Below are 55,342 nucleotides of genomic sequence, written 5' to 3'. Positions count from 1 at the left end.
ATCATATCTTCGATATCGCCGGGTTTCATGGCCATGATCGTTACTCCTTGCGCATCATTCCGCAGCCAGTTCGCCGCGGCCTTCCATGTAATCAGGGAACCACGATTCATGGGCATCGCGCAATTGCTGAATCGGCAGCGAGATGAGATCGCCGACGGTGAGCGCCGTGCCCCCGACGGTGCCGAGGCGGCGGAAGGGAACGCCGGCGCCTTCCGCATTCGAGCAGACGAAATTCGCCACATCGGCCGGCACCGTCAGCACGTAGCGGGCCTGGTCCTCGCCGAAGAGCAGCGCATGCGGGGCGCCCTTGCTTTCACCGAGATCGATGGTCAGGCCCTTGTCCGATGCCATGGCCATCTCCGCGAGCGCGACGGCAAGGCCGCCGGAGGAAATGTCGTGGCAGGCGGTCGCCTGGCCGTTGCGGATGACGGAGCGCACGAAATCACCATTGCGGCGCTCGGCGAACAGATCCACTTCAGGCGCCGGGCCTTCGCGGCTGGAGAGCACGTCTCTGAGGTAGACCGACTGGCCGAGATGGCTGCCGTCGACGCCGATCATGATCACCTTGTCGCCGTCATTGGCGGCCCCGATGCGGGCCATCTTGCGCCAATCCGGCAGCAGGCCGACACCTGCGATCGTCGGGGTCGGCAGGATGGCGACGCCGTTGGTTTCGTTGTAAAGCGAGACGTTGCCCGACACGATCGGGAAGTCGAGCGCGCGGCAGGCTTCGCCGATGCCCTTCACCGCCTGAACGAACTGGCCCATGATCTCTGGCTTTTCCGGATTGCCGAAATTGAGATTGTCGGTGGCGGCGAGCGGCTCGGCGCCGGTCGCGGTGATGTTGCGCCAGCATTCGGCGACCGCCTGCTTGCCGCCTTCGAAGGGATCGGCCTCGACATAACGCGGCGTGACGTCGGAGGAGAAGGCGAGCGCCTTGCTCGGATGGCCGTCGACACGCACGACGCCGGCGTCGCCGCCCGGAAGCTGCAGCGAATTGCCCTGGATCAGCGTATCATACTGCTCGTAGACCCAGCGGCGGCTCGACTGGTTGGCGGAGCCGACCAGCTGAAGCAGCGCCTGGCCGTAATTTTCGGGTGCTGCGACGAGATTGGCGGGCAGGGGCGCCTGCTTGCCGGATTCGCGCCAGGGGCGGTCATATTCCGGCGCCTGATCGCCGAGATCCTTGATCGGCAGGTTGGCGACTTCCTCGCCCTGGTGCATGACGCGGAAACGCAGATCGTCTGTCGTCTTGCCGACGATGGCGAAATCGAGGCCCCACTTGACGAAGATTGCCTTGGCTTGCTCTTCCTTCTCCGGCTGCAGCACCATGAGCATGCGCTCCTGGCTTTCCGACAGCATCATCTCATAGGCCGTCATCCGCTCTTCGCGCACCGGCACCTTGTCGAGCTCGAGCAGGATGCCGAGATCACCCTTGGCGCCCATTTCGACGGCCGAGCAGGTGAGGCCGGCCGCACCCATGTCCTGGATGGCAATAACGGCGCCAGTCTGCATGAGCTCGAGGCAGGCTTCCAGCAGGCACTTTTCGGTGAAGGGGTCGCCGACCTGCACGGTCGGGCGCTTCTCCTCGATCGATTCGTCGAATTCTGCCGACGCCATGGTGGCGCCGCCGACCCCGTCGCGGCCGGTCTTGGCGCCGAGATAGACGACCGGAAGGCCGACACCCTTGGCTTCGGACAGGAAGATGGCGTTGGATCTCGCGATACCGGCGGCAAAAGCGTTGACCAGGATGTTGCCGTTGTAGCGGGCATCGAACTCGACTTCACCGCCGACCGTCGGCACGCCGAAGGAATTGCCGTAGCCGCCGACGCCGGAGACGACGCCGGAGACGAGATGGCGGGTCTTCGGATGATCCGGCTCGCCGAAGCGCAGCGCGTTCATCGCGGCGATCGGGCGCGCGCCCATGGTGAAGACGTCACGAAGGATGCCGCCGACGCCGGTCGCAGCCCCCTGGTAGGGTTCGATGTAGGAGGGGTGGTTGTGGCTCTCCATCTTGAAGACGACGCAGTCGCCGTCATCGATATCGACCACGCCGGCATTCTCGCCCGGACCCTGAATGACGCGCGGCCCTTTGGTCGGCAGCGTGCGCAGCCACTTCTTCGAGGATTTGTAGGAGCAGTGCTCGTTCCACATGGCCGAGAAGATGCCGAGCTCGGTGAAGGTGGGTTCGCGGCCGATCAGATCCAGAATGCGCTGGTACTCGTCCGGCTTCAGGCCGTGGCTTGCGATGAGTTCCGGCGTGATCGGGATGGTGTTTGGAATGGTCATGAGCGGAAAGTCCCTGGCGCGTTTTGCGCTGTCTTTAGCTTATGTAGCGGCGCCGCGCGACAGGAAAATGCCCGCCGTCAACACAGTGAACTGACTCTCGAAAGTTGGACACCCAACTTCGGTGTCAGTTCACAGGGGCGGGCAGAGTTTTCCGATAAAAGAGCTGAGCGATCAGAACTTGTAGCCGATCTGCAGGCCGGCGCGCGTCATGCCGTCGTTCGGGCCGTCGCAGAGATTGGCATGGGAGGAGTGGGCGATCTGGGCCATCACGTTCCAATTGCGGGTGAAACGATAACCGGCGCCGACATATTCGTGGAAGAGGACGCGACAGCCGAGTCCCGGGCCGTCATCGTCGTCATTGAGATCGCCGGTGTGAACGACGCCGCCGAAACCAGCTTCGGCAAACAGTTTCTCGTTGAAATCGACGGTCCAGGTAAAGCCGGTGAAGAATTGCGTGGCTTCTCCCGATGTGCCGATCGAGGTGCCGACATGGACGCGCGGGCGCAACAATTGCTGCCAGCCGGCCGTGTCATCATAGCCGAAGGGATCGAAGAGGGCGGTAACTTCGGGAAAGACGCCGTTTTCCCTGGAGTGCCCCGATTGTACCGAGGCCGAAACGCCGAAGCGCAATTCGTCAAATATTTGCTCACCTGCACTTGCGGAGCCGGTCATGGCAAAAAAGCCGATTACCGCTGCCGCCGACGCTGTACACAAGAAGGGCAGAGCGACTTTACCGAAGTCGATCTTCATCTGCTGTCCTTTGATTCCCCGACTCGCGGGATGACCAAGGCGTAGCATGGCGGTCGGGGCGGCACAGCTTCGCAGTTCCGCGCCGATATTTTTTTGGAACTATGACGTGTATTTGCAACAGGTCATATTTCACCGTCATAGGTGGAGCCGCCATTTTCCAGTAGACGGCGCAGGATCATCAGACCCGCGACCAGCTCCTGTCCCGTCTTCGGCGAGGAAAAGCCGACGCGAACGCGGTGATAGGTCTTCTCACCACGCGCCGTCTTGAACTCGTCCTCGTCGTCGACGAGCACGCCGTCGCGGAAGGCGGCGTTCTTGAAGGTGCCGGACATCCAGGGCTCCGGCAGCTTCAACCAGAGGAAAGGCGCGTGCGGATGAGATTGGAAATCGAAACCCTGCAAATGCTCTCTGGCAAGCTGGGTACGACGGGAAAGTTCTTCAACGCTCGCCTTGCGGATATCATGGGCGGCGCCGCTTTCGACGAGCCGCGCGCAGGTCTCGGCCAGAATGAATGGCAGGCCGCCGGTGATCATCCTGTGGGTTACCTTGATGCGCTGAGCAAAATGCGGCGGGCAGGCGACCCAGCCGCCGCGCACGCCGGCGGCAACCGATTTGGACAGGCCGTTGACCAGGAAGGTGCGGTCGGGCGCCAGTGCGGCAAGCAGGGGCGTATCGTCATCGGCCATGCCGCCGTAGAGATCGTCCTCGATCAGCCAGACCCCATGCTTCCTGGCGATGCCGGCGATTGCCGCACGCCGCTCTTCCGGCATGATGGCAACCGTCGGATTGTGAACCGTCGGCATCAGGAAGGCGAGCTTCGGATGCTGCTGCTGGCAAAGCCGCTCGAAATCATCGGGGATCACGCCGAATTCGTCGGAATCGACCGTCACCGTGCGGCGCCCAAGAAGGCGCGCGCTGCGGCTGACCTGCGTATAGCTGAGATTTTCGAAAACGATCTTGTCGCCCGGCGCCGAGACGGCGGCGATCACGGCGACGGCCGCCGCATGGGCGCCAAGTGTCGGCGCGATATTTTCGACGTCCGGCGTCCAGCCGCTGCGGGCAAGCCAGCGGCGTCCGGCTTCGAACCAATTCGCCGGGAAACTTCTGGAATAGGAGGAGATTTCCGCGAGATGCTGTTCGCCGATCTCCGCCAGAATACCAGCGATGATCTTGCCCTGACCGAGATCGGGAGCGGCAGTAGTGTCGAAGCGGATCTTGTTTGCAGGCGCATCCTGGAAACGGGTGCCGCCAAGCGAGACGGTCAAGGGATCGCTCTGTTCGCTGGGCGGCGTCTCTGAGCGGTTCAGCACATAGGTGCCGCGCCCCACTTCGCCTGCGACCAGGCCGCGTTCGTGCACCAGCGCATAGGCGCGGCCGATCGTGCCGATCGTTACGCCGATGTCATAAGCAAGGTTGCGCTGCGGCGGCAACTTGCTGCCCGCGGGCAGGGCGCCGCTCGCGATGGCGGATTCAATGCTGTCGGCAAGCCGCAGATAGACCGGTCCGGAGCCGCGGGAGAGATCAGGGAGCCAATTTGTCATGGTGACAATTACTTATATTGTCACATTGTCCCTGTCAAGATTAGGAGTCAATTCCAACGGATAACCGAAAGGATTCTTGGAATGTCCGCCTTACCTGAAATCAAAATGCCGATTGTATCGATTGTCTCCCTTGATGATAGGAGACAGGTTGCCTTGCCGGCCGCGCCCACCGAGGCGACGACGCGTCTAGGCCGGATCTGGGCGGCCGTTCTTCTCTGGCATCAGAAGCGGGAAGGCCGCCGGGCGCTACGAGGCCTGACGGCGAGCGAGCTCAAGGATATCGGCGTGTCGCAATCCGACGCGGCGCGCGAAGTCGGCAAGTCGTTTTTCTGGGATTGATCCCCAGAACAGGATAATTTTAGGCCCGTTCGGCCTAACTCTGAATTCTGGTCTTAAAGAGTTAGAGAATGATGTTGTCCGAAAACCGCTCACACTTTTCGGCATCTGCTCTAGCGGATCGGTCACAGCAATCAGCTGCAGGCCTTGTTGCCTGCCGACCAGCGATTGACGTCGCCGGCAATACGCCCGGCCACCGGCTCCTGCATCATCGGCCCGAAGGCCTGGAGACGCGCCGGGCTTCCCTCGGCCTGCACGACGAGCAGCGGCCGGCTTTCCGGGCTGCCCTTGTGAACGAGGAGAATGCGCGGCCGGCCGGTGAAGGAATTGAGCTCCGGAGCGAGCTTATAAGCGGCAAAGGCCGGATCGCCTGATTTGAACCAGCAGGCGTTGGCGCCGAGCGCCACGCGCTCCATCGTCGGCAGGGCGGCGCGGTTCGGGCTTGTTGCCGGCGCCGTCGACTGGCAGGCCGCCAGCATGGCTGCGAGAACAGTCGACAAGGCAGCGTTTGCGACGGAGAGGCGAGGGCGCATTGGTCTTGCTCCAGGGATGAAAGCCTTGCATGCCGTTGCCCGTGGTCGGCCCGCGGGCGGCATGCGTTCAGGCGGGCTCAGGCGGCGATGACGTCGAGCGCCGAAGCGAAGAGGCCGCGGCCGTCCGAACCGCCATGAGCGGCTTCGATCAGGTTCTCGGGATGCGGCATCATACCGAGCACATTGCCCTTTTCGTTCATCACGCCGGCAATGTCGTTGATCGAGCCGTTCGGATTGCTGCCTTCGGCGTAACGGAACACGACCTGGCCATTGCCTTCGAGCTTTGCCAGCGTCGCTTCGTCGGCGAAATAATTGCCGTCGTGATGGGCGACCGGGCTGCGGATGACCTGACCCTGCGCGTAAGCGCGGGTGAAATCCGTATCGGCATTGACGACTTCGAGCTTGATTTCGCGGCAGACGAATTTCAGCGAGGCGTTGCGCATCAGCGCGCCGGGCAGCAGGCCAGCCTCGACGAGAATCTGGAAGCCGTTGCAGACGCCGAGCACCTTCACGCCCTTATCAGCCTTGTTGATGATCGCCTGCATGACCGGCATGCGGGCGGCGATCGCGCCGCAGCGCAGATAATCCCCATAGGAGAAGCCGCCGGGAATGACGATCAGATCGACATCGGGGATTTCGGTCTCCGTCTGCCAGATCGTCACGGGCTTTTGGCCGGAGATCTTGGTCAAGGCGGCGATCATGTCGCGGTCGCGGTTGAGACCCGGAAGTTGAACGACGGCTGATTTCATGGGGTCCCTGCGCTTGGCGAAAGAAATTGAACGGGAACGCTTTCGGCGAGCCATACTCCATTGTCGGAGACAAAGAAAGAATGGCCTTTTGAAAACATGGCGGCTGCGTCGACGCGCAGAATGATATAATCGCCCTTGCGACGCGTGGCGACGATTTTCGCGGTTTCGATATCTGCCGACAGATGGACGTGATGCCGCTCCATCTTCTTCAGGCCTTCACGCTCGATCGAAGCCCAGTTCGCCTGTGACGTACCGTGAAACAGGATTGCCGGCGGTTCAACCGCCTTCAATGCCAGGTCAACCTCGACACTGTGACCCTGATTTGCGCGGATCCTGTTGTCGGCGAGCGTGAAGCGCTTCTTCGGATTGTTGTCGATGATCTCGATGATATCGGCGCGGGAAACGTCGTATTTCGACGTCAGTGCCTTTTCGAGCTCATCGAACGAAACCCAACCCTCGGCGTCGAGCGTCAGGCCTGCGGCCTCGGGCGCATGGCGCAGAACATAGCTCATATATTTCGAGACTTCCGTCTCCAGCTTTGTCTTCGTCATGACGCCTAATCCTCAAGGCCTGCCAGCCGGCAGCCTGTGATCGTCAATCGATCGCGATCGCGTAGTTTTCGATCACCGTATTGGCGAGCAGCTTTTCGCACATGGCCTTGAGGTCGGCTTCGGCCTTGGTCTTGTCGGCGCCTTCCAGCTCAAGGTCGAAGACCTTGCCCTGCCTGATATGGCCGACGCCCGAGAAGCCGAGGGCGCCGAGCGCGCCTTCGATGGCCTTGCCCTGCGGATCGAGAACGCCGTTTTTCAGCGTGACGGTGACACGAGCCTTGATCACTTTGTCTTTCCTGCCTTACTTGACGAGAACCGGGCCGGTGCCGCGCACAGGCTCGTTTTCATTGATGATGCCGAGACGGCGCGCGACTTCGGAATAGGCTTCGAGCAAGCCGCCGAGATCGCGGCGGAAGCGGTCCTTGTCCATCTTCTCGCGGGTTTCGATATCCCACAGCCGGCAGCTGTCCGGCGAGATCTCGTCGGCGAGGATGATGCGCATCAGATCGCCTTCGAAGAGGCGGCCGCATTCGATCTTGAAATCGACGAGCTGGATGCCGACGCCGAGGAAAAGGCCGGTCATGAAATCGTTGACGCGGATGGCGAGCGCCATGATGTCATCGAGTTCGGCCGGATTGGCCCAGCCGAAAGCGGTGATGTGCTCTTCGGAGACCATCGGATCGTCGAGCGCGTCGGACTTGTAATAGAATTCGATGATCGAGCGCGGCAGGACGACGCCTTCCTCGATGCCAAGGCGCTTGGCGAGGGAACCGGCGGCGACATTGCGCACGACGATCTCCAGCGGGATCATCTCCACTTCCTTGATCAGCTGCTCGCGCATGTTGAGGCGGCGGATGAAATGGGTGGGGATGCCGATCTTGTTCAGATGGCTGAAAATATATTCGGAAATGCGGTTGTTGAGGACGCCCTTGCCGTCGATGACTTCGTGTTTCTTCTTGTTGAAGGCAGTGGCATCGTCCTTGAAAAACTGGATCAAAGTGCCCGGTTCCGGGCCTTCATACAGAATCTTTGCCTTGCCCTCGTAGATACGGCGGCGACGGTTCATCGTGGTTATTCTCTGTTGTTGGCGCTCTTGGGATAGCGCGAGTGGATCGATCTCGTGGCGTCCCCATAAAGGAAAAGAGAGTGTTTCACAATCCGCCTGTCGCTCCTTCCCCCGTTTCGGGATTTCTGGCCCCGGATTCCGGATTTTACGGAATGCCGCCAAGAGAATCGAATGAATTCGCCGGATTAATCTAGCGCCTTTTCCTCTACGGTGGAATGAAGGCGAAATGGCGGGCCGCTTATGCAGGTTTTTATTTGGCGGTCCTGCCGCCAAGCGCGCGGCCAAACTGGGGGTGCGAGGTCCGAACGGCGGTTTGCCCGTGGCGCCAGCTTCCGGAGCGGATGAAGGAGGGGATCTGCATGGCCGGCATCGGCCTGGCCAGCGCATAGCCCTGCAGCATGTCGCAATCGAGTTCTTCGAGGATGCGGATATGATCCGCGGTCTCGACACCTTCGGCGATGACGAGGATATCAAGCGAGCGGCCGATATCGATGATCGAGCCCACGAGTTTGCGCTGCTCGGCCGATTGCGGCAGCATGCGGATCAATTCTCGGTCGATCTTCAGCGTGCCGGGGCTCAGCCGCAGCAGGCTGACGATCGAGGCATGGCCGGTACCGAAATCATCGATCTGGATGTCGATGCCGAGCTTGCGCAGCTTTTTCAGATTGGCGGTCATCGTCTCATCGCAATCGTCGAGCGAGATCGATTCCAAGAGCTCGAAGCAGACCGTCCCAGGCTCGATCTTGAGCGCGCGGAGCTTCTTGCCGAGATCGGGATCGGCGAGCCGCCTGGCCGATACGTTGACCGATATTTTCGGGACCGGCAGCCCATCCTTGATCCAGGCCTTTCTATCGGCGAGAGCACGCTCGAGGATCAGCGCGTCGATGGTCGAGACGACATCGAGATCCTCGGCGATATCGAGGAAGCGGTCGGGCGCCAGCAAACCGTGCACCGGATGCTGCCAGCGGGCAAGCGTTTCGATGCCGGTCACATCGAGGGTGCAGGCATCGAATTGCAGCTGATAGAAAGGCACGAATTCATTGCGTTCGAGACCGATCAGGATCTCGTCGGCGAGCTGCTTGGCGGAGACGATGTCGAGGCGGTCGGAGGCCGAGAAGAATTCGAAGCGATTGCGGCCGAGGCCCTTGGCCCGGTAGAGCGCGATATCGGCGTCGAGCAGCATCTGCTTGCCGTCGAGCTCCGGCCCGCTGTCGACGGCGATGCCGATGCTGGCGCCGAACCGGCAATCGTGCCCCTCATATCTGACCGGCTTGCGCAATTCGCGGATGACGCGTTCGGCAAGGCCGACGACCTTCTTCGACGCGGCATCGACGGCGCAGAGGATGACGAATTCGTCACCGCCGATGCGGGCGACGAAATCGGCGGCGCGGACGCAATTCCGCAAGACGCCCGCGGCATGTTTCAGCATGGCGTCGCCGGCCCGGTGGCCGAGCGTATCGTTGATCTGCTTGAAACGGTCGAGATCGATATGCAGGATTGCCAGTGCCTGGCCCTTGGCACGGCATTCGGCCGCGCGCTTTTCCAGCATCTTGTCGAGATAGCGGCGGTTCGGTAGGCCTGTGAGGTAATCGTGCAGGGCGAGGTGCTCGATGCTTTCCTTGGCGGCCTCCAGTTCGCCGTTGCGGGCCTCGGCCAGATCCTTGGCACGCCGCAGCTCGTCGCGAAGCTTGACCTCCTCGGTGACATCCCAATTGGCGCCGATCACCTTGCGCTTGCCGACACCGTCGACGAAATAGGCCGCACGCGAGCGGATGACGCGCTCCTTGCCGTCGCCGCGAATGATGCGGTATTCCTGCTGGAAATCACTGCCGCTTGCGACGCTGCGGTCGACCAGGCCGAGCACACGGTCGCGATCGTCAGGGTGCAGGCTTCTCGCCCAGACCTCGCCGGCGTTCTGACGCGAAATGCCCTGCAGCCCATAAATGGCCATAAGGCGGTCGTCCCACTCGACCATGTCCTGCTCGATATCGGCCTCGAAGACGCCGATGCGGGAGATTTCCAGGGCAAGATCGAGCCGGCGCGACAGACGCGACAGCGTCTCCTCGGCCTCCTTGCGGGCGGTTATATCAGTATCGGTGCCAACGATGCGCGTTGGAACGCCGGCCTCGTCCCATTCCACGCAGGCGCCGCGGCATTCGATCCAGATCCAGCGGCCGTCCCGGTGGCGCTCGCGATATTCAAAGATCTGATAGTCGGGATCGCCGGCATTCTGACGATCGATCGCGTGGACGACGAAATCGCGATCATCGGGATGAACGAGCTGCAGCCAGGCATCGTAATCGCCGGCGGCTTCCTCGTCCGGCGCCATGCCGCGCATGGTCTTCCATGTCTCCGAGTAATATTTCCGGCCGAGACGGTAATTGTGATCCCACACGCCGAGGTTCGAACCGACGAGCGCATAGTTCCAGCGGCTCTCCCTTTCGGAGAGGTCGGAATCGTCGGCCGCCGTCCTTTTGCCGAGGCCTGCCTCAGCCGCTGCGGCATCGCCATGCGGATCGTCGGCCTCTGGATGGGCTTTCTTCACGGGCATTCTCGCTTATTTCATCCGACTCAGTCTGCGGTCTTTCCATTAAGAAAGACTTAGAAAGTAATCGCTCAATTAGCGAGATGGCAAGTTTTACGCAATCAGGCGGAGAGCCGGCTGAGGAACTGGGCAAAGACCATGGTGCCTTCGGGCCAGGGGCCATGACCGGAATCGGCGTTGATATGGCCGGCCTCGCCGGCATCGACGAGGAAAGACCCCCACGTGTTGGCGATATCGTCGGCATGGTCGTAGCTGCCGAACGGATCGTTGCGGCTTGCCACCGTGATCGATGGGAAGGGCAGCGGATCGCGCGGATAAGGGCCGAAGGTCATCAGGTGTTTCGGACGGATCTCGGGATTGGCGACATCGGGCGGGGCGACGAGGAAGGCGCCCGCCACCCGCTTGCGGAAATGCGGGATGGCATGGATCGCCGAGGGAACGCCGAGCGAATGGGCGACGAGGACGACAGGGCGTGTGGAAGCATTCACTTCCTCGGCGATGCGGGCAATCCAGTCTTCGCGGACCGGCTTCGTCCATTCGGCCTGTTCGACGCGCCGCGCCGTGCTGAGCTTTGCCTCCCAACGGCTCTGCCAATGGCCGGGGCCTGAATTGGTATAGCCGGGGATGATGAGAATATCTGCGTCTGAGGCTTTCATAGTGCCGCCGATGTGAGAAGGCGTGGCGGAGATGTCAAGAGGCGATGCAAGGGAGAGAGCGACACGGGCGCTAAAACTTGCTATATAAGTCAAGTGCCGGTTGCGGGTTTCGTATCGGCTTATCGCCGATGCTTTCCCCGTCGACCAATCTCGGCTGAGGAGGAGAAAGCCATGGCGGCATTTCATGTCATGACGGGTGCCAGCGAAAACATCGCGCGGCCCGTGGTCAATCGCATCAGCATCGCCGACGTCTTCGATGCGCTTAAGCGCGGGCTGGATGATTTCAGCGAGAAGCCTTCCCATTACGTGTTCCTGTGCCTGATGTATCCGATCGCCGGTGTCTTCCTGACGCTGTGGACCTCCGGCGCCAACCTTCTGCCGATGGTCTTTCCGCTGATGTCCGGTTTCGTGCTGATCGGCCCGATCGCGGCGATCGGCCTCTATGAGATCAGCCGCCGGCGCGAAGAGGGTCTCGACACATCCTGGACGCATGCGCTGGAGGTGCGCCATTCGCCGGCTTTGCCGTCGATCGCCGCAGTCGGATTGATGCTCTTTGGCCTCTTCGTCGTCTGGCTGGTAACGGCGCAGACGCTCTATACCGGCCTACTTGGCGATGTCTTCCCGCGCACCATGACGGATTTCACCCGCCAGGTCTTCGGCACGCCTCAGGGCATGCAGTTGATCATCTGGGGCAATCTCATCGGCTTCGTCTTCGCGCTTGTCGTGCTGGCAATATCGGTCATCACCTTTCCGATTCTGCTCGACCGCGATGTCGGGGCGGTTGCCGCCGTCGTGACCTCGATCCGCGCAACGATCGCCAATCCGGTGCCGGTGCTGCTCTGGGGTCTCATCGTCGCAGCACTCCTCGTCATCGGCACGATCCCGGTCTTTGCCGGGCTTGCGGTCGTCATCCCGATCCTCGGCCATGCGACCTGGCATCTTTATCGCAAGCTGATTGCGCGCGAGGCCATGTAATCGCAGCCGGCCTCCCGGACTTCCGTCCGATCTGACCTCCTGAGCGGGAACCTTCGAACCTTCCTCGGCGTTTTTGAACAGACTCCGAGGAAGGATTTCAGAGGTGACGATGAAGCATTTGTTCGCCCGCTTCGCGACCAAAATATCGGAATGGGCTGGCAAGCCCATCATATTCATACTGGCGCTGACGGTCGTCATCATTTGGGCTCTGCTCGGCCCCGTCTTCGGCTATTCCGAAACCTGGCAGCTGATCATCAATACCGGCACGACGATCATCACCTTCCTGATGGTCTTCGTGCTGCAGAACGCGCAAACGCGCGACACCAGGGCGATCCAGGCGAAGCTCAACGAAATCATCCTGACGAGCCACGCCGAAAACCGCTTTATCGGCATCGAACATCTCGACGAAGAGGAGCTGAAACGTCTCGACCAGCTGGTGGCCAAGGCGGCCGAGGGCAGGGCGGGGACGGAGGCTTGCAGGACGAGGAAGGTGGAGAAAATGGAGACGCCGAAAAAGAAGGAGGCGAGGAAACGGCCAGCTGCTGCCAAAGCGGCAAGGCAGACATAAACGGTCCGTGTTGCGCCGCCAAGAATGACGGCGCCCACGGGCGGCGATTTTGTCGGCTCACGCCGCCCCAAACACCCGCCGGAAAATCGTATCAACGTGCTTGGTATGATAGCCGAGGTCGAACTTCTCGCGAATATCCTCCTCGGATAGCGCAGCGCGGACCTCCGCATCCGCCAACAGCTCTTCCAAAAAGTCCTTGCCCTGTTCCCAGACCTTCATGGCGTTGCGCTGTACCAGCCGGTAGGCGTCCTCGCGGGAGGTGCCGGCCTGGGTCAGCGCCAGCAGGACGCGCTGGGAGTGGACGAGGCCGCGGAATTTGTTGAGGTTCTTCTCCATGTTCTCAGGATAGACCAGCAGTTTTTCGATGACGCCGGCCAGGCGCGACAAGGCGAAGTCGAGGGTGACGGTGGCGTCGGGGCCGATCATGCGTTCGACGGAGGAGTGGGAGATATCGCGCTCGTGCCAGAGGGCGACGTTTTCCATGGCCGGCATGGCGTAAGAGCGGACCATGCGGGCGAGGCCGGTCAGGTTTTCGGTCAGCACCGGGTTGCGCTTGTGGGGCATGGCCGAGGAGCCCTTCTGGCCGGGGGAGAAATATTCCTCCGCTTCCAGAACTTCGGTGCGCTGCAGGTGGCGGATCTCGGTGGCGAGGCGCTCGATCGACGAGGCGACGACGCCGAGGGTGGCGAAATACATGGCGTGGCGGTCGCGCGGGATGACCTGGGTCGAGACCGGCTCGGCCTTCAGGCCGAGGGCTTCGGCGACATGTTCCTCGACGCGGGGATCGATGTTGGCGAAGGTGCCGACGGCGCCCGAGATGGCGCAGGTCGCGACTTCCTCGCGGGCGGCGACGAGGCGCTGGCGGCAGCGCTCGAATTCGGCATAGGCGAGCGCCAGCTTGACGCCGAAGGTGGTGGGCTCGGCGTGGATGCCGTGCGAACGGCCGATGGTGACGGTGTCCTTGTGTTCGAAGGCGCGGGTTTTCAGCGCCGCCAGCAGCCGGTCGAGATCGGCAATCAGGATATCGGTGGCGCGCACCAACTGAACGTTGAAGCAGGTGTCGAGCACGTCTGACGAGGTCATGCCCTGGTGGACGAAGCGCGCATCCGGGCCGACGATTTCGGCGAGATGGGTGAGGAAGGCGATCACGTCATGCTTGGTGACGGCCTCGATCTCGTCGATGCGGGCAACGTCGAAGGTGGCGGCTCCGCCTTTTTCCCAGATGGTCCTGGCCGCCGATTTCGGGATGACGCCGAGCTCGGCCAGCGCGTCGCAGGCATGCGCCTCGATCTCGAACCAGATGCGGAACTTGGTTTCGGGAGACCAGATGGCGACCATTTCGGGCCGGGAATAACGCGGGATCATGGGCGGCTGCCTTCACTTCAAGAGATTTGAGCGTTTCGTTTTCACGCAATTCAGGACGGAATACCGGTGGGCACTTTTTCCGAGAACTGCTTCAGCGCCCCTGTAGCAAAGACGGGCGGCAATCTCAACGCATGCGTTTGGCAAGATGATAGCTGCTGGCGACAAGACAGACCAGGCCGAGCGGCAGAAAGAGGCGCAGGCCGATCACCAGGAACTGGTAGACGGCGCTGATGCTGGTGAAAACGAACTGGAAGGCCCAGACGATGCTGCCGAAAGGCGCGTGCCAGCGCGAATAGAAGAACCGGTATTCCATGGCGAAGAGGAAGGCGGTCATCAGGACCGTTGCCGCCGTCAGCGTGACGAAGAAGGCGGCGAACCGGGCTTCCGGCGGCCTGTCATAGGCAAAGAACCGGGCGACCGGCAGTGCGAAGGGCCAGGAGAGCAGTCCGCCAAGAAAATAGAGTGTGGCGACCTCGGCAAGCCGGCTCGTCTGCAGGCCGTTGCGGAGATAGAGGCCGAGCATGGATGAAGCCAGCATCTGCGTGCCCCACAGCAATGCGCCGGCTATCAGATCGGAGTAGGGCGGCTTTGCGGCCCGCAGGCGGTTCCCCCGGCTATCCATTCCTCCATCCACGCTCAGGGATGAACCGGGACGGCGATCCAGCGTCCGTTCCTCTCCGCATCGAAGGCCAGGACGAGGGCGACGTGAACCTGGTTTCCGCCTTCCGGCTGATAAACCATCGCGCCGCCGATCCGGTATTCCACCGAACATGCCCGCTCGGCCGGAACTGCCGTTGCCTGGCGCGCCGCCTGGCGGTTCGGAGCGCCCTCCTTTTCGATCATCTGCAGGCTGAAACCGATGACGCGCTTGTCGATCGCGGCGCAATCCTTCGGCGTCGGCACCGGCATTTCGGCGAGCGAAAGCGTGTAGGGCGATTTCGGCGGGCCGTCGGCGGCGAGCGTGGTGTAGCGCAGCGTCTTCGAGGGAGAGCCGAGCTCGGTCGGCGGATTGAAGGCGGCAATCAGGCCGGGATTGGTCAGCAGATCGTACTTATCCATCTGGCTGCGCGCCGCCGTGAGATTCTGCCGCCGCGCCTTGGAAAGATTGGCGTCCTTTTCGGTAAGCTCAGTGCGGAAGGGCGTGCCCTCAAGATACTGACCGTTTTCGGTATCGATGAAGTAGGTGTTGGAGTAGGGGGTGTTGGCACCCTCCTCGATGCCGAATTCCTGAAATGCGAAGACCTTGCCGTCGGCGGAAAAGCCGATCGGCTGGATGCTGGCGATGTCTCCGGCAAGTGATGTGCCGGGCAGGCCGGCAAGCGCGGCGGCAAGCATGCCGCCGAAGATCAGACCCTTCTTCATGCTCGTGCCCCTTCGGCTGCCTGACGCAGACCGGCGACGGTGTTGCGATAATCCTCAACCGTATCGCCCTTGAAAATCGCCGACCCGGCAACGAGAACGTTGGCGCCGGCCCGTGCGATTGCCGGCGCCGTTTCCACCGTGACGCCGCCATCGACCTCGAGTTCGATCGGACGATCACCGATCAGTGACTTCGCGGCGGCGATCTTGGCCGTCATCGCCGGAATGAATTTCTGTCCGCCGAAGCCGGGATTGACCGACATGATGAGGATGAGGTCGACATCGTCGAGCACGTTTTCGATGGCACTGAGCGGGGTCGCCGGATTGATCGTCACCCCGACTTTCTTGCCGAGATTGCGGACGGTCTGCAGCGAACGGTGCAGATGCGGTCCGGATTCGGCATGAACGGTGATGCGGTCACAGCCTGCCTTGGCGAAAGCTTCGAGATAGTCGTCGACCGGCGCAATCATCAGATGGCAGTCGAAAGTAGCTGATGTATAGGGGCGCAGCGACTTGATGACATCGGGGCCGAAGGAGATGTTCGGCACGAAATGGCCGTCCATGACGTCAAGATGGATCCAATCGGCGCCGGCGGCCGTCACGTCGCGCACCTCCTCGCCGAGCCTGGCGAAATCCGCCGCGAGGATCGAGGGGGCAATACGAATGGGCAGCGTCATCAGGTCTCACTCCGTAGGAGGGCGCCAGAACCGCGGCGCCCGAATTCAGGGCTCGCGGCGCGCTTATTGCGTCGGCGCGGCAGGTGGAAAAAAGCCGCTGCCTCGCCATTCGAGCAGTCGGTAGGGATTGTGCGAAAGCTCATGCGCGCCGGTGAAGCCGATGGCGCCGACCGGCGTCTGGAATGTCGTGCCGATAAGCGTCTCCTGCAGCGGCTTGCCGGCGGCAGCGGCGGCTTCCGCCGCCTGGCCGGCAATGAGGGCGGCCGCCAGCGACGGCAGGACGTAACCTTCGGGTTCGACGCCTTTGGCACGCAGGGCCTCGGCCGCGGCCGCGCCTTCCGGCAGTGCCGCATATTCCGGCAGCGTGACGGCGCGCACGCCGTCGGCAAGGGGCAGCGGCTGGTTGGCGGCGCGCATGGCGTCACCACCGAGAATGGAGAGCGGGATGTTCTCGGCCTTGGCGTCCCGAGCGATGACGGAGATGTCGTTGCGGTCGCCGCCGACGAAGACCCTGGTGGCGCCGGCCCGTTTCAGGCGGCGGACAAGAGCGATCTGCTGCTCCTGGCCCGGGCGATATGTATCGGTGAAGACAGGCTTCAGGCCGTTCTGCTCCAGCGCGTTGCGCACCGCTTCCGTCAACTCGCGGCCATGGATGGTGCCGTCCTCGATGAGCGCGATCGGATCGGCCGCCCAGTCCTTCAGGATCACCTCAATGATCTTCTCAGCTTCTGCGCCGTCGGCGGGCGCGAGGCGGAAGAGCGGCCAGCCGTTCTTCAGCGCATCCTCCATCAGGATGCGGGAGCGCACGGAGACGGTGATGGCCGGAATATTGGCGTCCTTCAGCTTCGGCAGCGCGCCTTCCAGCGTTTCGCTGCAGAGAAAGCCGACAGCAACCTGCACCTTGGCATTGACCAGCGCATCGGCAACCGCTGCACCGCTATTGTCCTCGCAGGGTTCGTTGATGGCGACGAGGGTATTTCCGGATTGCTGGATCTCGAAACCGGCGCCGGCGGCGATCTGTGCACCGAGCAGGGTAAGCGGTCCGCCCTGAGGCGCGACGACGCCTATCGTCACGCCGGCCGCATGGCCTTGCGCCGCCGCTACCAGCAGCGTCAGAAAGGCTGCTATGCCACGCAGGTTGATCATGAAAGGCGGAGATCCCTAGCCATCGTCCATGCCCTTTTATCCGCAAGGCCGCGATCGTCAAAGAAAAACAAGCGTAACTCCATGCTTTTCACCGGTCCTATTGTAGAAAAGGTAACCCATGCTCGCCATATTGGCGCGATGGAAAGTCGAACTGCAGCGCAGGGCGTCCTTTCGGTGACGCAAAGGACGCTGCAGCACTTTGCACTGCTGTGTAATTGTATGCAGTCGGCAGAAGAGCGCACGGAGAAGCAGGTGTTGAACAGGCAGCATATCGACCCCGGCCTTTATCGGGATGCCATGAGCCGTTATGCCGGCCATGTGCAGCTCGTGACGACGGCGATGGAAGGCATGCGCCGGGGCGTCACCATCACCGCCGCCTGCTCGGTCTCGGACAATCCGGCCTCCGTGCTGATCTGCCTCAATAATACCAATCCGAAGAACGAGATCTTTTTTCGCAGCGGCATCTTCGTGCTCAACACGCTCGGCGCCCATCACCAGGGCGTCGCCGATGCGTTTTCCGGACGCACGGCGCTTGCCGAAGACGACCGTTTCACCAGTGCCCGTTTCGACACGCTCGTCACCGGCGCACCGGTCCTTGCCGATGCGCTTGCCGCCTTCGACTGCCGGGTGACCGACATCAAGGAAATGCCGACGCACAATGTCATCTTCGGCGAAGTCGCGGCCGTCCGCTTCAGCGAGAAGCATCCGGCGCTCATTTACATGAACCGGGACTATCACACGCTGTGATCGGCGTAGACTGATTTTCGAGAGGGTATAGAATGGACAGTGCCGGGATCGAGGAAATGTTTCAGGGGCTCGGGCCGGTCACGATCAAGCGCATGTTCGGCGGCAAGGGCATCTATCATCTCGGGCGCATCATCGCGCTCGAAGTGCGCGACGAGATGCTGCTGAAGGCAGACGAGAAGAGTGCCCCGGAATTTGCCGCCGCCGGCGCCACGCAATGGACCTACGAGGGCAAGAAGGGTAAGCCAGTGAAAATGCCCTACTGGTCGATCCCCGAAGAGGCCTATGACGATCCCGATCTGATGGCGAAATGGGTGCAGCTGGCCTACGAGGCGTCGCTTCGCGCCGATAGCTAGGCGCGTTCAGCTGAGGGTAGGGCCGATATCGCCGCCTTGGTGAAGGCGGACAGCGGCTCGGGCAAATCGCTCAGCGGAAACCAGCCGAAATCCGAAAGCTTCTCCGGCTCGGTCAATTGCGGCTCGCCTTCGATGTCGCGAGCGAGATAAAGGATGGAAATCCAGTGCTGGCGGTCAGCATCGATGATCTGTTCGGTCATGCCGATGCGCTCGATCCGGCCGATCGTCAGGCCGGTTTCTTCTTCCGCCTCGCGACGAGCGGCCTTTTCAGCCGGCTCCATGTGATCGACCTTGCCGCCGACGATGTTCCAATAGCCGGCTTCAGGCGCGTTCACGCGTTTGTAGAGAAGTATCCTGTCGTCTCTGATAATCACCAGACCGACGCCGAGGCCCGGGAAATCGACACCGGGCCTGCCCATGGCTGTTGTCAGACCTTGGCGCTGCCGGCGATCAGCATGAAGGCGGGGATATCATCGCCGAAGCCAACCGGGGTCGGGCCGTCGTCGTGATCGCGATGGCGGCGGCGGTCGCGGCTGTCGTCGTTTGCCGGGTAGGGCCGATTGTTGCGCGCATTGTTTTGCGGCTTCTGCTCTGCTTTGCGCTCGTTTTTCACGACTTCGGCCTTTGCTGGTGCTGCTGCGATCACTTGGATGTCATTATCCTGTATGTCGTTGTCAGATTTATGACTCGCAACACCGTGTTTGCTGCGCCCGCGTCCGCGATCCCTGTCGCCGCGTTCGCGTCCGTTGCGGCGCGGACGGTCGCTGTCCTTGCCTTCTTCCACCGGCGGCAGCGCGCTCAGGTCGCCATTCAGCCATTCGACATTTTCGCCGATCAGCTTCTCGATCGCGTCGACGAATTTCGTGTCGCGCTTGGTGACGAGGGTGAAGGCGGCACCCGACCGGCCGGCGCGGCCGGTGCGGCCGATACGGTGAACGTAATCTTCGGAATGGATCGGCACGTCGAAATTGAAGACGTGGCTGACGTCGGGAATGTCGAGGCCGCGCGCAGCGACATCGGAGGCGACCAGAAGCTGCAGGTTGCCGTCACGGAAATTCTGCAGCATCGTCGTGCGCGAACGCTGGTCCATGTCGCCGTGCAGGGCGCCGACCGAGAAGCCGTGGCGCTCGAGCGACCGGAACAGATCGGCGACATCCTTCTTGCGGTTGCAGAAGATGATGGCGTTCTTGAGTTCGGTCTGGGCGCGGACGAGTTCACGCAGAACGGCGCGCTTCTCATAATCCTTGCTGTGCGAGGCGACGAAGCGCTGCGTCACGGTCTTTGCGGCCGAGGCCGGCTTTGCCACTTCGATGCGCTCCGGGTTCTGCAGGAAGCGATCGGCAAGCTTCTGGATTTCCGGCGGCATGGTGGCCGAGAAAAACAGCGTCTGGCGGGTGAAGGGGATGAGCTTGGCGATGCGCTCGATATCGGGAATGAAGCCCATGTCGAGCATGCGGTCGGCCTCGTCGATGACGAGGATCTCGACGCCGCTCATCAGGAGCTTGCCGCGCTCGAAATGATCGAGCAGGCGGCCCGGCGTGCAGATCAGCACGTCGGCGCCGCGCTCGAGCTTGCGATCCTGGTCCTCGAAGGAAACGCCGCCGATCAGCAGGGCAACGTTGAGGCGGTGGTTCTTGCCGTATTTCTCAAAATTCTCGGCGACCTGGGCGGCGAGTTCGCGCGTCGGCTCGAGAATCAGCGTACGGGGCATGCGCGCGCGGGCGCGGCCCTTCTCCAGAAGCGACAGCATCGGCAGAACGAAGGATGCCGTCTTGCCGGTGCCGGTCTGCGCGATGCCGCAAATATCACGGCGCTCGAGCGCAAAAGGAATGGCGCCCGCCTGAATAGGCGTGGGGATCGAATAGCCCGCGTCGGCAACAGCCGATAGCACTTTTTGGCTCAAGCCAAGGTCAGCAAATGTCGTCAAAGGGAAAACTGTTTCCGTTCCGGTTCGGCCGAACTCTGAACGAGTCGGCGGGATTGCATGCCGCAATGCAGCGCGACATAGCCCTGAATGGCCGGCAAGTCAAGAAATAGAGAGGCCGCACCCCGTGCAGAGTGAAGCTTTGGTTACCAGGCGGGTATTACTTGATATAGGTGGCGAGTTTGAGGCCGGCATTCATGAAATATACTGGATCGACAGCACGGCCATTCTGGCGCACTTCATAATGCAGATGCGTGCCGGTCGAACGGCCGGTGCTGCCGGCAAGGCCGATGACATCGCTGCGGTCGACCGTCTCGCCGACCTTGACCAGCACCTCGGACATATGCCCATAGCGCGTCGATATGCCGTTGCCGTGGTCGATCTCGACCATGTTGCCGTAACCGCCGGTCCAGCCGGCGGAGATCACCTTGCCGGGTGCCGTCGGACGGATCTTTTCGCCCGGGGAAAAGCGGAAATCGACGCCGGAATGAAGCGCCAGGCGGCCGAGGAAGGGATCGCGCCGGTTGCCGAAGGGGCTGGTCACTTCCTTGCCGATGGCGGGATTGCGGAAGGGCAGGGATTCGGCCGTGCTGCGCACGGCTTCGAGCCTTGTCAGGGCGCCATCGAGAGCGGCCAACGAATTGTTGAAGTCGTCATTGCTCTCCGGCTCGATATAGGGGCCGCCGACAGCGCTGTCATCGTCGTCCCGCTTGGCGGCGGCTTCTTCCGGAACCGGGATCTTGAAGCGGGTCAGCACGCCCTCGATGGCATTTGCGGCAGTGCCGGCGTCGCTCGTCAGCTGCTCGACGCGGTTGCGCTGATCCTGTTCGACATCCTTCAGCGACAGCGTCACTTTGGAGAAGACGCGGTCGGCGCGATCCCCCACAGTCTCGGTGGCCGGCACGTAGGCAAGCGTCGTATTGTCGGGCGTGGCGTCGGCCGGTGCGCCGCTTGCCAGTTGCTTCTCGATCGCCTCGATGCCGCCGCGGTCAAGCGAAGCGCGTTTGTCCTTGATGGCGGGGGCATAGGACTGGACGGGCGAAGACGGCGCGGATGGGGCGACGTCCTTATCCGTCAGGCCCGAGCTTTCAGCGCGGTCGAGCAGGTTGTCGAGCTTGCCGTGGCGCGAGGTGAGCGCCATCTGCTGCTCCATCAGTTTGTCCACCTTGTCTTCCACCACCTGCTGGTCGAGAAGCTGGCGGGAGGTGATGCGGTCGACCTGGGCGCGAAGGGCGGCGATGCGGTCTTCATAATCGTGCTGCATACGGGCCTGGCGGGCCATGGTTGCGCCGATCAGGTCGTCGCGCAGCACGAGATAGGAGGTCGCCAGGAGATAGCCGATCGAAAAGACCCCGACGAAGCAGAAGGCCAGCGCCCCCATCCAGGGCTTGACCGTCATGTGGCGGACCTTGTCGCCGCTCGCCAGAATGAGGATGTGTTCCTGCGCCCGCTTGCCGAATACCCGGTGCTGATGTCCGCTGTTCACGCAGGCTCTCCCGATTGATGCTCTACGCCTCTTTCGGAAATTAGACACGCTTATGGTTAATGAATGCTTTCTTTCTCGCCGTCCGTGTCGAAATTGGCAATGGTTTCAGGCGTGGCTGATCGATGCCAGCGAGCGGTAGAAGGATGGGGTCAATCCGGCTTCGGCGCGGGCGAGATCGTTGAAAGGCGGCTTCAGAGGGCCGCGAAAATTGGCGCGCACCAACTCCTGGAAGGCCTTTGCCGGATCGCGCTTTTCGCGCGCACAGAGGAAGCGGAACCATTTGGCGCCGACGGCGACATGGCCTTTCTCGTCGTTGTAGATGACGTCGAGGACCGCGGCACTTTCGAGATCGCCGGTCTCGCGCATCTTGGCCTGCAGCGACGGCGTCACATCGAGGCCGCGGGCTTCGAGAATCAGCGGCACGACGGCAAGCCTTGCCGTCAGATCGTTGCGGGTGGAGTGGGCGGCCTGCCAAAGCCCGTCATGGGCGGGAAGATCGCCGTAATCGGCGCCGAGGTCGTTGAGGCGGGCGCGCACCATGCGGAAATGCTTCGCCTCCTCGAAGGCAACCTGCATCCAGCCGTCGAAAAAGGAATTGGGCACCTGTTCGCTGGCGAATCGCGCGACGATATCGAGCGCCAGATCGACGGCGTTGAGCTCGATATGAGCGATGGCGTGGAGCAGGGCGATCCGCCCTTTCAGCGTATGCAGCGAGCGCTTCTCTACCTGGGTCGGCGGCGTCAGCACCGGTTTTTCCGGCCGGCCCGGCCGTTCCGGCAAGGCGGCGTCGAGCGGCGAGCGCAGCGACACCCGGCGGGCGAACCAGCGGGTGGCGCTTTCCTGCGCAAGCGCCGTCTTGCGGTCGAGATCGGCGGCGCGGATGGCATCGATCGCACCGCCGCGCAGCGAGGTTATCGCAAGGTCTCCGGTCACGCGGCGAGGTTCCTCACCGCCTCGAGCACGGTCTCGGCATGGCCCTGCACCTTCACCTTCTGCCAGATGGTGGCGATCGTGCCGTCCTGGCGGATGAGGAAGGTGGTGCGCTCGACGCCCATGAAATTACGGCCGTACATGCTCTTTTCCTTCCAGACGCCATAGGCCTGCAGCGTGGTCTTTTCCTCGTCCGAGGCGAGCGCCACCGAAAGACGGTGTTTCTTGATGAACCTGTCATGGCAGGCGGCCGAATCGGGCGACATGCCGATGACGGCAGCTCCCACCGCCTCGAATTCGGGCGCGAGTGCCGTGAAAGCCAGTGATTCGGCCGTGCAGCCCGTGGTGTCGTCCTTGGGATAGAAGAACAACACGAGCGGCTTGCCGTGGAAATCGGCAAGCGAAACGCGACCGCCGCCGTCGCGGGGGAGGTTGAAATCAGGGGCCAGGGCACCGATGCCGGGAACCGCCATTATGAAAACCTTTCTTTTGCCGGGTTTGTGGATGACACACTCTCTCCCCGAATTATATATTGGACGGAAACCCGTCCAGCATGGCCGGGTTCAATTCTTCAATTCAAGGGAGAGCCCGAGGGCGCATGTCAGCCATCCGCGGCGAAAAGGTCACGTTTCGCAAGAAGGATATCGTTGCGCTGGACCGCTTGCCGTCCGCCCAGGCCGAGGATCCGATCATCGTCCATTGCCCGCCGCCGCGCTCGCCGATGCGGCGCACGGTAAAGCTGACGTCAATATTTCTCGGACTGATTCTCCTCATTCTCGCGGCCATCGTCTTTACCGTTGAAAGCGGCATGTTCGACAAACCGCTGTCGCAGCAGGCGCAGGCGGCGCTGAACGGCGCGGCCGGGCCGCGCTACCGCGCCGAGGTCGGCTCCACCGTCATCCGCTTCACCTCGGGCCTTCGGCTGGCGCTCGAAGCGCGCGACGTCAACATGATCGACCAGCAGAGCGGCCAGCACGTATCGACGACGGGTTCCGTGCGGCTGGGGCTCGATCCGCTGCAGCTTTTCCGGGGCCGCATCGCCGTCACGGATATCGAGGCCGAGGATATCGCCCTCGATACCGCGCTTCTGCCCTCCGGCAACCCCGTCAAGCTCGATGATCTGCGCATCGACGCCATGCCGGCGGCGATGGAGAGGATCTTCTCGCAATTCGACATGTTCGACAGCATCGTGACGCGCGGTTCGACGAGTTCCGTGCGCATCTCGGGCATCGACATCAAGCTCGCCGACACCGCCAACGGCCCGCTCTCGCTCGTCGTCGACAATGTCGTCTTTGCCCATGCCGGCCCGACCTCGCTGCAATTGACGGGAGAGGTTGCGCTCAACGGCGAGGTGGCGGAACTCGACGTGCTGGCCGAGAAAGAGGACGGCCATGTGTCGAAGGTGGTGGCGACGCTGAAACATGCCGACCTCACGCCCTTTACGCTCAAACGCAACGATCAGGGAGCGATACGGCAAGGGCTCAACGGTTTTGCCGACCTGACCGTGTCGGCCAGCAGGGCGCGCGATGGCGTGCAGCCGGCGCTCGCGGCGACGATCGACATCGACCCCGGCCTGATCTATGCGGACGGCGATGCCCAGGAACTGTCGGGCGGGCAAATCAACCTCGTCTATGACTTCACCAAGCAGACGATCGAGATCGCCAAATCGAACGCGCAGTTCGGCGCGACCACCCTTCCCATCAACGGCGCACTCATCGATCTTGACAAGCTCGACCCGCAGGCCGGCAAAGGCTTCGGCATCGACCTGCTCGTCAGCGGCGGCACGGCAGCACCCGGCGGATCCGGCGAACAGCCGCTCTCCTTCGACATCCAGGCGACCGGGCGCTACATGGTCGCCGCCCGGGAATTCCAGTTTGCGAACATGACCGTCTCCAGCCCGCTCGGAGCGCTTTACGGATCGCTCGATATAAAGCTCGGCGACAAGTCCCCGCAGATCAGCTTCGCCGGCCAGTCGTCACAATTGCAGACGACGGCTATCAAGCAGCTATGGCCATTCTGGATGGCGCCGAAGGTACGCACCTGGGTACACGGCAATCTCTTCGGCGGCACCGTCACCGACGCGTCCATCTCGGTCTTCATTCCCTTCGGCAGGCTGGACGAGGCAGCCGGCGGCAAGGGGCTGAAGCTCGACGCCAACCAGATCCGCATCGGCTTCGACATTGCGGGGACGCGCATGAATGTCGCCGGCGACATTCCGCCGGTGCGCGACACGGCGGCGCATTTCGACCTGACAGGCCCCGTCGCGACGGTCTCTATCAAGAGCGGCAAGTCCTATTTCCCTTCCGGCCGGTCCGTCGGTCTCGGGCAGGGGACCTTCGTCATACCTTCGGCCTACGACAAGCCGCTGATGGCCGATATCGATCTTGCGGTATCGGGCGCGGCGGACGCCATCGGCGAACTCCTGACCTACAAGCCGATCCGGGTGCTGCAGCGCGCCGGTTTTACGCCCGACGATTTCAAGGGGCACATCGACGCCAACGTGAAGGCGCATTTCGGGCTGCTGTCCTCGCAAAACCCGCCGCCGGCCGAATGGAAGGCGGTCATGAAGCTCGCCGACGTCGATCTTGCCAAGCCGTTTTCCGGCCGCACGATCAGCAATGTCAGCGGCGTGCTGAACGGCGATCCGAAGGCGATCACACTTGACGCCAAAGGCGAGATCGACGGCATCCCCGCCAATATCGAGCTGACCGAGCCGGTCGAGGCGTCCTCCGGCGTCGAGCGGCAGCGCGTGATCACGGCGACGCTTTCCGACGACCAGCGCAGCAAGGTGATGCCCGGACTTTCCGATATCGTCAGGGGCAATCTGAAGATGGTGCTGACGCGTGTTGACGACGACCGGCAGAACGTTCAGCTCGACCTCACCAAATCGATGCTCGATCTGCCCTGGATCGGCTGGTCGAAAGGCGGCGGCATTTCCGCCTCCGCCGAATTCGAGATGTCCGGCCCGGCCGAGAACACCGAGATCAAGAATTTCCGGCTGAAGGGTGACGGTTTCGGCGCCAGCGGATCGCTGAACGTCGGCAAGACCGGCTTGATCTCCGCGGATTTCGACAGCGTCAGGCTTTCCTCGCTCGACGATTTCGCGCTGTCGGTCAAACGCAGCAAGGGCAATTTCGATGTCTCCGTATCCGGCGACAGCGCCGATGCGCGCCCGGTCATTGCACGCTTGAAATCAGGCTCGGACAGCGAGGAAGATGGCGATGGCGACAACACTCCCGTATCGGTGCGCGCCAAGCTGAAGAATGTCATCGGCTTCAACGATGAGAAGGTCGGCAATTTCCAGGCGCAGGTGTCACTGCACGGCGACAAGCTGCAGGCCCTGAATTTTTCCGCCATCACGGACAGCGGCGAGGCCGTGGTCAGCCAGATGAAGGACGGCGGCGTCATCAACATCACCAGCGGCGATGCGGGCGCAGTCTCGCGTTTTGCCGATCTCTACCAGCACATGCAGGGCGGCCTTCTCAATCTCGCGATCCGGCTCGGAGCGCAGGGAGGCTGGGACGGCTCGCTCGACGTGCGCCGTTTCTCGATCGTCAACGAACAACGCCTGCGTTCGATCGTCTCGACGCCCGTCGGGAATGAGCAGCGAAGCCTCAACGAAGCGGTAAAACGCGATATCGATACGTCATCACAGCGCTTCCAGCGCGCCTTTGCCCGCATCGTCTCGCGCGGCGGGATGATCGGCATCGAAAACGGTGTGCTGCGCGGCGACCAGATCGGCGCAACATTCCAGGGTATCGTGCGCGACCGCAAGGGCAACATGGACATGACCGGCACCTTCATGCCGGCCTACGGCCTCAATCGCCTGTTCGCCGAACTGCCGCTGATCGGCGTCATCCTCGGCAACGGCAGCGACCGCGGCCTGATCGGCATCACCTTCAAGCTGACCGGAAAGTTCGACCAGCCGAACCTGCAGATCAATCCGCTGTCGATCATCGCGCCGGGCGTGTTCCGTCAGATCTTCGAATTCCAGTGAGGCAGGACGCGATCTAAAGCACGTCACGATCTTTCAGATTCGCTCGCCGTGCTTCAAGTCTTTGTTTTTACGCGTGTCGTTATGGCAAAACCACACTTTTGCGCGACACGCTTTAGATATCCTTCCGCCTGAGGAGATAGTCGAGGCCGCCGACCCGATACCAGCGGTAGCCGTAGGCGTCCAGTACGACGGTATGACGGCCTTTCTCGTCCGCCTCGCTGCTCGCGCTGTCGGCGATATCGATCAGAAGCCGTCCGTGTTCACCGATATCGGGATCGAGGGTCACTTCCGCCGGATGCGGATGCAGGTTGTGCAAAATCAGCACCGAATTGCCGCGCCAGTCATAACGCAGCGCCAGCACGCCGTCGTTGCCCGTGTCGACCGCTGAGAAATCGCCCCAGCCGATCTCGGGAGCCTCCTTGCGCATCCGGATCATCCGCTCCGTCCAGTTCAGCAGCGAGTTCGGGTCGCGCCGCTGGACGGCGACGTTGACATGTTCGAAGCCGTAGGGACCGTCTTTGATGACCGGCGAAATGGGCTTCTCACTTTTGGTGAAGCCGCCTTCCGGCTCTGTCGACCATTGCATGGGGGTGCGTGCGCAGTTGCGCTCCGGCAGGCACAGATCATCGCCCATGCCGATTTCATCGCCGTAGCGGATGACCGGCGTTCCGGGCAGCGAAAACAGCAGGCTGTAGGCCATTTCGATCTTGCGGCGGTCGCCGCCGAGCATGGGCGCCAGGCGCCGTCGGATGCCCCTGTCATAAAGCTGCATGTCCTTCTCGGGTCCGAATGCAGCAAAGACCGCGTCGCGCTGCTTGTCCGTCAGGCGGCCGAGATCCAGTTCATCGTGGTTGCGAAGGAAGAGGCCCCACTGCGCTGTCGCCGGGCGCGGCTTGGTGGCCTCCATCGCCTTCTTCAAAGGTCGCGTATCGGCCGTCGCGAGAGCATAGAACAGCGTCTGATTGACCTGGAAGTTGAACATCATCTGCATGCGGTCGCCATCGTCGCCGAAATATTCGAAATTATCCTTCGGCAGGATATTGGCCTCCGCCAGGATGATGGAATCGCCCAGGCGCCATTGCAGGAATTCGCGGAATTTCCTCAGCATGTCGAACTGCTCGACCGGTTTGGTCACATCGGCGCCTTTGGTCGCAATGATGAAGGGCGCGGCATCCATGCGGAAGCCCGAGACGCCGAGCTGGATCCAGAAGCCCATGATCTTCAGGATTTCCGCCTGCACCTCGGGATTGGAAGTGTTGAGATCGGGCTGGTGATCGTAGAAGCGGTGGAAATAATAGGCTTTGGCCTTCTCGTCATAGGTCCAGGTGGTCTTCTGCACCCCGGGGAAGACCATGCCCTGATCCGCGTTGGCAGGTTTTTTCTCCGACCAGACGTACCAGTCGCGGTAGCGCGAGTGCGGGTCGCTTTTGGCGTCCTGAAACCATGGATGGTCCTTCGATGTGTGGTTGATAACCAGATCGATCAGCACTCGGATGCCGCGCTGCTTGGCACCATGGGTAAATTCGACGAAATCGCCGAGCGTGCCGTAACGCGGGTCGACGTTGTAATAATCGGAGACGTCGTAACCGTCGTCGCGACCGGGTGAAGCCTGGAACGGCATGAGCCAGATCGCCGTGATACCAAGGCCGGAGAGATAGTCGAGACGGCGCATCAGACCCTGGAAGTCGCCGACGCCGTCGCCGTTGGCGTCCATGAAGGTCTCCACCGACAGGCAGTAGATGACGGCGTTCTTATACCAGAGGTCGTTGATCATGCCTGCACTCCAAATCCATCTGGTCGCAAATCCCAACAGGCGGAAAAGGTTCCGAGAAGGCGGCACGCGTCTGACAACCACGTCGACAATTTCGTCATCGACGCCGGAACGTTTTAGCGTATCCTGATGTAAGGTAGAGTTTCGGCCTGAATTAAAGGCCGGCGGAGAATGCCATGCTGTGCGCCCGGACAGTCTCTTTCGCATCGGCCACCGTGATCGCCGTCGCAATCGGTCACCAGGCTTCCTATTCGGCTGACAAGGTTGGTCGGCTGAAATCGCCCGAGGTCATCCGCTCCGACCACATGCTGATGGTTCCCCTCGACGCGACGGTTACCGCGCCGATCTTCTCAATCAGCTGGTGGTCACGGGTAACACCCGCGCCGGGCATCGATCCCCCGAGCCGCCTGCTGCGCGAAGACCAGCGAAACGATCTGACATATCAGCGGGGAGCGCAGTGATTGCTTGGCTGGTCGCGCCAACGCGCCACCCCGGGTGGGAGCGGCGCGTTGGTGAGTTCCGGCTTGCTGCGGCGTTCTTAGGCCGCGCGGCGGATCAGGATGTGTTTCTTCTTGCCGAGCGAGAGCTTGATGACGCCATCGGCGGTAATTTCGCCGCTACCGATCAGGCGGCGCTCATCGCTGACCGCCTGGTCGTTGATGCGCACGGCGCCGCCCTGGACATGGCGGCGGGCTTCGCCGTTCGAGCCTGCCAGACCGGCGCGGACCATCAGCGAGAGCAGGCCGATGCCGCCGTCCAGTTCCGTGGCCGGGATCTCGACCGAAGGCAGGTTTTCAGAAAGACCACCTTCCTCGAAGGTCTTGCGCGCCGTTTCCGCGGCCTGCTCGGCGGCCGGGCGGCCGTGCAGGATCGCGGTGACCTCGGTCGCCAGGATCTTCTTGACCTCGTTCAGCTCCGAGCCGCCGATTGCCGAAAGCCGTGCGATTTCGTCCATCGGCAGCGTGGTGAAGAGCTTGAGGAAGCGCGGCACATCGGCGTCCTCGGTGTTGCGCCAATATTGCCAAAAGTCATAGACGGGCAGCAGGTCGGCATTCAGCCAGACCGCGCCGGACGCCGACTTGCCCATCTTGGCGCCGGACGAGGTCGTCAGCAGCGGCGAGGTGAGCGCATAAAGCTGCGGCGTCCCCATGCGGTGACCGAGATCGATGCCGTTGACGATGTTGCCCCATTGGTCCGAACCGCCCATCTGCAGACGGCAATCGTAGCGCTTGGCAAGCTCGACGAAATCGTAGGCCTGGAGGATCATGTAGTTGAATTCCAGGAAGGACAGGGACTGTTCGCGGTCAAGGCGCGTCTTCACGCTGTCGAAGGACAACATGCGGTTGACCGAGAAATGACGGCCGACGTCGCGCAGGAACTCGAGGTAGTTCAACGAACGCAGCCATTCGGCATTGTTGATCATCAGCGCGGCATTGCCGGGCTTTTCGTAATCGAGATAATTCGAAAAGCAGCTCTTGATCGAGGCGATATTCTGCTCGATCGTCTCGACAGTCATCAGCTTGCGCGCTTCCTCCTTGAATGAGGGGTCGCCAACCATGCCGGTGCCGCCGCCCATCAGCGAAATCGGGCGGTGGCCCGTCGCCTGCAGCCAGTGCAGCATCATGATCTGGGTGAGATGACCGACGTGGAGGCTCGATGCCGTCGGGTCGTAGCCGATATAGGCCGTCACGGTTTCCTTGGCGAAGAGGTCGTCGAGGCCGCTTTCATCAGAGATCTGATGAATGAAGCCGCGCTCTTTCAGCGTGCGGAGGAAATCGGACTTGAACTCGGACATGGCTTTCGTCTCTTGGTGTCTGCGCGGCCCCGTGGGTTGGCGCAACTTCGTTGTTGTTGATCTGTCGCGGCGCGTTTAGCACTGTTTTTACGAAAGTGCATCCGGGAATCGCATGGGAGGCAAGCCTCATGGATGTCATCAGGACTGCGATCGGGCTGATGAGCGGCACGTCGATGGACGGAATCGACGTCGCGCTGATCAGAACCGACGGCCGCGGCTTCATCGAACGCGGGCTGTTCCTGGGCGTGCCTTACGACGCGGCTTTTCGCGACCGGCTCAAGCGGGCGCTGGAACTGGCTCGTCCGCTGACCGATCGAAACGAACGGCCGGCCGAGCTGCGCGAGATCGAACTTGAACTGACTTTACGTCATGCAGATGCCGTTACGGCATTTCTGAAGCATTTCGGGCTCTCCGCCGATGCCGTCGATGTTTTGGGCTTCCATGGCCAGACCGTGCTTCACCGGCCCGACGAGGGACTGACGATCCAGATCGGCGACGGCCAGGAATTGGCGCGCCGAACCGGCATATCGGTGGTCTACGACATGCGCGCCAACGACATGGTGCATGGCGGGCAAGGCGCGCCGCTGGTGCCGGCATATCACGCAGCGCTTGCGGGAAAACTCCAGCAGGCCGGACAAGCGGTGTGCTTCGTCAATATCGGCGGCATCTCCAATCTGACCTTCATCGGCGCGGACGGCCGCATATCGGCTTTCGACAGCGGGCCGGGCAATACGCTGATCGACCAATGGGTGGAGATGCAGACCGGCAAAACCTTCGATCCCGGCGGAGAAATCGGCGGTCGCGGCAAGGTCGTCGCCGCGATCGCGGAGCGCTATCTGGAAAGCCCGTTCTTCCGCGGCAATATTCGCCGCTCGCTCGACCGCGGCGATTTTGCACCGCTTCGTCAGGCGGAGGCGAGCCTTGAAGACGGCGCCCGGACGCTCGCGCATGTCGCGGCCGCCTCGATCATCAAATCGGCGGGTTTCCTGCCCGAGAGCCCATCAATCTATATCGTCTGCGGCGGCGGGCGGTTGAACCGCACGCTGATGGCGGAGTTTTCAGCCATGGCCGAAGAGCTGGGATCGCGCGTGCTGACCGCCGAGGAGGCGGGATTCGACGGCGACGCGATGGAGGCCGAGGCCTGGGCTTATCTCGCCGTCCGATCGCTGGACGGACTGCCGCTGACGTTTCCCGGTACGACCGGCGTCAGCGCCCCAGTCAGCGGCGGAGTGCTGGCAAAGCCATAACTGCTGAAACGGCTACTGAGACACAGCCGGAGAGGTCTAACTCTTGACCGCGATCGGCCGGACTCTTCCGCCCTGATTGCCGTCCTCGACGCCCCTGACCTGGGCGATGAACGAGAACTTCTTGCGAAGCCCGAGGATCGGTTTCTCGATGAAGTGCCAGGACAGTACCGCGACCGCGAGCGCCGATGGCAGGCCGACGGCATAGAGCGCCAGCGCACCATATTTCGGAAACAGGAAGACCGACGGGAAGGCGCTGATCCAGATCTGCAGGAACGGGTCATGGTAGAGATAGACGCCGTAGGAATAATCGCCTTTCCTGAAGAAGGCGGGGATCGGAACTTCCGACAGGCCGATGAAAACAGTCATATAGACGAGGGCGCTGATGACGATGGGCCGGTTGATCACCGACTCCGTCGCCCGGCCGTCGAGAGTGAAGATGGCGACTAGGCAGACGAGGCAGGCGGCGGCGAATAGCCAGCGGGAATGCGGAATGACCGCCCTGAACTGAAAGACGGCGATGCCCATCAGGAATGCCGTTATCAGCTGCGAGCCGCGGCTCATGAAGAGGAAGCGGGCGACCGGCTTGATCGAACCTGGGAACAGATATGGCATCTTCTGCACGACAAGGCCGATGAAAATATAAGCGATCAGCACGGCGAGCAGCTTATAGCGCGTCTTGACGATCGCGGTGATCATCAGGAACGACATGATGATGTAGCAGAAGATCTCCCAGGGAACCGTCCACAGAGCGCCGTTGACGCGCTGGCTCGGATTATCCTGGAAGACGCCCGGCAGCTCGTAATGGATCCAGCCGACGATGTTCAGGAAATATTTGAAAAACCGCGGATCGGTAAAATAGTCGGCGTGGTAGACGACCGTGACGATCGGCCCGATGATCAGCGAACAGACGACGATATCGACGGCAAGGGCCGGGACGATGCGCAATCCGCGATTGATCAGGAAGTTCCGCAGGCTCAGGCGTTGCGCGCTGCCGGCGATCAGGAATCCGCTCAATGCGAAGAACATCGGAACAAGAGCGTATTCGGTGAACCAGAATACCGACCCTCTGATGAAGTCATCATTCCCGGTCAGCAAAAACGAATGGGTCAATACGATAGAAAAGGCGAGCCCTATTCGAAGAAAATCAAACCCCGGACCGATTCCCTTATACTTATCCAGGACTTCCCCGAACGACTTGGTCATTTGCGGACCTCGCTTCTGTTTGGATCGCGAGGAACCTACCGCACTGCAATATATATTGCAACACGGTAAGTGATCTGTTTCGGCACAAGAGGCCCGGTTGGGCTGGAACGCTCTGCAGGAGACGCTGCGTTCGCCTTGTGGTTTAGCGGATACGCTTGGCCGCCGGTTCCGGCACCAGCTCGCCGTTGAGGCGGCGGTCGAGATAGTCCTCGCATTCGCCCATCAGCGTTTCCACCTGACCGTTGAAGAAGTGGTTGGCGTTGGAGACGGTGCGATGGGTGATGAGGATGCCCTTCTGGGTCTTCAGCTTCTCGACAAGGCCGTTGACATCCTTTTCCGGCGCGACCTTGTCGGCCTCGCCGTTGATGATCAGGCCCGAGGACGGGCAGGGTGCCAGGAAGGAGAAGTCGTAGGTGTTCGGCTGCGGTGCGATCGACATGAAGCCTTCGATCTCCGGCCGGCGCATCAGAAGCTGCATGCCGATCCAGGCGCCGAAGGAATAACCGGCGACCCAGCAGGTCTTGGAATCGGGATGCAGGCTCTGCACCCAGTCGAGTGCCGAGGCAGCATCGGACAGTTCGCCGGCGCCGTGGTCGAATTCGCCCTGGCTGCGGCCGATGCCCCGGAAGTTGAAGCGCAGCGTCGTGAACCCGCGCTTCTGGAACATATAGAAGAGCTGGTAGACGATTTGGTTGTTCATCGTGCCGCCGAACTGCGGATGCGGATGCAGGATGAGCGCTATGGGCGCGCTTTTTTCCTTGGAGGGCTGGTAGCGGCCTTCAAGACGGCCGGCAGGGCCGTTGAAAATAACTTCGGGCATTGGTACTCCGGGTTTTATTTCGCGTTCGCGCTGCGTCGGACGACAACATGACTTGACTCGTGTTGTCAGCTTTTTTAAAACGCAGTTTAGAACAATTCGAAACTTGCATGGCGATCCACGGCTTCGTGGAACGTGTCATAAGGCAAGCCCGGCGGAAATTTCAAGAAAAATGAACCGCGGCCGCTGAAGCAAGCTCGTCAAGCGCAGGACTGAAGATCATGGCGCCGCCACGCCTTTATCTCGACTGGAATGCCACAGCGCCGCTGCACCCCGCAGCGCGCGAGGCGATCATGCGCGCCATCGACGTGTTTGGCAATCCGAACAGCGTGCATGGAGAGGGGCGCGCCGCGCGCGCCGCCATCGAGGGCGCGCGACGCAAGGTGGCGGCACTGGCCGGCACGGATGCCGGCAATGTCATTTTCACCAGCGGTGCGACGGAAGCCGCCAATCTGGTGCTGACGCCGGATTTTCGCATGGGCCGTACGCCGCTTCAGCTTGGCCGTCTTTATTTTTCGGCGATCGAACATCCAGCCGTGCGCGAGGGCGGCCGCTTCCCCAAGGAGAAGATGACCGAAATTCCGGTGACGGAAGCCGGTATCGTCGATCTCGACGCGCTTGACCGCCTGCTTGCTGCCCATGACAAGGCCGCCGGCCTGCCGATGGTCGCCATCATGCTCGTCAACAACGAAACGGGCATCGTCCAGCCGGTCGAGGCGGCGGCAAAGATCGTGCATGCCCATGGCGGGCTCTTCGTGGTCGACGCCGTGCAGGCGGCCGGCCGAATCGCGCTCGACATCAACAGGATCGGCGCCGATTTCATGATCGTCTCCTCGCACAAGATCGGCGGGCCGAAGGGCGCCGGTGCGCTGATAGCGCGAGGCGAGGCGCTGATGCCGCGGCCGCTGATACAGGGCGGCGGGCAGGAGCGCGGTCACCGCTCGGGGACGCAGAATTCACTGGCGCTGATCGGCTTCGGCGCGGCGGCAGAGACGGCCGCGGGCGAACTGGAGACGCGCAATGCGGCAATCGGCGCGTTGCGCGAACGGCTGGAAACCGGCATGCGGGGGCATGCTAGCGACGTGATCATCCATGGCGAGGATGGCGAGCGTGTCGCCAATACGATCTTCTTTACTCTGCCGGGATTGAAGGCCGAGACCGGGCAGATCGCTTTCGATCTCGAAGGTGTGGCGCTTTCGGCCGGTTCGGCCTGCTCGTCGGGACGGCTCGGCGAAAGCCATGTGCTGACGGCGATGGGACGCGACGCCAAGCTCGGCGCACTGCGCATCTCGCTCGGCTTTTCCACAACGGAAGAGGATATAGACAGGGCCATTGCCGCTTTTGCGAAGATCGCCTGCCGGCGCAGGTCCGCGGGCGAGGCGGCCTGACCGCATCATAAACTTGCGGAAATGCAAATTTCCGCTTGCCAATCGGGCTGAAAAGTCCCTTTTGGCCACCTACATCAGGGCAAAGGAATTTGCCCGTCCGCTACAAGCTGCCGGACCTTGTATCCGGCGAGATTGGAGAACGAAATGGCTGCCGTGCAGGAAACGATCGACCAGGTCCGCCTGATCGATGTGGACCAGTACAAATACGGTTTCGAGACCGTCATCGAGATGGACAAGGCGCCGAAGGGCCTGTCCGAGGATATCATTCGTTTTATTTCGGCCAAGAAGCAGGAGCCGGAATGGATGCTGGAATGGCGTCTGGAGGCCTATCGGCGCTGGCTGACGCTGGAAGAGCCGACCTGGGCGCGCGTCAATTATCCGAAGATCGATTTCAACGACATCCATTACTACGCCGCGCCGAAGAGCACGCCGGGCCCGAAGTCGCTCGACGAGGTCGATCCGGAACTGTTGAAGGTCTATGAGAAGCTCGGCATTCCGCTGCGCGAACAGGAAATCCTGGCCGGCGTCGAGAAGCCGAAGATCGCCGTCGATGCCGTTTTCGACAGCGTCTCGGTCGTCACTACCTTCAAGGCGGAGCTGAAGAAGGCCGGCGTGATCTTCATGTCGATCTCGGAAGCGATCCGTGAATATCCCGATCTCGTCCGGAAATATCTCGGCTCGGTCGTGCCGACCTCGGACAATTATTATGCCACGCTGAATTCGGCTGTCTTCACCGACGGCTCCTTCGTCTTCGTGCCGAAGGGCGTGCGTTGCCCGATGGAGCTTTCCACCTATTTCCGCATTAATGAGAAGAACACGGGCCAGTTCGAGCGCACGCTGATCATCGCTGAAGAGGGCGCCTACGTCTCCTATCTCGAAGGCTGCACGGCGCCGCAGCGCGACGAAAACCAGCTTCATGCCGCCGTGGTCGAGTTGGTTGCGCTCGATGATGCCGAGATCAAGTATTCCACCGTCCAGAACTGGTATCCGGGCGACAAGGAAGGCAAGGGCGGCATCTACAACTTCGTCACCAAGCGCGGCGATTGCCGCGGCAACCGCTCGAAGATCTCCTGGACGCAGGTCGAAACCGGCTCGGCGATCACCTGGAAGTACCCGTCCTGCATTCTGCGCGGCGACGACTCCAGAGGCGAGTTCTATTCGATCGCCGTGTCCAACGGCCATCAGCAGATCGACAGCGGCACCAAGATGATCCATCTCGGCAAGAACACGTCGAGCCGCATCGTCTCCAAGGGTATCGCTGCCGGTGTTTCCAACAACACCTATCGCGGCCAGGTCTCGGCTCACCGCAAGGCGTCGAACGCACGCAACTTCACCCAGTGCGATTCGCTGCTGATCGGCGACAAATGCGGCGCCCATACCGTACCCTACATCGAGGCGAAGAATTCGACGGCGCAGTTCGAGCACGAAGCGACGACCTCGAAGATCTCCGAGGACCAGCTGTTCTACTGCCTGCAGCGCGGCATCCCGACCGAGGCGGCGATCGCGCTCATCGTCAACGGCTTTGTCAAGGAAGTTCTGCAGGAACTGCCGATGGAGTTTGCCGTCGAGGCGCAGAAGCTGATCAGCATTTCGCTGGAAGGGAGTGTCGGCTAAACACGGCCTCCGTCATCCTCGGGCTTGTCCCGAGGATCTGCTGCGGTCAAAGGACAAGGATGACTGGTTTCGTCTATATGATGTCCGATAAACCGCGGGGTGTGATCTACACAGGCGTCACCAGTGACCTGCACAGTCGCATATGGGAACACCGCAACGAAATCCAGAAGGGTTTCACGCAGAAATACAGAGCAAAAAATCTCGTTTGGTTTGAGAACCATCCGAATATCGTGTTGGCGATCCAGCGGGAGAAATCTCTGAAGCGCTATATGCGCGAGTGGAAAATCAAGCTCATAGAGGAGCTCAATCCGACCTGGATAGACCTCTACGAGCGGATTGATGAAATTGAGAATGTCTATCGGCCGCATCCGAATACGCGGGAGTGGAGCGATTACAACTGAGGGCTTAGATCCTCGGGACAAGCCCGAGGATGACGGATCGAGACCGCTGCGAACGGTCAATTGGGCGGGTCCTTGAAATCCGCCGGATAAGAGGAAAGACAAAGATGCTTGAAATCAGAAACCTTCATGCCCGCATCGCCGAAGACGGCACCGAGATTATCCGTGGTCTGAACCTGACGGTGAAGGCCGGGGAAGTGGCCGCGATCATGGGGCCGAACGGCTCCGGCAAGTCGACGCTCTCCTATGTGCTGTCCGGCCGCAGCGACTATGAAGTCACCGAGGGTGACATTCTCTACAATGGCGAGAGCATCCTCGAGCTCGATCCGGCCGAACGCGCCGCCAAGGGCGTCTTCCTCGCCTTCCAGTATCCGGTCGAGATCCCGGGTGTCGCCACCATGCAGTTCCTCAAGGTGGCGATGAACGAGCAGCGCAAGGCGCGCGGCGAGGACGAGCTGACGACGCCGGACTTCATGCGCCGCGTCAAGGATGCCGCGGCTAAGCTGCAGATCAACACCGAGATGCTGAAGCGTCCGCTCAACGTCGGTTTCTCCGGCGGCGAGAAGAAGCGCGCCGAGATCCTGCAGATGGCGCTGCTCGAGCCGAAGCTCTGCGTGCTCGACGAAACCGATTCCGGCCTCGATATCGATGCGCTGAAGATCGTTGCCGATGGCGTCAACGCGCTGCGTTCGCCCGACCGCGCCGTCGTCGTCATCACCCACTATCAGCGCCTGCTCGATTATATCGTGCCTGACACGGTCCACGTTCTCTACAAGGGCCAGGTGATCAAGTCGGGCGACAAGACGCTGGCCCATGAGCTGGAAGCCAATGGCTACGCCGATATCATCGGCGCGGCAGCCTGAGTTTCGGGCGGAAAGGACGACGTCCATGAACATGCAGACGACGAGCCGCCTGACCGCGGCCGAAGCGGCGCTGATCGAGGCCTTCAACCATCAGATCGGCGACCTGCCGGGCAATGGCGCGGTGACCGCACTGCGCGACCGGCTTCTGGATGACCTGAAGCAGGCCGGCCTGCCGACGCGGCGCATCGAAGCCTGGCACTATACCGACCTGAAGAACCTGCTGCGCAGCCTGCCGGCGCAGGCCGGTGATGCCGGCTCCAGCGCGCTCGAGCCGCTTGTTGCCGGTTCCACGGTTCTGGCCGTCATCCAGGGTCGTTCCGATGAAAAGGCAATCGCCGGCGATCTCGGCGTTTCGGCCTATTCCGAACATCTGCTCAACGGCTCTGCCGCAGAAAGCCTCGATGCGCTCGGCAGCGACGATGCCATCGGCCGCATCAACGGCAGCTTCGTGCGTGACGGCTATGTCGTCGACGTGCCTGCCGATACCGAGCTCGAAGCCCCGCTTGAAATCCAGTTCGTCCATGCCGGCGGCCAGACGCATACGCGCCTCCCGGTTTCCTTCGGGGCCGGTGTCAAGGCAACCGCCATCGAGCGTCACCGCGCGGTGACCGGCGATGCCGCTTTCGTATCTCACATCAGTGACATCACCGTCGGCGAGGGGGCTGAGCTGACCTGGATCATCCTGCAGCAGCAGGGAGCCGACGATACGCATCTCGGCCAGATCCGCGTCGATCTCGGCGCCAATGCCAAGCTTCGCCTGTTCGTCATCAATGCCGGCGGCAAGCTGGTGCGCCAGGAGCTGCACATCAAGGTGACGGGCGAGGGCGCCGATCTGACGCTGCGCGGCATCAATCTGCTCGGAGCAGAGACCCATACCGACGTGACGATGGTGCTCGGCCACGACGTGCCGCACACCGGCTCGACGGAAGTGATCCGCAACGTCGTCTTCGACCGCGCCAAAGGTGTTTTCCAGGGCATGATCCGGGTCGCGCCCGATGCGCAGAAGACCGATGCGAAGATGGCCTGCAACACGCTGCTGATGTCCGATGATGCCGAGTTTTCGGTCAAGCCGGAGCTCGAGATCTTCGCCGACGACGTGCAGTGCGGCCACGGCGCGACGGTGACCGATATCGACGCCAATCATCTCTATTACCTGATGGCGCGCGGCATTCCGGAGAACAAGGCACGCGCCATGCTCGTCAATGCCTTCGTCGCCGAGATCGTCGAGGAACTGGAAGACGAGGCCCTGGTCGAAGCGCTGGAAAGCGTGATCTCGGCCTGGCTCGAAAAGCACGCCTGATCGGATATCCGCCATGGACAAGATAGCACCGGCCACACAATACGACGTCGAAGCCATCCGCAGGGATTTTCCGATCCTTGCGGAAAAGGTGCATGGCAAGCCGCTGGTCTATCTCGACAACGGCGCATCGGCGCAGAAGCCGCAGGTGGTGATCGACGCCATCTCACATGCCTACAGCCACGAATATGCCAATGTGCATCGCGGGCTGCACTATCTCTCCAATGCGGCAACGGATGCCTACGAGGCGGCGCGCGAGAAGGTGCGCCGCTTCCTGAACGCGCCTTCGGTCAACGACATCGTCTTCACCAAGAATTCGACGGAAGCGATCAACACCGTCGCCTATGGCTGGGGTATGCCGAAGATTGGCGAGGGCGACGAGATCGTTCTAACGATCATGGAGCACCACTCCAACATTGTGCCTTGGCATTTCATTCGCGAGCGGCAGGGCGCCAAGCTGGTCTGGGTTCCCGTCGACGACGAGGGCGCCTTCCATATCGAGGAATTCGAGAAGAGCCTGACGGAGCGCACCAAGCTCGTCGCAATCACCCATATGTCGAATGCGCTCGGCACGATCGTTCCCGTCAAGGAGGTCTGCCGCATCGCGCATGAGCGCGGCATTCCCGTGCTGATCGACGGCAGCCAGGGCGCCGTGCACCTGCCGGTCGACGTGCAGGACATCGATTGCGACTGGTATGTGATGACCGGTCACAAGCTCTACGGCCCGTCCGGCATCGGCGTGCTCTACGGCAAGAAGGAACGGCTTTCGCAAATGCGTCCCTTCCAGGGTGGCGGCGAGATGATCTTCGAGGTTGCCGAGGATGTGGTCACCTATAATGATCCGCCGCATCGCTTCGAAGCCGGCACGCCGCCGATCGTGCAGGCGATCGGCCTGGGTTACGCCCTCGACTACATGGAGAAGATCGGCCGGGAAGCGATCGCCCGCCATGAGGCCGATCTTGCCGCCTATGCCGCCGAGCGTCTCAGATCGGTGAACTCGCTGCGGATGTTCGGGACGGCACCCGATAAGGGAAGCATCTTTTCCTTCGAACTCGCAGGCATTCATGCCCACGACGTCTCGATGGTGATCGACCGGCAGGGTGTGGCTGTGCGCGCCGGCACGCATTGCGCCATGCCGCTCTTGAAACGCTTCGGCGTCACCTCCACATGCCGTGCATCCTTCGGCATGTACAATACCCGCGCCGAGGTCGATGCGCTGGCCGATGCGCTGGAATATGCGCGCAAGTTCTTTGCCTGAGGAGTGTCCTTAATGAGCCTGGACGAAAGCGAACAAAAGATCGACGTGCGCGAGGGCATCGTGCATTCCAGCATCCCGGCCGATGAACTGGCGCGGCTGAGCGACGACGTCATTGGAGCGCTGAAAACCGTCTACGATCCGGAAATCCCGGCCGACATCTTCGAACTCGGTCTGATCTATAAGATCGATATCGAAGACGACCGGATGGTGAAAATCATGATGACGCTGACAGCCCCCGGCTGCCCGGTGGCCGGCGAGATGCCCGGCTGGGTCGAAAATGCCGTCGGCGCCGTCGAAGGCGTGTCCGGTGTCGAGGTCGAAATGACCTTCGATCCGCCGTGGACGCCGGACCGCATGTCCGAAGAGGCGCAGGTCGCTGTCGGCTGGTATTGATGCGCTGCTATTGATCCGTTTACCCAGCGCGACTACATTTTGAATCACGAAGCGCCGGATCTTGACCCCGGTTGCGGAAGGAGAAAAATCCGATGGGCTTTGCAGTGATGAGCATGACGGACGGTGCCGCGGCCCGCGTCAAGGCGATCGTCGAAAATTCCGGCCCGGAGGCCAAGGGCGTTCGCGTCGGCATCAAGAAGGGTGGCTGCGCCGGGATGGAATATACCATCGACCTGGTGACCGAACCCAATGCCAAGGACGATCTGATCGAGCGCGACGGCGCCAAGGTCTGGGTCGAACCATCGGCCGTGCTCTATCTGCTCGGCACCGAGATGGGCTTCGAGCAGACGACGCTCCGTTCAGGCTTCACTTTCACCAACCCGAACCAGACATCGGCTTGTGGCTGCGGCGAATCCGTCGAACTGAAGCCCGCCGACCTTGCGGCCCTTGCCGCACAGCGCCAGAGCGAACCGGCGCATTCCTAAAGAATCGCGACTGCGGAAAATTTCGGCCGAGCTAGGGCGCGACCTCTCTTAGGAGCGCGCGCTCAGTCGCGCTTGATGCTCATCAGCATTTCCCACAAGTCGGCGCCGGTTTCGAAGACGACGGCGTTCGCCTTGTAGCTTTGCTCGGCCTGGAGCATATCGGTCAGCTCGGTGGCGAGGTCCACGTCCGACGACGTCGCTTCAAAAGTGGCGCGAACGCCCGGCTCTGTGGAGGTGAGGCTGGTGTTCAGTCTGGCATAGTCGGGCGTGCTGCTGTTTGCAACATTGCTGGCGATTGCGCCGATCCGCGTCGTCTGCGCCCGCATTCCCGAAAGAGCAATGTTGGTAATGCCCGATATGCTCATCAGCCGTTCCCCAGATCTGAATGGAATGCTTGTACCCGCAATGGCTTAGGGAATGCTGAAGGCGTTGCGTTAGCAAAGATCTACGGGCACGGAGATCACACCGCCCCACCTGTTCCGGACTGAGACAAGAAGGGAGCCGTGACCGGCTTGCTATCGCGACGCCACCCAGTCGTGCCAATCGCTTTCGCTGCCGTTGAAGACGTTGAGATCGATCTTGCCGTCGACGCCGTCAGAAAGACCCGAACCGGAATATTGCCAGAAGACCCACTTGCGGCCGGGATAGACCTTGGAGGGGTGGGCCGCGACCGAGCGCAGCCAGAAGGGATAGTCGAGCATCTGGCCCTTCAAATTGTCGCGGTAGAAATCCGGCGCCGTGTAGATGATCGGGCGCTGGCCGTAATGGCGCTCCAGCTTGTCCATGAACACCTGCATCTTTTCCCGGACGCGGGCGGGCGAAATACGCCGCTTGCAGCTCGATTCGCCGTTCCATTCGACGTCGATGACGGGCGGAAGCGCGTTTGCTTCTCTCGGCACGTTGCGGATGAACCAGTCAGCCTGTTCGCCGGCTGTCCGGCACCAGTAGAAGAAGTGATAGGCGCCATGTTTCAGGCCGGCTTCCTTGGCGCGACGCCAGTTCTTCTTGAACATGGGGTCGAGATGATCGCCACCGTCTGTCGCCTTGATGTAGACGAAGTTCGCACCTTGCTTTCGCAGCGTTTCCCAGTCGATCTCGCCCTGCCAGCGCGATACGTCGACGCCGTGCACGGCCAGATTTCTCGGCGAGGTTCTACCAAAGTTGATCGGCTTGGCGTCGCGGAAACGGTGGCCGTAGATCCGCCCGCGCGACGGCGATTTCATCCCGGCACCAGGATCGATCGCCGGGTTGTCGGGCATGAGCATCGCGACGGGTCTTTCCGTCGGCATCGGCATGCCGACCGGCCTTTCCGCGGGCACCAGCGCCTGCGGCTCCGGAATAGGCCCTGTCCAGCTCAGCGCCTGCTGCGGCGCGCTTGCCTGTGGGGCGGCATCACCCACGGCAGCAGCCGGGATCGGGCCGCTGGGCTTCGTGATCGCATTGGTCGTTTCCGTCGACGCCACAGGGGTGAGCACATCTTCGGCGCCGGAACTGGCGGCGCATCCCGAGAGGATCAGGGTGGCGAGGAGAATTGCTGGCACAGCCGATGGACGCATAAGAACCCGCACGCAAAACAGAGATCAGCGGCAACATCCATGATGAATGGAAACCGCCCATTTCGAATTGCTAACAGAGACTTGCTAAGAAAGGTTAAATTTGAACCCTATGCTCCGAAACGGATGTCGCCCGGGTTCGTGCAGTGCATGACAGGCGCGACGCGCAAGCAGCCCCTCTCAATCCGTGAGAGGGGCCTGCCGAATTTATGTTATTCCGCCGCCTCGGCGTAGCTTTCGACCGGCGGGCAGGTGCAGATCAGGTTGCGGTCGCCGTAGACGTTGTCGACGCGGTTGACCGGAGACCAGTATTTGTCGACGCGGAAGGCGCCGGGCGGGAAGCAGGCCTGCTCTCTGCTGTAGGGCCGGTTCCATTCGCCGACGAGGTCTTCGACGGTGTGCGGCGCGTTCTTCAGCGGGTTGTCGAGCTTGTCCATGCGGCCTTCTTCGATGGCGCGGGCTTCCTCGCGGATCGCCAGCATCGCCTCGCAGAAACGGTCGAGCTCGGCCTTGGTCTCGCTTTCCGTCGGTTCGATCATCAGCGTGCCGGCAACCGGCCAGCTCATGGTCGGCGCATGGAACCCGCAGTCGATCAGGCGCTTGGCAACATCGTCGACGGTGACGCCTGAGCTGTCGACCAGCGGGCGGGTGTCGATGATGCATTCGTGCGCGACGCGGCCGGTCTTCGACTTGTAGAGCACGTCATAGGCGCCCTTCAGCCGGGCGGCGATGTAGTTGGCGTTCAGGATCGCCACCTTGGTGGCCTGCGTCAGGCCTTCGCCGCCCATCATCAGGCAGTAGCTCCAGGAAATCGGCAGGATCGATGCCGAGCCGAAGGCCGCGGCCGAAACCGCGCCCGGACGGCCGTCCGTTTCCGGATGGCCTGGCAGGTGGGGCGCCAGATGGGCCTTGACGCCGATCGGACCCATGCCCGGGCCGCCGCCGCCATGCGGGATGCAGAACGTCTTGTGCAGGTTGAGGTGCGAGACGTCGGAGCCGATGTCACCAGGGCGGGACAGGCCGACCATGGCGTTCATGTTGGCGCCGTCGAGATAGACCTGGCCGCCCTTGATATGCACGAGATCGCAGATTTCCTTGACCGTCTCCTCGAAGACGCCGTGCGTCGAGGGATAGGTGATCATGCAGCAGGAAAGGTTTGCCGCATGTTCCTCCGCCTTGGCGCGGAAATCCTCCATGTCGATGTCGCCATTCTCGCGCACCTTGACGACCACCACCTTCATGCCGACCATCTGGGCCGAGGCCGGATTGGTGCCGTGCGCCGACGTCGGGATCAGGCAAACGTCGCGATGACCCTCGCCATTGGCGATATGGTAATTGCGGATGGTCAGCAGGCCGGCATATTCGCCTTGCGCGCCGGAATTGGGCTGCATCGAGAAGGCGTCGTAACCGGTGACGGCGCAAAGCTTTTCCGTCAGGTCGTCGAGCATCTCGCGATAGCCGAGCGCCTGATCAACAGGCACGAAGGGATGGATATCGGAAAATTCCGGCCATGTGATCGGCAGCATTTCCGCCGTCGCGTTGAGCTTCATCGTGCAGGAGCCGAGCGGGATCATCGAGCGGTCGAGCGCCAGATCGCGGTCGGAGAGCCGGCGGATATAACGCGTCATCTCGCTTTCGGCGCGGTTCATATGGAAGATCGGATGCGAGAGGTAGTCGCTGGTGCGCAGCAAATCCTTCGGCAGGCGGTAGGACGGCTCGAAATCGGCGATGGCGAAATTGCCGCCGAAGGCGCGCCAGACGGCCTCCAGCGTGGCCGGTCGCGTGCGCTCGTCGAGGCTCATGCCGATCTTCGTCTCGCCGACCTTGCGTAGATTGACGCCTTCGGCGACGGCTGCGCGCAGGATGAGGCCCTGCATGTGGCCGACATCGACGGTGATCGTGTCGAAGAAGCTTTCGGGTTCAACCTTATAGCCGAGCCTCTCCAGGCCCTTGGCCATCAGCACGGCCTTCTGGTGCACCTGCTGGGCGATCGCCTTGATGCCATCGGGCCCGTGGAAGACCGCATACATCGAGGCCATGACGGCAAGCAGCACCTGTGCGGTGCAGATGTTCGACGTCGCCTTCTCGCGGCGGATATGCTGCTCGCGGGTCTGCAGCGACAGTCGGTAGGCACGGTTACCGCGGGCATCGACGGAGACGCCAACGAGGCGGCCGGGCATGGAGCGCTTGATGGCATCCTTGACCGCCATATAGGCCGCATGCGGGCCGCCGTAGCCGACCGGGACACCGAAGCGCTGCGAGGAGCCGACGGCGATGTCGGCGCCCATTTCGCCGGGCGATTTCAGCAGCGTCAGCGCCAGGATATCGGCCGCGACCACTGATATGGCGCCGGCCTGGTGCAGGCGTGCGATCAGGCCGGTGAAATCATGCACGTGGCCATGGGTGCCGGGATACTGGAAGATCGCCCCGAACACGTCGACGGGATCGAGATCGGTGAAGGGATTGCCGACGATGACGCTGCAGCCGAGCGGCTCGGCGCGGGTGCGGATCAAGGCAATGGTCTGCGGATGGCAGTCGGCATCGACGAAGAAGGCCTTGGCCTTCGACTTGGAGACGCGCTCGGCCATTGCCATGCCTTCGGCGGCGGCCGTCGCCTCGTCGAGCAGCGAGGCATTGGCGACATCGAGGCCGGTCAAGTCGCAGATCATCGTCTGATAGTTGAGTAGTGCCTCCAGGCGGCCCTGGCTGATCTCCGGCTGGTAGGGCGTATAGGCCGTGTACCAGGCAGGGTTCTCAAGGATGTTGCGCTGGATTACCGGCGGCGTGATCGTGCCGTAGTAGCCCTGGCCGATCAGCGAGACCAGCACCTTGTTCTTGTTGGCGGTCTCGCGCAGCTTGTCGAGCGCCTCGCGCTCGGTCATCGGCGCGCCCCAGACAAGCGGCGCCTTCTGGCGGATCGCGGGCGGCAAAGTGGCGTCGATCAGGCCATCGAGGCTGTTATAGCCCATCACCTTCAGCATATCGCTCATTTCAGCCGGCGAGGGGCCGATGTGGCGGCGATTGGCGAAGTCGTAGGGCTGATAGTCGGTGAACTGGAATTCGGTCGGCGTCGTCATTACGCGATGAGCTCCTTATAGGCGGCCTCGTCGAGCAGGCTGTCGGCATCGGCACGATTTTTGAGCTTCAGCTTGAAGAACCAGCCGGCGCCCTGCGGATCGGAGTTAACGAGTGAGGGATCGGCGACGATCGCCTCGTTGACCTCGGTGATTTCGCCGTCGAGCGGACAATAGACTTCGGAGGCAGCCTTGACGGATTCGACGGTCGCGGCGTCGTCGTTCTTCGCGAAGCTCTTGCCGACTTCCGGCAGCTCGACGAAGACGAGATCGCCGAGCTGTTCGACGGCAAAGGTGGTGATGCCGACGGTCGCGACATCGCCGTCGAGCTCGAGCCATTCATGTTCAGCGGTAAATTTCAGCATGGAAATATCCTCTCGGAAAACAGGGTTCAACGTTTGTAGGTCGGCTTGACGAAGGGCAGGGCGGAGATGGCAACAGGCAGGAACTTGCCGCGGACTTCGGCATAGACCTGAGTGCCTACGGCAGCGTGGGATACCGGCACATAACCCATGGCGACGGGGCCTTCGACGGAAGGCCCGAAGCCGCCCGAGGTGACTTCGCCGATTTCGGTTTTGCCCTCGGCATCGGCATAGAGCTTGGCATGGCCGCGCACCGGCGCCTTGCCCTCCGGCTTCAGGCCGACGCGGCGGCGCGCAGCGCCATTTTCGAGTTCGGACAGGATGCGGCCGGAGCCGGGGAAGCCGCCGGCGCGCGCGCCGGCGGAGCGCCGCGCCTTCTGCATGGCCCATTCGAGGGCCGCTTCGACCGGCGAGGTCGTGGTGTCGATATCGTTGCCATAGAGGCAGAGACCGGCTTCCAGACGCAGAGAATCTCGGGCGCCGAGACCGATCGCCTGGACGTCGGGATGCTCGAGCAACCGCATGGCGACATCCTCGGCCTTGTCTGATGGAACCGAGATTTCGAAGCCATCTTCACCGCTGTAGCCGGACCGCGAGACCAGACAGGAAACGTCATGCAGGCGGCAGTGGCGCACGTCCATGAATTTCATCGCCGCGACGTCGGCCCAGAGTTCAGCGAGAACCTCGACGGCGCGCGGTCCCTGCAGCGCGATCAGGGCGCGGTTCAGGAGAGTGATATCGCAACGGTCGCCGATATGGGCTTGCAGATGGGCGAGATCGGCCTCTTTGCAGGCGGCGTTGACGACGACGAAAAGATGGTCGTCGAGATGGGTGATCATCAGATCGTCGAGAATGCCGCCGGTCTCGTCGGTAAAGAAGCCGTAGCGCTGGCGGCCTTCGGCCAGGCCGAGGATATCGACGGGGACCAGGCTTTCGAGCGCAAGCGCTGCGTCCTCGTAGCTGCCGGATTTCGCCTTCACGATGACCTGCCCCATGTGGGAGACATCGAAGACACCGGCTGCGGTGCGGGTCTGGAGATGTTCCTTCATGACGCCGGCGGGATATTGGACCGGCATGTCATAACCCGCGAACGGCACCATACGGGCGCCGAGCGAAAGATGCAGGGCATGCAGCGGGGTTTTCTTCAGGGCAGCATTATCGTCCAAAAGACGCCTCCGGGGTTTGCGCCTCTCTCAAAGGCGCGGGCTCAAATCTGAAGGCGCGATTGCGCGCTTCTCTCCTGAGCCCCCTCTGTCCTTGACGCCTGAGATTGTTATCCCTTCGGCGAGCGTTTCGAGAACGCTTCTCTCCAGAGTTCCGTCTGCCCCTTGCTGGTCCTTTTGCCTGAGAGTTTCCGGGGCGGTTGCTCCTTCGGCACCGGTGGCGAAAGCACCGGATTCTCCCAACATGGTTGGCGCAATTATCCGGTGGGTACGGCGCTTGGCAAGACCAAATGTCGTGACCTGACAAATTTTTGTCGCCACAGCCGGGGGTAAGCCCGTGATCTCAAGCAAATCTGCTTTTGCATTCGGGTGCGAAACCGGCTATCGCGACATGCTGTTGAAGGGGATCTCATGCGGCAGACCGGACTAAAAGCGACGCTCTTCCTGCGCATGCTTTGCGCACTGAGCCTGCTTTTCCTTGGCGTTGCCCACCGGCCGCCACAAGCCCTCGCTTCAGATGGTTATGACGCCGCCGCCTATATGCTGCCCGACGGCACCTTTGCGTCCCTCTGCGTGACGGCAAAGGACGACGATGGCAAGACGGCCGCCTTCAAACCGAATTGCGAAGTCTGCCGGTTGTCGGCTTCGGTCATGTTGCCGACGCCCGATGCGGGCTCATGGCTCGGGCGCAAAGTCGCCTCGCTCGTCAACGCGCCGATCGAGACCGCCGCCGTTGCCGGGGCAAGTGCCGTCAGCCGGGCGAATTCTCGCGCGCCTCCCATCCTCGTCTGATTTTCCCTCGCAATCAGAACGCAACAGCCGGTTCGCCTTAGAGAAGGCCGAGGCCGGCGAGGAGATATCCGATGAAAACGATCGAAACACAGACTATCAAGACCTTGGGGCTCGCCGCCCTTCTTTCCGCCTGCGTAGCAGCCGGCGCGGAGGCGCATGTGAGCTTCCTCGATAAGGAAGCGACGCAGGAAAGCACCATTCTCGCGACGCTGCAGGTCCCGCATGGCTGCGACGGCAAGGCAACCACCGAGGTGCGGGTCAAGCTGCCGGAAGGCTTCGTCTTCGCCAAGCCGCAACCGAAGGCCGGCTGGGAGCTCGAGGTGATCAAGGGCGATTACCAGAAGACCTACGACAATCATGGCGACAAGGTGAAAACAGGCGCGGTCGAGGTGCGGTGGAAGAACGGCGACCTCTCCGACGACTTCTACGATACCTTCGTCATCCAGGGTAGGGTTTCGGGCGTTGAGGCCGGCACAGCGCTCGCCTTTCCGGTGACGCAGATGTGCGGCGAGGCGGTCGAGGCTTGGGATCAGGTCGCGAAGGACGGCGGCGATTCCCATAGCCTCAAAAGCCCGGCGCCGATCTTGAAAGTGGTCGCCGGCGAGGATCACGACCATGGCGACATGGCCAGCATGGATATGACCGGTATGTCAGCTGCCGCGCCGGCCGGCGAGGCGGTCAAAGCCGGCGATCTGGAAATCTCCGGCGCCTTCGCCAAAGCGATGCTGCCCGGCCAGCCGGTCGGCGGCGGCTTTTTCACGGTGAAGAACGACGGCAAAACAGATGACCGCCTTCTATCGGTATCGTCGCCCGTGGCCGGCGAAGTTCAGATCCATGAGATGGTGACCAAGGACAACGTCATGCGGATGCGCCAGTTGAAGGACGGCATCGCCATTGCTGCGGGTGAGACCGTGAAGCTCGAGCCCGGCAACCTGCATCTGATGTTCCAGAAGGTGAAGACGCCGTTCAAGCAGGGCGACACGGTGCCGGTGACGCTGACCTTCGAGAAGGCCGGCAAGATCGACCTGGTGCTGCAGGTGCTGTCGGCTCAGGGCAAGTGAGCGGAAACTGATCAAAACAGAAAAGCCCGCGACGCGGGCTTTTCGTTGGAGGCAGTTGCTTCAGAAATCTTCGTAGGATTGCAGCGCCTGCTTCAGGCCGGCCTGCGGCTGGCGGTTGCCCTTCGTCATCAGGTCGAGCGCCACTTCGGTCGATTGAATGATGCTGGAGGGGTCGTCCACCCCTTCGGTGCTTTCGGCCTTCAGTTGCCGGTCCGCGAGACGGCGAGATTCGCGCGCGGCGGTGCTGTTGGCGACACGCTGCGGTATTCTCAGCGTTTCAGCGGCAATAGCAGCGGTATTTGCCGAAATGGAAAGGAGCTGGGTCATGCCGGCACAGTAACCGGCAGGATCTTGGCGCCAGCATAAGAAAACCTCTGGCATTTTACTGAATTATAAGAATTTATTCCGTCACGTTGAAAGCGTTCTCAGGTCAGGATGTTCCGCCCATGATCCAGGCTCTCCTCGTCGCCGTCGGCGGCGCTATCGGTTCCGTGCTCAGATATTATGTCGGCCGATGGGCGCTGAAGCTCATGGGGCCGGCGTTTCCCTGGGGCACGCTCGCCGTCAATGTCGTCGGCTGCTTCGTCATCGGTGTCTTTGCGGAACTGATCGCGCGAAAATTCAACGCCTCGACGGAACTGCGCCTGCTGCTCATCACCGGCTTCCTCGGCGGCTTCACCACTTTTTCTGCCTTCTCGCTCGACGCCATCTCGCTGTTCGAGGGCGGCGAGGCGGTCGCCGGCGGCATCTATATCGCAGCCAGCGTCGGCCTTTCGATGGCGGCGGTGTTCGCCGGGCTCGCCATCATGCGCGCTTTGGTCTGATTCCGGTTTCCGTTTTCGATGAAAATGCTCTAAAGGCTCCGGCAAGAACGCCGGCTTGGCCGCGCTGCAATTTCCGAAAGGCCGTTCATGGCTGGCATAGAACATATCAAGGTTGAACCCGACGAAGCGGGCATGCGGCTCGATCGCTGGTTCAAGGTGCATTTTCCCGGGCTCGGCTTCGGGCCGCTGCAGAAGCTCTTGCGCTCCGGCCAGGTGCGCGTCGATGGCGGACGTGTGAAGTCCGATGCGCGCGTGCAGCCCGGCCAGATGGTGCGCGTGCCGCCGCTGGATGTCGATGCGAAGCTGAAATCCGGTCCGATCGCCGGCAAGGATCTCAAGCATTCCAGCGATTTCGAACTCCTGTCGCGCATGGTGCTGCATGAGGACGAAAAGGTGATCGTGCTCAACAAGCCGCCCGGTATTGCGGTGCAGGGCGGCTCCGGTGTGGCCCGGCATATCGACCAGATGCTCGAAGCCTGGACCAGCCCGAAGGGCGAAAAGCCGCGGCTCGTTCACCGCCTCGACCGCGACACCTCGGGCGTTCTTGTTATCGCCCGCACCCGCGGCGCCGCACAGAAGCTGACCGCCGCCTTCCGCGAGCGCGACACCAAGAAAACCTATTGGGCGCTGGTCAAGGGCGTGCCGCGCAAGCACGAGGACAAGATCTCGACCTGGCTCGTCAAGGAGCCAACCGCCGATGGCGACCGCATGCGCATCGCCAAACACGGTGAAGACGGCGCCGACCATGCGATTTCCTTCTACCGCGTGCTGGAGACGGCGGCGCAGAATCTCGCATGGCTTGAAATGGAGCCGTATACCGGCCGTACCCACCAGCTGCGTGTGCATGCCCTGCATATCGGCCACCCGATCATCGGCGATCCGAAATATTTCGACGACGATCCGAACTGGCCTTTCCCCGGCGGCATCCAGAAGAAGCTGCATCTTCACGCGCGCCACATCGACATCCCGCATCCATCGGGCGGGCGGCTGCGCGTCAGCGCGCCGCTGCCGCCGCATATGGTGCAGACCTGGAACCTTCTTGGTCTCGACCTTGCCGGCGCCGAAAGGGATAGCGAATGAAACTCGCGCTTTTCGATTGCGACGGCACGCTGGTGGACAGCGCCGGGCTGATCCACGAAACCATGCGCCGCACCTTCGAAAAGTTCGGCAAGCAGGAACCGCGATTTGAGGATACCAAGGCCATTATCGGCCTGTCTCTCGATATCGCGATCGCCCGCATGCAGGGCAAGCCGCATGTCGAGCAGGAAGACATCGAGATGACGGCGCATTACAAATCGCTGTTCTCGGTCGTGCGCCAGGATCTCGACTACAGGGAACCGCTGTTTCCCGGCATCCGCGAGATGATCGATGCGATCACCGGGCGCGAGGATCTGCTGATCGGGGCGGTGACGGGAAAATCCCGGCGCGGGCTGAATCTGGTGATGGAGACCCACGGATTCGACAAATATTTCACCGTTGCGCGCACGGCCGACGACTGCCCCTCCAAGCCGCATCCGGCGATGGTCACGGAATGCTGTGACGAAACCGGCATGAATGCGCGCGATGCCATTGTCATCGGCGATGCGGTTTACGATATGCAGATGGCAAAGGCTGCCGGCGCCAAGGCGATCGGCGTTGCCTGGGGCTATGCCAGCGTGGATGAGCTGATCGCCAACGGCGCCGATGCGATCGCCTATCATCCGAACGAGATATTGCGCCATTTTTCCTGAGGTGACGCCATGCGCGATCTTCTGAACGATCTTTCCGAGGGACTGAGCCATCCCGACCCCATCCGCCGCGCGCAGATCCAGATGAAGAAGCCGCTGCCGAAGCGTTTCTATTCCGAGGTCGCCGTCGCCGAGCACGAGGATGGTTTTGCGATCACACTCGACGGCAAGCTGGTGCGCACGCCGGCGCGGCAGGCCCTTGCCGTGCCGACCGAGGCGCTTGCAAGGCTCGTCGCCGCGGAATGGGAGGCCCAGAGCGAGGTCATCGACCCGGTCACCATGCCGGTCACGCGGCTGGTCAACACCGCAATCGACGGGATCGCCACCAATACGCAGGCGATCTTCGAGGATATTCTGCGCTTTTCCTCGACCGACCTCATCTGCTACCGCGCCGAAGGGCCGGAACGGCTGGTCGAGCGCCAGGCCGAGCGCTGGGACCCCGTCATCGACTGGGCGGCCAACGATCTCGGCGCCCGCTTCATTCTCGTCGAAGGCGTGATGCATCACGAACAGCCGCGCGAGGCGACGGCCGCCTTCGCCGTCACGCTCAAGCGGCATGAGAGCCCGATGGCGCTCGCCGCTCTTCACACGATCACGACGTTGACGGGGTCGGCGATCCTGGCGCTCGCCTTCGCCGAAGGCCGGGTGACGATGGAGGAGGCGTGGTCGCTTGCCCATCTCGACGAGGACTGGACCATCGAGCATTGGGGGAGCGACGAGGAAGCCGAGGAGCGCCGCGCCAAGCGCTTTGCCGAGTTCAAGGCGGCGGCGGATGTTTTTTTCGCCCTAAGCGCCTGAAACATATTGCCTTCCCAGGCATTATGACGAAATCTGCGACTCCAATGGAGAGTGCGGGATTTTGCAATGAATTGGCTGAGGTCGTGTTTCTGCCGGGCCGCACTGATCTGCATTGCGCTCACGGCCTGCGTCAGCTTCTCGGCCAACAAGCCGGAGGCGCCGCTTTACGACGTTCGAAGCGCCGTCGTTCTCTCAGGCCCGAACATGCCGGCCGAATTGCTTTCCGGCATCAATGACCGCGTCAATGCCGCAATCAACGCAACCGTGCGCGACACCGTGCTGCCGCGGGTGGTGCTGACGATCCGCGTGGTGTCGATCCAGAAGGGGCTCGGCTTTCAGAAAGACCGCAACGTTGCGAAAATCAGCATAGACGCGGCCTCGGTCGAAGACGGCTCGGTGATCGCCGTCAGCGCGTTCGACGTCACCAGCATGGCAGCCGACCCGAAGCTTGCCGACGAGATCATGGCCGAGGATGTCGCCGCACGCATTCGCTCGGTTTTCTCACTCAGCGGACGCAGCCGCTAACCACATCGACCACGGAGCGGCGAGGGGAGATCGCATGAAGGAAATTCTCGAAGAACTGGAACGCCGCCGCGGCGTCGCCCGCCTCGGCGGCGGCAAGGAGCGCATCGACGCCCAGCACAAGCGCGGCAAGCTGACGGCGCGCGAACGCATCGATCTCTTCCTCGACGAGGGCTCCTTTGAAGAGTTCGACATGTTCGTCGAACATCGCTCCACCGATTTCGGCATGGATAAGAGCCGTATCGCCGGCGACGGCGTCGTTACCGGCTGGGGCACGGTCAACGGCCGCACGGTCTTCGTCTTCGCCAAGGACTTCACCGTCTTCGGCGGCTCGCTTTCGGAAGCGCATGCCGAGAAGATCATCAAGGTGCAGGATATGGCGCTGAAGAACCGTGCGCCGATCATCGGCATCTATGACGCGGGCGGGGCGCGCATCCAGGAGGGTGTCGCCGCACTCGGCGGCTATGCCGAGGTCTTCCAGCGCAATGTGCTGGCCTCAGGCGTCATTCCGCAGATATCCGTCATCATGGGGCCGTGCGCGGGCGGCGACGTCTATTCGCCCGCCATGACCGATTTCATCTTCATGGTGCGCGATACGTCCTACATGTTCGTCACCGGTCCCGATGTGGTGAAGACCGTGACCAACGAGACCGTGACGGCGGAAGAGCTTGGCGGCGCCACCGTGCATACGACGCGCTCGTCGATTGCCGACGGCGCCTATGACAATGATGTCGATACGCTGCTGCAGGTGCGCCGGCTCATCGATTTCCTGCCGCAGTCGAACACGTCGCCGGTGCCGGAAATCGAATGTTACCAGTCGGTGACTGAGACGGACAATTCGCTGGACACGCTGATCCCCGCCAATGCGAACAAACCCTATGACATCAAGGAACTGATCCAGAAGGTGGCGGACGAGGGGGATTTCTTCGAGATCCAGGCGAGCTTTGCCAAGAATATCGTCTGCGGTTTCGGGCGTATCGAGGGTTCGACGGTCGGCTTCGTCGCCAATCAGCCGATGGTGCTTGCCGGCGTGCTCGACAGCGACGCCTCACGCAAGGCGGCGCGCTTCGTGCGCTTCTGCGACTGCTTCAACATTCCGATCGTTACTTTCGTCGACGTACCGGGTTTTCTGCCCGGCACAGCACAGGAATATGGCGGGCTTATCAAGCACGGCGCCAAGCTGCTCTTCGCCTATGCCGAAGCGACGGTGCCGAAACTCACCGTCATCACCCGCAAGGCTTTCGGCGGCGCCTATGACGTGATGGCGTCGAAGCATCTGCGCGGCGACCTGAATTATGCCTGGCCGACGGCGCAGATCGCCGTCATGGGCGCTAAAGGCGCGGTCGAGATCATCTTCCGCAAAGATATCGCCGATCCGGAAAGGATCGCGGCGCATACGAAGATGTACGAGGACCGGTTCCTCTCGCCCTTCGTCGCGGCCGAGCGCGGTTATATCGATGAGGTGATCATGCCGCATTCGACCCGGCGGCGGCTGGCGCGCGGCCTGAAGATGCTGCGCAACAAGGACCTCACCAATCCCTGGAAGAAACACGACAACATCCCGCTTTGACATTCGTCGGCGAATAGAACCGTTCGCTCAAGTGTTTACCTGATGTCGAGCAGGTCTTTCCCGCTGTCGAAAAAGTGAACGGCCGTCAGTGATCCGTGTCTTCAAACCTTACCGGGGACAAGCTAACGCTCGGCTCTTATTCTTTTAAAGGAGAGGTTTAATGTCAAGTTTCGAGCGTCTTTCCGCCTATCGCCCCCATGCGCTGGCCGCTCTCAGAATCATCACCGCGCTCTTGTTCATCGAGCACGGCACGATGAAGCTTTTCGGTTTCCCGGCTTCGCAAATGTCGGGCTCATTGTCGCCGCTGATGCTTTTCGCGGCCCTTCTGGAACTGGTCGGCGGCCTGCTCATTCTCGTCGGCCTGCTGACGCGTCCGGTCGCCTTCCTGCTGGCCGGCGAAATGGCGGTCGCCTATTTCATGGCGCATGCTCCGAGCAGCTTCTTCCCGGCCGTCAACCAGGGCGACGCCGCGATCCTGTTCTGCTTCGTTTTCCTTTATCTGTTCTTTGCCGGTCCCGGCGCTTTTTCCGTCGATAACCGCAAGACGGCCTGAACGATAAAACGAGGGGCGTCGGTGACGCCCCTCGGATCCCATCAAGCTGTAAGCTTGAGACCGGCGATACCGGCGACAATCAGCATGATGCAGGCAAGGCGGGAGACACTTGCCGAATCGCCGAGCAGCCAGATGCCGAGAATCACCGTGCCGACCGTGCCGATGCCGGTCCAGACCGCGTAGGCGGTGCCGATCGGCAGGTGCTTCACCGCAAGACCGAGCAGCACGATGCTCACCACCATGGATATGACGGTCAACGTCGTCGGCAGCGGCC

57 protein-coding genes and 2 riboswitches (2 of these 59 running past the window's edge) are annotated in these 55,342 nt (G+C 61.9%); of the genes, 25 read left to right on the top strand and 32 right to left on the bottom strand.

The window, feature by feature from the left end; genetic code table 11:
* The 4 genes from ATY77_RS26710 to ATY77_RS26695 all read right to left on the bottom strand — a co-directional run.
* On the bottom strand, positions 1–35 hold the start of the coding sequence (locus ATY77_RS26710; protein WP_004676237.1) for a BolA family transcriptional regulator. Its footprint begins 199 nt before the window's first position; only the first 35 of its 234 coding nucleotides appear in the window; it begins with the start codon at positions 33–35; its stop codon lies off the left edge, out of view.
* Between the two features lie 19 nt (positions 36–54).
* Positions 55–2,286, bottom strand: a complete 2,232-nt coding sequence (purL, locus tag ATY77_RS26705; protein WP_088689536.1) for a phosphoribosylformylglycinamidine synthase subunit PurL — start codon at positions 2,284–2,286, stop codon at positions 55–57.
* Positions 2,287–2,457: 171 nt separating this feature from the next.
* Positions 2,458–3,036, bottom strand: coding sequence for an acyloxyacyl hydrolase (locus ATY77_RS26700; RefSeq protein ID WP_088689535.1), 579 nt, complete (start codon positions 3,034–3,036; stop codon positions 2,458–2,460).
* Positions 3,037–3,158: 122 nt separating this feature from the next.
* Positions 3,159–4,577 (bottom strand): PLP-dependent aminotransferase family protein, encoded by a 1,419-nt coding sequence (locus ATY77_RS26695; RefSeq protein WP_088689534.1) that lies wholly within the window; start codon positions 4,575–4,577, stop codon positions 3,159–3,161.
* An 81-nt stretch (positions 4,578–4,658) separates the two neighbouring features.
* Between ATY77_RS26695 and ATY77_RS26690 the strand changes: the two genes are divergently transcribed.
* On the top strand, positions 4,659–4,916 hold the full coding sequence (locus tag ATY77_RS26690) for a DUF1127 domain-containing protein (protein WP_088674248.1): 258 nt from the start codon (positions 4,659–4,661) through the stop codon (positions 4,914–4,916).
* A 131-nt stretch (positions 4,917–5,047) separates the two neighbouring features.
* Here ATY77_RS26690 and ATY77_RS26685 read toward each other — a convergent pair whose 3' ends face one another.
* From ATY77_RS26685 to ATY77_RS26655, 7 genes are all read right to left on the bottom strand, one after another.
* Positions 5,048–5,446 (bottom strand): hypothetical protein, encoded by a 399-nt coding sequence (locus ATY77_RS26685; RefSeq protein WP_088674249.1) that lies wholly within the window; start codon positions 5,444–5,446, stop codon positions 5,048–5,050.
* 77 nt (positions 5,447–5,523) lie between these two features.
* Entirely contained in the window at positions 5,524–6,195 is a 672-nt protein-coding gene (purQ, locus tag ATY77_RS26680) for a phosphoribosylformylglycinamidine synthase subunit PurQ (RefSeq protein WP_088689533.1), read from the bottom strand.
* Positions 6,192–6,746, bottom strand: a complete 555-nt coding sequence (locus tag ATY77_RS26675) for an RNA 2'-phosphotransferase (RefSeq protein WP_088689532.1) — start codon at positions 6,744–6,746, stop codon at positions 6,192–6,194. The genes purQ and ATY77_RS26675 overlap by 4 nt, the downstream gene beginning before the upstream one ends.
* A 43-nt stretch (positions 6,747–6,789) precedes the next feature.
* Positions 6,790–7,032 (bottom strand): phosphoribosylformylglycinamidine synthase subunit PurS, encoded by a 243-nt coding sequence (purS, locus tag ATY77_RS26670; protein ID WP_088689531.1) that lies wholly within the window; start codon positions 7,030–7,032, stop codon positions 6,790–6,792.
* A gap of 15 nt (positions 7,033–7,047) precedes the next feature.
* The gene (gene purC, locus ATY77_RS26665) at positions 7,048–7,812 is read right to left on the bottom strand and encodes a phosphoribosylaminoimidazolesuccinocarboxamide synthase (RefSeq protein ID WP_008526002.1); all 765 of its coding nucleotides are present in this window, start codon (positions 7,810–7,812) and stop codon (positions 7,048–7,050) included.
* Positions 7,813–8,062: 250 nt separating this feature from the next.
* Entirely contained in the window at positions 8,063–10,363 is a 2,301-nt protein-coding gene (locus ATY77_RS26660) for an EAL domain-containing protein (RefSeq protein ID WP_088689530.1), read from the bottom strand.
* Between the two features lie 95 nt (positions 10,364–10,458).
* Complete coding sequence (locus ATY77_RS26655; RefSeq protein ID WP_088689529.1) at positions 10,459–11,013, bottom strand: alpha/beta hydrolase; 555 nt, start codon at positions 11,011–11,013, stop codon at positions 10,459–10,461.
* A 171-nt stretch (positions 11,014–11,184) separates the two neighbouring features.
* On the opposite strand from ATY77_RS26655, the gene ATY77_RS26650 reads away from it, so the two are divergent.
* Positions 11,185–11,988, top strand: a complete 804-nt coding sequence (locus tag ATY77_RS26650) for a DUF2189 domain-containing protein (protein WP_088689528.1) — start codon at positions 11,185–11,187, stop codon at positions 11,986–11,988.
* Between the two features lie 109 nt (positions 11,989–12,097).
* Entirely contained in the window at positions 12,098–12,556 is a 459-nt protein-coding gene (locus tag ATY77_RS26645; RefSeq protein WP_088674256.1) for a low affinity iron permease family protein, read from the top strand.
* A gap of 57 nt (positions 12,557–12,613) precedes the next feature.
* Here ATY77_RS26645 and purB read toward each other — a convergent pair whose 3' ends face one another.
* The 5 genes from purB to ATY77_RS26620 all read right to left on the bottom strand — a co-directional run bounded on the left by purB (position 12,614) and on the right by ATY77_RS26620 (position 17,103).
* Entirely contained in the window at positions 12,614–13,921 is a 1,308-nt protein-coding gene (gene purB, locus ATY77_RS26640; protein ID WP_088689527.1) for an adenylosuccinate lyase, read from the bottom strand.
* Between the two features lie 124 nt (positions 13,922–14,045).
* Positions 14,046–14,543, bottom strand: a complete 498-nt coding sequence (locus tag ATY77_RS26635; protein ID WP_088689526.1) for a hypothetical protein — start codon at positions 14,541–14,543, stop codon at positions 14,046–14,048.
* A gap of 14 nt (positions 14,544–14,557) precedes the next feature.
* On the bottom strand, positions 14,558–15,283 hold the full coding sequence (locus ATY77_RS26630; protein WP_088689525.1) for a DUF2259 domain-containing protein: 726 nt from the start codon (positions 15,281–15,283) through the stop codon (positions 14,558–14,560).
* A complete protein-coding gene (rpe, locus tag ATY77_RS26625) occupies positions 15,280–15,957 on the bottom strand; it encodes a ribulose-phosphate 3-epimerase (RefSeq protein WP_088689524.1) in 678 nt (225 codons plus the stop codon). The genes ATY77_RS26630 and rpe overlap by 4 nt, the downstream gene beginning before the upstream one ends.
* A 63-nt stretch (positions 15,958–16,020) precedes the next feature.
* Complete coding sequence (locus ATY77_RS26620; RefSeq protein WP_088689523.1) at positions 16,021–17,103, bottom strand: ABC transporter substrate-binding protein; 1,083 nt, start codon at positions 17,101–17,103, stop codon at positions 16,021–16,023.
* A gap of 252 nt (positions 17,104–17,355) precedes the next feature.
* Between ATY77_RS26620 and ATY77_RS26615 the strand changes: the two genes are divergently transcribed.
* Together ATY77_RS26615 and ATY77_RS26610 are read left to right on the top strand one after the other, a co-directional pair.
* Positions 17,356–17,850 (top strand): flavin reductase, encoded by a 495-nt coding sequence (locus tag ATY77_RS26615; RefSeq protein ID WP_088674261.1) that lies wholly within the window; start codon positions 17,356–17,358, stop codon positions 17,848–17,850.
* Between the two features lie 32 nt (positions 17,851–17,882).
* Positions 17,883–18,203 (top strand): TfoX/Sxy family protein, encoded by a 321-nt coding sequence (locus ATY77_RS26610; RefSeq protein ID WP_088689522.1) that lies wholly within the window; start codon positions 17,883–17,885, stop codon positions 18,201–18,203.
* Here the strand turns inward: ATY77_RS26610 and ATY77_RS26605 are convergent.
* The 5 genes from ATY77_RS26605 to ATY77_RS26585 form a co-directional block, all read right to left on the bottom strand.
* The gene (locus tag ATY77_RS26605; protein ID WP_088689521.1) at positions 18,200–18,622 is read right to left on the bottom strand and encodes an NUDIX domain-containing protein; all 423 of its coding nucleotides are present in this window, start codon (positions 18,620–18,622) and stop codon (positions 18,200–18,202) included. The two genes, ATY77_RS26610 and ATY77_RS26605, sit on opposite strands and share 4 nt — an antisense overlap.
* A gap of 8 nt (positions 18,623–18,630) precedes the next feature.
* Positions 18,631–20,130, bottom strand: coding sequence for a DEAD/DEAH box helicase (locus tag ATY77_RS26600; RefSeq protein ID WP_088689520.1), 1,500 nt, complete (start codon positions 20,128–20,130; stop codon positions 18,631–18,633).
* Positions 20,131–20,287: 157 nt separating this feature from the next.
* Positions 20,288–21,613, bottom strand: coding sequence for a M23 family metallopeptidase (locus tag ATY77_RS26595; RefSeq protein WP_088689519.1), 1,326 nt, complete (start codon positions 21,611–21,613; stop codon positions 20,288–20,290).
* A gap of 105 nt (positions 21,614–21,718) precedes the next feature.
* Positions 21,719–22,546 carry a ferritin-like domain-containing protein gene (locus ATY77_RS26590; protein ID WP_088674266.1) on the bottom strand — a complete coding sequence of 276 codons (828 nt, stop codon included), beginning with the start codon at positions 22,544–22,546 and terminating at the stop codon, positions 21,719–21,721.
* On the bottom strand, positions 22,543–23,016 hold the full coding sequence (locus ATY77_RS26585) for a peroxiredoxin (protein ID WP_088674267.1): 474 nt from the start codon (positions 23,014–23,016) through the stop codon (positions 22,543–22,545). The genes ATY77_RS26590 and ATY77_RS26585 overlap by 4 nt, the downstream gene beginning before the upstream one ends.
* A gap of 125 nt (positions 23,017–23,141) precedes the next feature.
* On the opposite strand from ATY77_RS26585, the gene ATY77_RS26580 reads away from it, so the two are divergent.
* Positions 23,142–26,540: a DUF3971 domain-containing protein gene (locus ATY77_RS26580; RefSeq protein ID WP_088689518.1), complete on the top strand. Its 3,399-nt coding sequence runs from the start codon at positions 23,142–23,144 to the stop codon at positions 26,538–26,540.
* Between the two features lie 112 nt (positions 26,541–26,652).
* Here the strand turns inward: ATY77_RS26580 and ATY77_RS26575 are convergent, their stop codons facing one another.
* Entirely contained in the window at positions 26,653–28,314 is a 1,662-nt protein-coding gene (locus ATY77_RS26575; RefSeq protein ID WP_088689517.1) for an alpha-amylase family protein, read from the bottom strand.
* Positions 28,315–28,487: 173 nt separating this feature from the next.
* Here ATY77_RS26575 and ATY77_RS26570 point away from each other — a divergent pair, with 173 nt between their 5' ends.
* The gene (locus tag ATY77_RS26570) at positions 28,488–28,772 is read left to right on the top strand and encodes a hypothetical protein (RefSeq protein ID WP_088689516.1); all 285 of its coding nucleotides are present in this window, start codon (positions 28,488–28,490) and stop codon (positions 28,770–28,772) included.
* A 77-nt stretch (positions 28,773–28,849) separates the two neighbouring features.
* On the opposite strand, the gene tyrS is transcribed toward ATY77_RS26570, so the two are convergent.
* Positions 28,850–30,106 carry a tyrosine--tRNA ligase gene (gene tyrS, locus ATY77_RS26565; RefSeq protein WP_088689515.1) on the bottom strand — a complete coding sequence of 419 codons (1,257 nt, stop codon included), beginning with the start codon at positions 30,104–30,106 and terminating at the stop codon, positions 28,850–28,852.
* A 128-nt stretch (positions 30,107–30,234) separates the two neighbouring features.
* Between tyrS and ATY77_RS26560 the strand changes: the two genes are divergently transcribed.
* A complete protein-coding gene (locus tag ATY77_RS26560; RefSeq protein ID WP_088689514.1) occupies positions 30,235–31,353 on the top strand; it encodes an anhydro-N-acetylmuramic acid kinase in 1,119 nt (372 codons plus the stop codon).
* A gap of 36 nt (positions 31,354–31,389) precedes the next feature.
* Here the strand turns inward: ATY77_RS26560 and ATY77_RS26555 are convergent, their stop codons facing one another.
* A complete protein-coding gene (locus tag ATY77_RS26555; RefSeq protein ID WP_088689513.1) occupies positions 31,390–32,556 on the bottom strand; it encodes an acyltransferase in 1,167 nt (388 codons plus the stop codon).
* Positions 32,557–32,698: 142 nt separating this feature from the next.
* Entirely contained in the window at positions 32,699–33,376 is a 678-nt protein-coding gene (locus tag ATY77_RS26550; RefSeq protein ID WP_088674274.1) for an alpha/beta hydrolase, read from the bottom strand.
* Between the two features lie 218 nt (positions 33,377–33,594).
* On the opposite strand from ATY77_RS26550, the gene ATY77_RS26545 reads away from it, so the two are divergent.
* From ATY77_RS26545 to sufA, 8 genes are all read left to right on the top strand, one after another.
* Entirely contained in the window at positions 33,595–34,761 is a 1,167-nt protein-coding gene (locus ATY77_RS26545; protein ID WP_088689512.1) for a cysteine desulfurase family protein, read from the top strand.
* Between the two features lie 144 nt (positions 34,762–34,905).
* Entirely contained in the window at positions 34,906–36,375 is a 1,470-nt protein-coding gene (gene sufB / locus ATY77_RS26540; protein ID WP_088674276.1) for a Fe-S cluster assembly protein SufB, read from the top strand.
* Between the two features lie 59 nt (positions 36,376–36,434).
* Positions 36,435–36,776 carry a GIY-YIG nuclease family protein gene (locus ATY77_RS26535; RefSeq protein ID WP_088689511.1) on the top strand — a complete coding sequence of 114 codons (342 nt, stop codon included), beginning with the start codon at positions 36,435–36,437 and terminating at the stop codon, positions 36,774–36,776.
* A 104-nt stretch (positions 36,777–36,880) separates the two neighbouring features.
* Positions 36,881–37,636: a Fe-S cluster assembly ATPase SufC gene (gene sufC, locus ATY77_RS26530; RefSeq protein WP_088689510.1), complete on the top strand. Its 756-nt coding sequence runs from the start codon at positions 36,881–36,883 to the stop codon at positions 37,634–37,636.
* A gap of 25 nt (positions 37,637–37,661) precedes the next feature.
* Positions 37,662–38,936, top strand: a complete 1,275-nt coding sequence (gene sufD, locus ATY77_RS26525) for a Fe-S cluster assembly protein SufD (RefSeq protein ID WP_088689509.1) — start codon at positions 37,662–37,664, stop codon at positions 38,934–38,936.
* 13 nt (positions 38,937–38,949) lie between these two features.
* Entirely contained in the window at positions 38,950–40,191 is a 1,242-nt protein-coding gene (locus ATY77_RS26520; RefSeq protein WP_088689508.1) for a cysteine desulfurase, read from the top strand.
* A gap of 12 nt (positions 40,192–40,203) precedes the next feature.
* Positions 40,204–40,584: an SUF system Fe-S cluster assembly protein gene (locus ATY77_RS26515; RefSeq protein ID WP_004675587.1), complete on the top strand. Its 381-nt coding sequence runs from the start codon at positions 40,204–40,206 to the stop codon at positions 40,582–40,584.
* Between the two features lie 92 nt (positions 40,585–40,676).
* Positions 40,677–41,069, top strand: coding sequence for a Fe-S cluster assembly scaffold SufA (sufA, locus tag ATY77_RS26510; RefSeq protein WP_064685465.1), 393 nt, complete (start codon positions 40,677–40,679; stop codon positions 41,067–41,069).
* Positions 41,070–41,131: 62 nt separating this feature from the next.
* On the opposite strand, the gene ATY77_RS26505 is transcribed toward sufA, so the two are convergent.
* The 5 genes from ATY77_RS26505 to gcvT all read right to left on the bottom strand — a co-directional run bounded on the left by ATY77_RS26505 (position 41,132) and on the right by gcvT (position 47,224).
* Positions 41,132–41,434, bottom strand: coding sequence for a flagellar basal body rod C-terminal domain-containing protein (locus tag ATY77_RS26505; protein WP_088689507.1), 303 nt, complete (start codon positions 41,432–41,434; stop codon positions 41,132–41,134).
* A 150-nt stretch (positions 41,435–41,584) separates the two neighbouring features.
* Entirely contained in the window at positions 41,585–42,625 is a 1,041-nt protein-coding gene (locus tag ATY77_RS26500; RefSeq protein WP_088689506.1) for a GH25 family lysozyme, read from the bottom strand.
* A gap of 209 nt (positions 42,626–42,834) precedes the next feature.
* Positions 42,835–45,699 carry an aminomethyl-transferring glycine dehydrogenase gene (gene gcvP / locus ATY77_RS26495; protein WP_088689505.1) on the bottom strand — a complete coding sequence of 955 codons (2,865 nt, stop codon included), beginning with the start codon at positions 45,697–45,699 and terminating at the stop codon, positions 42,835–42,837.
* Positions 45,699–46,061 carry a glycine cleavage system protein GcvH gene (gene gcvH / locus ATY77_RS26490; protein ID WP_088689504.1) on the bottom strand — a complete coding sequence of 121 codons (363 nt, stop codon included), beginning with the start codon at positions 46,059–46,061 and terminating at the stop codon, positions 45,699–45,701. The genes gcvP and gcvH overlap by 1 nt, the downstream gene beginning before the upstream one ends.
* A gap of 26 nt (positions 46,062–46,087) precedes the next feature.
* Entirely contained in the window at positions 46,088–47,224 is a 1,137-nt protein-coding gene (gene gcvT, locus ATY77_RS26485; RefSeq protein WP_088689503.1) for a glycine cleavage system aminomethyltransferase GcvT, read from the bottom strand.
* 75 nt (positions 47,225–47,299) lie between these two features.
* Positions 47,300–47,381, bottom strand: a riboswitch (glycine riboswitch).
* A 3-nt stretch (positions 47,382–47,384) separates the two neighbouring features.
* Positions 47,385–47,473: riboswitch (glycine riboswitch) on the bottom strand.
* A gap of 159 nt (positions 47,474–47,632) precedes the next feature.
* On the opposite strand from gcvT, the gene ATY77_RS26480 reads away from it, so the two are divergent.
* Positions 47,633–48,013: a hypothetical protein gene (locus ATY77_RS26480; RefSeq protein ID WP_088689502.1), complete on the top strand. Its 381-nt coding sequence runs from the start codon at positions 47,633–47,635 to the stop codon at positions 48,011–48,013.
* Positions 48,014–48,084: 71 nt separating this feature from the next.
* Positions 48,085–49,074, top strand: a complete 990-nt coding sequence (locus tag ATY77_RS26475) for a DUF1775 domain-containing protein (protein ID WP_088689501.1) — start codon at positions 48,085–48,087, stop codon at positions 49,072–49,074.
* 60 nt (positions 49,075–49,134) lie between these two features.
* Here the strand turns inward: ATY77_RS26475 and ATY77_RS26470 are convergent, their stop codons facing one another.
* On the bottom strand, positions 49,135–49,401 hold the full coding sequence (locus ATY77_RS26470) for a hypothetical protein (protein WP_038692570.1): 267 nt from the start codon (positions 49,399–49,401) through the stop codon (positions 49,135–49,137).
* Between the two features lie 119 nt (positions 49,402–49,520).
* Between ATY77_RS26470 and crcB the strand changes: the two genes are divergently transcribed.
* The 7 genes from crcB to ATY77_RS26435 all read left to right on the top strand — a co-directional run bounded on the left by crcB (position 49,521) and on the right by ATY77_RS26435 (position 55,068).
* Positions 49,521–49,898 carry a fluoride efflux transporter CrcB gene (gene crcB / locus ATY77_RS26465; RefSeq protein ID WP_088674287.1) on the top strand — a complete coding sequence of 126 codons (378 nt, stop codon included), beginning with the start codon at positions 49,521–49,523 and terminating at the stop codon, positions 49,896–49,898.
* Between the two features lie 87 nt (positions 49,899–49,985).
* Positions 49,986–50,978, top strand: a complete 993-nt coding sequence (locus ATY77_RS26460) for an RluA family pseudouridine synthase (protein WP_088689500.1) — start codon at positions 49,986–49,988, stop codon at positions 50,976–50,978.
* On the top strand, positions 50,975–51,628 hold the full coding sequence (locus tag ATY77_RS26455; RefSeq protein ID WP_088689499.1) for an HAD-IA family hydrolase: 654 nt from the start codon (positions 50,975–50,977) through the stop codon (positions 51,626–51,628). Before ATY77_RS26460 ends, ATY77_RS26455 begins: the two co-directional genes overlap by 4 nt.
* Before the next feature lie 9 nt (positions 51,629–51,637).
* Entirely contained in the window at positions 51,638–52,423 is a 786-nt protein-coding gene (locus ATY77_RS26450) for an ATP12 family chaperone protein (protein ID WP_088689498.1), read from the top strand.
* A 66-nt stretch (positions 52,424–52,489) separates the two neighbouring features.
* Positions 52,490–52,948: a hypothetical protein gene (locus ATY77_RS26445; RefSeq protein ID WP_088689497.1), complete on the top strand. Its 459-nt coding sequence runs from the start codon at positions 52,490–52,492 to the stop codon at positions 52,946–52,948.
* A 34-nt stretch (positions 52,949–52,982) separates the two neighbouring features.
* The gene (locus ATY77_RS26440; protein ID WP_088689496.1) at positions 52,983–54,515 is read left to right on the top strand and encodes an acyl-CoA carboxylase subunit beta; all 1,533 of its coding nucleotides are present in this window, start codon (positions 52,983–52,985) and stop codon (positions 54,513–54,515) included.
* A 160-nt stretch (positions 54,516–54,675) separates the two neighbouring features.
* Positions 54,676–55,068: a DoxX family protein gene (locus tag ATY77_RS26435; protein WP_088689495.1), complete on the top strand. Its 393-nt coding sequence runs from the start codon at positions 54,676–54,678 to the stop codon at positions 55,066–55,068.
* Between the two features lie 41 nt (positions 55,069–55,109).
* Here the strand turns inward: ATY77_RS26435 and sugE are convergent, their stop codons facing one another.
* Positions 55,110–55,342, bottom strand: partial view of a quaternary ammonium compound efflux SMR transporter SugE gene (gene sugE / locus ATY77_RS26430; protein WP_088689494.1) — the 3' portion only. It continues 82 nt past the right edge of the window; 233 of the gene's 315 nt are visible here — the last part of the coding sequence; the start codon falls outside the window, past its right edge — the gene reads right to left on this strand; it ends in the stop codon at positions 55,110–55,112.

Source organism: Rhizobium sp. R634, assembly GCF_002211305.1.
Taxonomy (GTDB): Bacteria; Pseudomonadota; Alphaproteobacteria; order Rhizobiales; family Rhizobiaceae; genus Rhizobium.
Note: the sequence above shows the minus strand (reverse complement) of the source record. Positions and strands in the feature narration are given on the sequence as shown.

Excerpts from the sequence above, each read along its gene's own strand:
- gcvH (WP_088689504.1), bottom strand. The coding sequence starts at position 46,061 with ATGCTGAAATTTACCGCTGAACATGAATGGCTCGAGCTCGACGGCGAT.
- purQ (WP_088689533.1), bottom strand. The coding sequence starts at position 6,195 with ATGAAATCAGCCGTCGTTCAACTTCCGGGTCTCAACCGCGACCGCGAC.
- ATY77_RS26440 (WP_088689496.1), top strand. The coding sequence starts at position 52,983 with ATGAAGGAAATTCTCGAAGAACTGGAACGCCGCCGCGGCGTCGCCCGC.
- crcB (WP_088674287.1), top strand. The coding sequence starts at position 49,521 with ATGATCCAGGCTCTCCTCGTCGCCGTCGGCGGCGCTATCGGTTCCGTG.
- ATY77_RS26560 (WP_088689514.1), top strand. The coding sequence starts at position 30,235 with ATGGATGTCATCAGGACTGCGATCGGGCTGATGAGCGGCACGTCGATG.
- ATY77_RS26460 (WP_088689500.1), top strand. The coding sequence starts at position 49,986 with ATGGCTGGCATAGAACATATCAAGGTTGAACCCGACGAAGCGGGCATG.
- ATY77_RS26685 (WP_088674249.1), bottom strand. The coding sequence starts at position 5,446 with ATGCGCCCTCGCCTCTCCGTCGCAAACGCTGCCTTGTCGACTGTTCTC.
- ATY77_RS26550 (WP_088674274.1), bottom strand. The coding sequence starts at position 33,376 with ATGCCCGAAGTTATTTTCAACGGCCCTGCCGGCCGTCTTGAAGGCCGC.
- ATY77_RS26480 (WP_088689502.1), top strand. The coding sequence starts at position 47,633 with ATGCGGCAGACCGGACTAAAAGCGACGCTCTTCCTGCGCATGCTTTGC.
- ATY77_RS26515 (WP_004675587.1), top strand. The coding sequence starts at position 40,204 with ATGAGCCTGGACGAAAGCGAACAAAAGATCGACGTGCGCGAGGGCATC.
- ATY77_RS26575 (WP_088689517.1), bottom strand. The coding sequence starts at position 28,314 with ATGATCAACGACCTCTGGTATAAGAACGCCGTCATCTACTGCCTGTCG.
- ATY77_RS26695 (WP_088689534.1), bottom strand. The coding sequence starts at position 4,577 with ATGACAAATTGGCTCCCTGATCTCTCCCGCGGCTCCGGACCGGTCTAT.
- ATY77_RS26635 (WP_088689526.1), bottom strand. The coding sequence starts at position 14,543 with ATGGATAGCCGGGGGAACCGCCTGCGGGCCGCAAAGCCGCCCTACTCC.
- ATY77_RS26535 (WP_088689511.1), top strand. The coding sequence starts at position 36,435 with ATGACTGGTTTCGTCTATATGATGTCCGATAAACCGCGGGGTGTGATC.
- ATY77_RS26690 (WP_088674248.1), top strand. The coding sequence starts at position 4,659 with ATGTCCGCCTTACCTGAAATCAAAATGCCGATTGTATCGATTGTCTCC.
- sufD (WP_088689509.1), top strand. The coding sequence starts at position 37,662 with ATGAACATGCAGACGACGAGCCGCCTGACCGCGGCCGAAGCGGCGCTG.
- sufC (WP_088689510.1), top strand. The coding sequence starts at position 36,881 with ATGCTTGAAATCAGAAACCTTCATGCCCGCATCGCCGAAGACGGCACC.
- ATY77_RS26655 (WP_088689529.1), bottom strand. The coding sequence starts at position 11,013 with ATGAAAGCCTCAGACGCAGATATTCTCATCATCCCCGGCTATACCAAT.
- gcvP (WP_088689505.1), bottom strand. The coding sequence starts at position 45,699 with ATGACGACGCCGACCGAATTCCAGTTCACCGACTATCAGCCCTACGAC.
- ATY77_RS26545 (WP_088689512.1), top strand. The coding sequence starts at position 33,595 with ATGGCGCCGCCACGCCTTTATCTCGACTGGAATGCCACAGCGCCGCTG.
- ATY77_RS26585 (WP_088674267.1), bottom strand. The coding sequence starts at position 23,016 with ATGGCGGTTCCCGGCATCGGTGCCCTGGCCCCTGATTTCAACCTCCCC.
- ATY77_RS26620 (WP_088689523.1), bottom strand. The coding sequence starts at position 17,103 with ATGATCAACCTGCGTGGCATAGCAGCCTTTCTGACGCTGCTGGTAGCG.
- purC (WP_008526002.1), bottom strand. The coding sequence starts at position 7,812 with ATGAACCGTCGCCGCCGTATCTACGAGGGCAAGGCAAAGATTCTGTAT.
- ATY77_RS26630 (WP_088689525.1), bottom strand. The coding sequence starts at position 15,283 with ATGAAGAAGGGTCTGATCTTCGGCGGCATGCTTGCCGCCGCGCTTGCC.
- ATY77_RS26470 (WP_038692570.1), bottom strand. The coding sequence starts at position 49,401 with ATGACCCAGCTCCTTTCCATTTCGGCAAATACCGCTGCTATTGCCGCT.
- ATY77_RS26500 (WP_088689506.1), bottom strand. The coding sequence starts at position 42,625 with ATGCGTCCATCGGCTGTGCCAGCAATTCTCCTCGCCACCCTGATCCTC.
- sufB (WP_088674276.1), top strand. The coding sequence starts at position 34,906 with ATGGCTGCCGTGCAGGAAACGATCGACCAGGTCCGCCTGATCGATGTG.
- ATY77_RS26555 (WP_088689513.1), bottom strand. The coding sequence starts at position 32,556 with ATGACCAAGTCGTTCGGGGAAGTCCTGGATAAGTATAAGGGAATCGGT.
- ATY77_RS26475 (WP_088689501.1), top strand. The coding sequence starts at position 48,085 with ATGAAAACGATCGAAACACAGACTATCAAGACCTTGGGGCTCGCCGCC.
- ATY77_RS26660 (WP_088689530.1), bottom strand. The coding sequence starts at position 10,363 with ATGCCCGTGAAGAAAGCCCATCCAGAGGCCGACGATCCGCATGGCGAT.
- ATY77_RS26435 (WP_088689495.1), top strand. The coding sequence starts at position 54,676 with ATGTCAAGTTTCGAGCGTCTTTCCGCCTATCGCCCCCATGCGCTGGCC.
- ATY77_RS26650 (WP_088689528.1), top strand. The coding sequence starts at position 11,185 with ATGGCGGCATTTCATGTCATGACGGGTGCCAGCGAAAACATCGCGCGG.
- sufA (WP_064685465.1), top strand. The coding sequence starts at position 40,677 with ATGGGCTTTGCAGTGATGAGCATGACGGACGGTGCCGCGGCCCGCGTC.
- ATY77_RS26505 (WP_088689507.1), bottom strand. The coding sequence starts at position 41,434 with ATGAGCATATCGGGCATTACCAACATTGCTCTTTCGGGAATGCGGGCG.
- ATY77_RS26445 (WP_088689497.1), top strand. The coding sequence starts at position 52,490 with ATGAATTGGCTGAGGTCGTGTTTCTGCCGGGCCGCACTGATCTGCATT.
- tyrS (WP_088689515.1), bottom strand. The coding sequence starts at position 30,106 with ATGTCCGAGTTCAAGTCCGATTTCCTCCGCACGCTGAAAGAGCGCGGC.
- purL (WP_088689536.1), bottom strand. The coding sequence starts at position 2,286 with ATGACCATTCCAAACACCATCCCGATCACGCCGGAACTCATCGCAAGC.
- ATY77_RS26645 (WP_088674256.1), top strand. The coding sequence starts at position 12,098 with ATGAAGCATTTGTTCGCCCGCTTCGCGACCAAAATATCGGAATGGGCT.
- ATY77_RS26610 (WP_088689522.1), top strand. The coding sequence starts at position 17,883 with ATGGACAGTGCCGGGATCGAGGAAATGTTTCAGGGGCTCGGGCCGGTC.
- ATY77_RS26520 (WP_088689508.1), top strand. The coding sequence starts at position 38,950 with ATGGACAAGATAGCACCGGCCACACAATACGACGTCGAAGCCATCCGC.
- ATY77_RS26580 (WP_088689518.1), top strand. The coding sequence starts at position 23,142 with ATGTCAGCCATCCGCGGCGAAAAGGTCACGTTTCGCAAGAAGGATATC.
- rpe (WP_088689524.1), bottom strand. The coding sequence starts at position 15,957 with ATGACGCTGCCCATTCGTATTGCCCCCTCGATCCTCGCGGCGGATTTC.
- purB (WP_088689527.1), bottom strand. The coding sequence starts at position 13,921 with ATGATCCCGCGTTATTCCCGGCCCGAAATGGTCGCCATCTGGTCTCCC.
- ATY77_RS26675 (WP_088689532.1), bottom strand. The coding sequence starts at position 6,746 with ATGACGAAGACAAAGCTGGAGACGGAAGTCTCGAAATATATGAGCTAT.
- ATY77_RS26455 (WP_088689499.1), top strand. The coding sequence starts at position 50,975 with ATGAAACTCGCGCTTTTCGATTGCGACGGCACGCTGGTGGACAGCGCC.
- ATY77_RS26450 (WP_088689498.1), top strand. The coding sequence starts at position 51,638 with ATGCGCGATCTTCTGAACGATCTTTCCGAGGGACTGAGCCATCCCGAC.
- ATY77_RS26570 (WP_088689516.1), top strand. The coding sequence starts at position 28,488 with ATGCTGTGCGCCCGGACAGTCTCTTTCGCATCGGCCACCGTGATCGCC.
- ATY77_RS26605 (WP_088689521.1), bottom strand. The coding sequence starts at position 18,622 with ATGGGCAGGCCCGGTGTCGATTTCCCGGGCCTCGGCGTCGGTCTGGTG.
- ATY77_RS26700 (WP_088689535.1), bottom strand. The coding sequence starts at position 3,036 with ATGAAGATCGACTTCGGTAAAGTCGCTCTGCCCTTCTTGTGTACAGCG.